We start from the raw sequence: 55,331 nt of genomic DNA on the forward strand, positions 1-55,331 counted from the left end.
GCTGTCGTCTAAGGACAGCGTGATCTACAACCCCGGCCTAATCCGTGACGACGTACCCGGCTGCGGCAACTCTTCGATCATGAGCACGACGACGGTGCCAGGCGACAAATCCAACATGATCGTCACCACCAGCCATCCCGGCACATGGACCCGCAATATCGATGTCTATGTGCCGGCGAATTATGTCCGGGGCACAGAAATCCCGTTCATCGTGCTCGGCGACGGCGGTTCCACCGCCTGGAAGGACATGAACACGACGCTGGATAATCTGATCGCGCAGCGTCGCGTGCCGCCGATGGTCTCGATCCAGGTCGGCAATGGCGGACAGGACGCACAAGGCGCGCAGCGTGGGCGCGAATACGACACTGTGTCGGGCACCTACGCGCAATTCATCGAGCGTGAGGTATTGCCGCTGGTCGAAGAGAAGGCCGGCGTGAAGCTGACGAAAAATCCCGATGGGCGCGCCACCATGGGGTTGAGCTCGAGCGGCACTGCGGCTTTCACCATGGCGTGGTTTCATCCCGAGCTATATCGCCGGGTGCTGGCCTATTCGCCAACCATGGTGAACCAGCAATGGCCGTGGAATCCGGCATTGCGCGGCGGTGCCTGGAAATATCACAGCGCGTGGGCGGGGCCGGCCGGTCCCAACCTGACCGTGAAGGCAGGCCAGCTCACGCCGTCCGATCAGCCGACCGGCGCGCCGCTGATCCCGGGTTCCCCGGCAAAACCGATCCGCTACTGGTTCGAAATGGGCGATCAGGACCTGTTCTATCCCAATCCGACAATCCCCGACGGCATGCACGACTGGACGCTGTCGGCCGCGCTGATGGCAAAAGTGCTGGCGGAGAAAGGCTATCACTACCAGTACCTGTTCGCGCGCAACGCCAAGCATGTCGACCGCCCGACAGTGGCGCAGACGCTGCCTTCGGCGCTGGAATGGCTGTGGAAGGGCTATCCGTTTCCGTGAGGTCTAGCCACGTAAGTAAGGGCGAGAAGCCCGGCGATCTTCCAACCGAGCAGGCAAGCAAATTCACTCTGGTGATCAATCAGAACCGCAAAGACGCTTGGCACCGCCGTGCCTCCGACCATATTGGCACTCGCTGACAAAGTGATCGAATAGCGCGCTCATGTCCGAGTTTGACCCTGAGCGGACAGCCGGAGGGTGATCATCTGCACTTTGCCCTTAACAGAGTTCCAGTTTGTCGCTATTTAAGCGTTGCCCCTCGACCTGCCGTAAGCAGAGTTGAGCAGAACACCGGCACGACGGCTGCGGGCATCCCCTCATTTCAGAGTCGTGCCATGCCCGAAATTTCGGCTTTGCTTCTTGCTGCCTGTATGTTTGCGGGCGCTGCCCTCTACACCTCGGTAGGCCACGCAGGCGCGTCCGCCTACATCGCCCTTATGGCGCTGTTCGGCATACAGGCCGCCGTAATGCGTCCGACCGCGCTTGCGCTTAACATCCTTGTATCCGCGTTCACGTCGTTCCGCTTCCTGCGAGCCGGTCTATTCCGGTGGCGCGTGTTCTGGCCTTTTGCTGTGGGTGCGATCCCATTTGCGTTCGTCGGTGGATCAATCCAACTGCCCGGCGCGTATTACCGACCGCTAGTTGGCGTTGTGCTTTTGATGAGCGGTGTGCGGCTGCTCTGGCCCCGCGAACTGAAATCCAACCTTCAACCGGAAGACCCGCCGATCTGGGTCGGCGTTCTATGCGGCATCGGAATCGGATTTCTATCTGGTCTCACCGGCACCGGGGGCGGCATCTTCCTCTCCCCGTTGTTGCTGTTCTTAGGCTGGTCCGACACGCGCTCCGCTTCAGGCGTGGCCGCTGTATTTATCCTGTGCAATTCCGTCGCCGGGCTGCTCGGCAATATCGCCATCGTGAAGGCATTGCCGCCAAATCTATGGGTCTATGCAATTGGAGTCGGCATGGGCGCGTTGTTAGGGACCGCGCTCGGCATACAGTGGCGCCCCCCGATGATCCTGGCACTTGGCTTCGTGCTGCTAATCGCAGGCTTAAAGCTGATTGGCGTGTACTGAGCGAGATCAGTTAGCGGCGCGGTCGTCCGCTTGTGGCCCGTGGCTGACCTTAGCCTGAAGGGCAAGGGTGTCCGCTTCCGACAGGTGACCCGACCAAGTTCATGCTGGCCAACGAGGGCTGCCTTTGATCCATAGCAGACAGCCGACCAAGCCGACAAAGGCCTACGTGGCTGCTTTCGCATCCGGGCGCCTCGCAACGAGAATGTTGCCGATCGCCTGCAATACGATTTCGCGTCTTTGATTACGCAAACGGACCTGGTTGCGCACGATGCCCCGATCTGGCTTCGACTTCGACTCCCGTTTCTCCAAAGCGGTCACTTCAAGATCGAGCTCGTCTCCTGGGCGTACCGGATTCGGCAGCCGCAGCTCGTCCCAGCCCATTCCGGCAAGGACACGGCGCGGAGGCTGCAACTTGTTGGTTAACGATATGAAAATCGCGAACGTGTGGGCAGCGGATGCCGACAGTCCCGCAAAAACTGAACGAGCCGCAGCTTCCTCATCGAGGTGGAACGGCCGTGGATCGAACTGCTTTGCGAACTGTATTATTTCGTCCTTGGAGACAAAATAGGGGCCAGCCTTGAAGCTGTCGCCAACTTCGATTTCTTCAAAATACCTGCTGGTCATTGGTCAATCCTCCTGCACCATGACCGCAATCCAACACCACGGTAGATTGTAAGACGGTTCAGACGGCGGCACCAAATGGACTTTGGCAAGGAGGCCCGGAATGTCGCTTATTGGCCCACTCGGACCTCCCGTTAGGTCCGGTATTCCGCTGCTATCAGGGGCACAGCGGACCTCACGCGCCCGATTCCCACGAGGGCTGATGAGCAAATCTGGTTCACTGCGATTTTTGCGCAAGCGGCCTCGGCCAAGTAGCGGCGGCCGAAAACCTCACCAGTGGCCGTTTACGGCCGAGGCCGTTGAAAGTCCGCCTCATCGAGCGACAGGTCGGAGAGCCTTGATACCCTCGCGCCATCGGCGCCGCGGGCATGCTGCCGCACCACAACCTCGCGTTCTCGGGCATAAGCGTCGCGGAAAGCTCACAGGCCCGAATTCTACCGATAGGCCAGAGGTATTTCTTAATGGATCATCGCCGCCGCATGGCGCGACACGCTGGCTGCGCCCCGCGCGCGTTTGCTAGGCGATCTTCGTGCCCCCGTAGTTGCCCAGGTAAACCGCGTCTCAAGCTGCGCTTCGGAGGACCCGCCAAAGCGCCGACACAAATTTCAAGAGTGGCCGGGATGACGCATCGTCCTGTCGATCCGGCGCGGCCGATGGTGCGGCGCTGTCCAATTCGGTCAGCCGCTCCACCATGCCTTCCAGTCGCAACGGTAGCGGGGCGAGATCGTCCGTGAGGGTGCCGCGAAGTCGCTCACCAATTTCGTTGCAGATCGCCCGGCGATGCTCCACGGGCGCGGTCGAAGGGGTATCTGCCATGGCTGCCACCGTTGGCCTTGACGTGCACCGCCTCCTTGCCGTGCACGGATATCCTGCCGCCACCGTAGTAACGAGCGACACGCCACCTTGATCCCGGCTTCGCACAAATACCGCTGCTCCGAACGTCCAAAGTTCTCAGGTCGCCAACCGCGTTCCCATGCTATCATGTTCGCCCGCGTGGGCTTAGGAGGCAAGAAATGTCTACCTACCTGCGATTACAAACCGTCGATTTAAAGCCGGAAATGGTCAGCCGCATCACCGCAGCTTACGAGCAGGCGCTCCATACGCTTTGTGTCCAGGATCGCGACGACCCACTCACGGAAATGGTCGCAAGCAAGATCATCAAGATCGCGCAAACGGAGGTCCTTGCCCCGGCACAAATTGCGGCTTTGGCGATCAAGGAACTCGAAATGCGTTAGGCATCTTTGCCTCACGCGCTTGGAACTGAAACATTCCCGACTTCGGCAGGTTGGCTATTGGGCTTCGGGGCTTCGCAATATGCGAGGCACGCTATGACGCCTCTACCACCGGGCGAAGCAATTCTCACTATCGGCATTATGAGCCTCACTGTCCTAATCGAGGTTGCGCTTTTCGCCTCGATCGGGATGTTCTGATGGACGCGCGCGGCGGTTTGGCCCGGGAACGCCTCAATCCCGGCCGAAATTTTTCCATCGTTCGCAACCACGGACCAGCCCGCAACGGAACCAATCTTCAGCGAACACAATTGTCTTGTGTCAGCGATGGGAGGATCATCGCCATGAGGATCAAATATCTCTCCGCGATTGTAATAGCTGTTCTTGCCGCTGGTACCGGGCTGGCCGTCAATTCTCTCGGCTCGCTGCCTACCGAAAAGCAGTCCACGCCGAACATGCAAGTGGCAGACCGACTAGCTGCCTCGGTTGATCCATTCTTGCTTCGGTACGGTGGCTAACAGGCGGCGTTGCAGCCATCGGTGCTTGCATCCAGTGGTAATTCATTTCGCGCTGTGTTGGATTTTTATTCGCGCAGCAGCGATCTTGAGTTGTTTGACGAAGTTTTGCTGAAACAGAAGGCTGCTATGCTAGATTTTAGGTAATTAGCCCTGTTCCGTTTTTGCACCGACAAGCAAGTTAGCTGATCATCCTTTGAAGTTTGACGCAGCTTGTGGATGGGCTCACATCGGGCAGCATCGCTGGGGCTTAGAAACTCGGAATATCTCTTAGCGATACTCAAACGATGGGGGGCCCATGCCCGCCATATTCAACCTGCTCTATCGCGAATACTGCCGCGCCCGCCTCGCTGAAATGCGGAAACAGCTTCTGATTGCCAGACAAAGTCCTGAAGGCCTGCAAGCCGATTATGTTCGTGCTGATCAGGGTAGCGTTGGCAGGACAGACACGCAGCATGAAATCAATTACGGCGCGCCGAATTGAAGCGGCCGCGAGACATGGACTCTCCTTGACGCCGTTGCGATCGTCCCTGACCATTTTCGTTTTGATGGCTCTCGGGGTTTGGTAGGCGGCGCACGGGTGCGGCGCTTGCGTCATGGCTACGCTGGCTGCGCTTGGGCACAGGCAAATGCGGCAGCCGTGAATTTCAAGTATGTCCTTAGTCCCGCAGAGGCGCGGAGACGATCCGCTGGCATGGAAATCACTTGTAGACCCGTACAGCCTGCCGATCCACGATTGCGCGCAACGCTCCTACCTGTACCATTTCACGGGTGCAATTCTCGCAGGCAGGAGGTGGCGGGGCGTTGCTGTCGGCTCGATTCAGCGGCTAAGCGCATACCCGAAGCCGGGACCGGCGAACACTTGGGAAAAATACGGGTGGCAGAAGCCGCGGTTGGCACTTCAGCTATTGAAGGGAAACCGGACGGCGCACGCCGCTTGCTTTTGCCGCCGCTTTTGACCCAAGCCGGACATCCGGGCGAACCGACCGGCACACTGCCACGGACCCAGGCCCTATGGTGGGCGTAGCACGTGAAGATGCACCTGCGTCATCTATAGGAAGCTTCGCCTCAGGAGCAGAACGCAGTTAAGCGCTATCGGCTCAGTGATGCGTAAGAGCGTCCGATTGCTGAACTCTGCCCCGCAGCCGACGATCTTGGCCTCACAGTCTGGCACTACGGCGCTTCCATGATTCGCATGTCATATCTTTCGATTGCTATCGAATGGCCAATATCGAACGACCGGCCTAATTCTATCCAAAGATGACTTGCTCGCGAAGCATATTCCCCCGAAGATCGAAGCGTGCAATCCAGCTCTCGCTTAAAGGAGCAATCCAATGGCACTGAGAAATCTGACGGTTGCAACAACCCTGACGGTGTTAACCGCTGTTTGCGGAGCCGGGTTCTCACCAGCCCATGCAGACAAGGTCAAGAACTGCGGGACCACGACCACCACGACTGACGTGACGAACCCGCCCAATGAGAATGCGGGTTTCACGCAGACGTCAACGACGACGACTACCCAGACCTCCGCCTGCAATAGTAGCAGCGACACGGGTCAGCAGACCCAGACCCACACTGGCCCAACCACGAACAAGGGCGGCGGGACTCCGGGTGGCCACTGAGGGTTTGAACCAGGCACCCAATACGATCACCGAATAGGAGCTCAACATGCGGAAAACGCTGCTGTTAGGAATCGCCTTGACCTTGACCGCTGTGGGCGGCGCCTGCTTATCGCCGGCCCATGCAGACAAGGTTAAGAACTGTGGGACCACGACCACGACGGTTACGAACCCGCCTAACGAAAGTGCGGGCTTCACGTCGTCGACGACGACCACCCAGACCTCCTCCTGCAACAGCAGTAGCGACACGGGTCAGGTGACCACGACCACTCCAACCACGAACAAGGGCGGTGGGACTCCGAAGGGTCATTAGGCAAGGCGCGGTATGGAAAACAACTGGGCAAGGGGGCGGCTCCTTGGAAGTCGCCCCTGTTCGAGCAAGACACGACTTTGATGAAGCTGCTGCTTGGATCTCTTGTCGCCGTCGGATTGGGGATGGCGACATACAACAGGGCGATTCTCCCTGAGAACGCCTGGGATTCCGCTTGGACTCGAGCGGCGCAGTACCTTCCCGTATCCTTGGTGAACCCCGCTCCTGAAGTTTCTAACTACCTCCTTGCGCCGATTCGCCGGGGGGATATCGCCACGACCGTGACAGCGAGTGGCGCGTTGTCGGCGATCACGACCGTCCTCGTCAGTTCGCAAGTCTCCGGACAGATGCTCCGCATAGTGGCGGATTACAACGCTGAGGTTCGTCGGGGCGAGGTCATCGCTCAAATCGATCCCCTCAGCTTCCAGATCGCTTTGGAGCAAGCGCAAAGCGAGTTGAGAGTCGCCGAAGCGGCTGTGGCGATTCAGGAACGTATTCAGGAAAAAGCGGCCGCCGATCTCGCCAGCGCGGCCGCCGCGACGGAGCGAGTTCGCTTCGCGACCGAACGCGAGCGCATCGTCGTCGCCGAGGCCCAGCGTGACCTCGAGCGAAAGCGTACTTTGGCCAGGGGGGACAACGTCTCTCAGGTTGAGGTTTCCAGGACGCACGCTGCCTTCGACATGGCAGTTCAAAATTACAAATCGGCCGAAGCGGACGAGCGCACCAAAATCGCACTTACTCAAGCCGCCGAGTCGTCGCGCCGCTCAGCGGAGGCGCAGGTGATTCATGCCAACGCTATCGTGCAGCAAAGGCGGGCAGCCTTAAAGGCTGCGCAGACCGAGCTGGAGCGCACCAAGATCCGCTCGCCAGTCGATGGAGTAGTGATCGGGCGTACCATCGAGGAAGGCCAGCAGGTCACTGTCACTCTGCAGACCCAGACGCTGTTCACGGTCGCTCAGGATCTCCGCGAAATGCAGATTAAGATCTCAGTCGATGAGGCCGACATCGGCAAAATTCGAGAGGGCCAGCCGGTTATCTACACGGTGGACAGTTTCCCCGGCCGCGAGTTCCGGGCCGAGGTGAAGCAGATCCGCAAGGACTCCCAGGAGAAGCAAAACGTGATCACCTACGTGGTGGTCGCCAACGCACCGAACCCGGACAGGATGTTGATGCCCGGAATGACGGCAAACGCTCGCATCATCATCGACGCCCGCACCAACGTGCACAAGGTGCCGGTCGCCGCATTGCGCTTTACCCCGGCGGGAGAGCGCGGACCGGAGGCCTCCCACCTCTGGACCTTGGGGGAGGACCAACGGCCAAGGCCGATACCCGTTCGCGTGGGGCTATCGGACGGCAGCATGGTCGAGATCGCCATCGCCGAGCCAGTTGAGCAGGTCATCGTCGGAGTCGACCAGCGAGAACCGTCGCCTACCATCGCGCGACGGATCATCGGGAGCATGTAGATGCTGCTGGTGGCCGTATCAGATCTGACAAAAACCTACGTGGTCGGACAGACGGGGGTGCCTGCACTCCGGGGCGTGTCGCTCGCCATCGACAGCGGTGAATTCGTCGCCGTCATGGGCTCGTCGGGCTCCGGCAAATCGACGTTGATGAACCTTCTCGGTTGTCTCGATACCCCCAGCAGCGGCACTTATCACCTCGCCGGACAGAACGTGCTGCGCCTGTCGACCAACAAGCTCGCGGCGGTCCGCAACACGAGCATCGGCTTCGTGTTCCAGCAGTTCAATCTTCTGACACGAGCGACGGCGCTCGAAAACGTCGAGCTTCCGATGGTTTATGCCGGCCTTGGGTGGCGTGAACGCAGGCGGCGGGCACGCAACGCGCTGGCGCAGGTGGGCCTCTCGGACCGCGAGCACCATCGCCCCTCGCAGTTATCCGGCGGACAGCAGCAACGGGTCGCGATAGCTCGCGCGCTGGTGAATCAGCCGCTTCTGCTGCTCGCTGACGAGCCCACGGGAGCGCTCGACTCATTGACGTCCCACGAGATCATGACTGCCCTGGTTCGCCTCAACGAGGACGGACTCACGGTGATGGTCGTGACTCACGACGCCGAGATTGCCCGCTATGCCCGCCGGATCATCCGCTTCAAGGACGGCAGAGTAGTGTCCGATGATCTGAACCAGCACATTCGGGCGGCCGCATGAAGTTAGTCAACAGCACCCTTGCTGCGTTGCGCGCCGTTCGCGTCAACAAGCTGCGCAGCGCGCTGACGATGCTCGGCATCGTTCTCGGAGTGTCATCGGTGACCGTCATGATGGGGGTCGGCGGCGGAGCGAGCCAGCGCATCCAGACCGAAATGCGCAATCTCGGGGCGAACACCATCGTTTTGAACTCGGGGGCGCTGAAGAGCCGCGGCGTATCCAAGGGACAGGGGTCACGACCGAGCGTCACGCCCGCCGACGCGCAGGCCATCGAGAACGAAGTCCCAACCGTGATCGCGACCTCGCCGCAGCACAACTTCGCGGGGATGCAACTGATCTACGGTAATGCGAACTGGTCCACCCTGGTCACCGGTACGACGCCCGAGTATCTTATTATCCGCAACTGGACCGTGAGCCGGGGCCGCGCCTTTGACCGTGAGGACGTGCTCCAGGGCAGCAAGGTGGTCATGCTCGGGCGCACCGTGGCCGAAAAACTGTTTGGCAATGAGAGCCCGGTGGGGCAGGAAATCCGCGTCAACCGCGTTCCGATGACCGTGATCGGCGAACTGGCCGCTAAGGGGCAAAGCCTGGCTGGGATCGACACGGATGACACCGCTGTGATTCCGATCTCGACTGCGCTCAACCGAGTCATCGGGCGCAATCCGGCCAATCCTCGGGCGATCTCGGGCGTGATCCTCAAGGTGCGCGACGGCGCCAACATGGCTTCGGCCTTCACCGAGATTCGTCAGGTCGTGCGCCAGCGCCACGGGCTCCTGCCTGCACAGGAGGACGATTTTCACCTGATCAATCTAACGGAAGTAATGCGGGCCAAGGAGGACTCGGCGCGGGCGCTCGGGATTCTGCTTGCTGCGATTGCGTCCGTATCGTTGCTGGTTGGCGGGATCGGCATCATGAACATTATGCTCGTCTCGGTCACCGAGCGGATCCGCGAAATCGGGCTGCGGCTCGCGGTTGGAGCTCGACGAAGCGACATCCTGGGCCAATTCCTGGTCGAGGCGACGATACTGTCCCTGATCGGTGGCATCGCTGGGGTCGCCCTGGGCTTGGGCGGCGCCGTGGCCGTCGAGCGCTACGCCAACCTGGGCGTTGTCCTCAACGGACAGCTCAGCCTTGTCGCAATGACGTTCGCGGCTGGAGTTGGCATTTTCTTCGGCTTCTATCCGGCCTGGAAGGCGTCATTGCTGCAACCCGTCGAAGCCCTGCGCTCGGACTGATCCCGATCAAATTGCAGACGCCGCAGAATCCGAAATGGCGGGCTCCCCGTCGCGGCGCGCTCCAGTGCCCGATCATGGCGCCGCGCGTGCTCCAGCAATGCACATCGCCAACTGCGTTCTGCCGCCGACGTGAAGTTTCCCGTAAATGTGATGCAGGTGCATCTTCACGGTGCCTTCTGACAAACCGAGCTTGCTGGCGATCTCCTTGTTGCGCAAGCCTCGCAATACGAGGTGCACGATATCGGTTTCGCGCGATGTCAGGCCAGTTGTCGTCGGTGAGGACCGTTCAGCTGTTGCTAGGTGGTGCAACAGGTTAGGGTCAACCCATTTCCGGCCGCGGGATACGCTCTGGACACAATCGATCAAACTGGTGGCGCGAGCGCCGCTCAGCAGAATCCCGTCCACATCAGGCTTCAGCAGGTCCGCGGCCATTATCGCGTCGCGCTCGTCAAGCAGAAGGATGATCGAAACGGAAGTGCTGTGGGCTCGGAGTTCCGCAACTGCTTTCGCGGCCTCGTGGAGGGCGATGTCTTCTGTGAGCAGAACAATATTCGGATGATAGGTGTTCAAGGAGCGCAGAAGTTCACCTTGGGACGGGCAGCGCGCCACGACCTTATGGCCGCTCGCTTGCAAAAGTGCCTCGATTCCAGCTCCTGCGATGTCATCATGCGTGGCAACAACCAGAGTGGCCAATTCGCCGGTCTGGAGCCCTTTGGAACCACAGGCGCCATCTTCTTCAAACGACACAACGGGTTCGATGAAATGAGATCGGTCGAATTTCATACGCATGATGCATCTCTACTCACGCTGAAATTAATTGTAGTTCGAACGACGGCCTGCCCGAGACATGTTGCATTTCCTGCGCGGACGAAAATCAAAGCGAGATACGAACACTACCGATATCGATCTCGTCCAGACACGCAGTACCGTGTCGTCGCGTCACAGTATGGCCCCGATGCTTTTATCGGTATCTCTGCTTAGCACTGACCGGATCGAAAATTTACATCGGCATTTTACGCGTCAGCACCTGTTTGCGCTTTCGACGACAGGCCATGCAAGATGGATCACCAACACACAGCAAGTAAGCAGCAAATTTTGTTTTTTTCAACTTGAAATCTTTCGAAGGTGAAAACGGCGCCGGCGCTGATGTGGTTCCATGATGGAACAGAGCTGCAGAGAGACGCTAATATCGGTCGAGGTGTTTCGAGACCATGCCATCAGCATTGCTCATCCTGGGGGCCTCCTTTCATTTCAGTGCCCACTGACGAAGCTTGCAAGCTTCCACATGCCTGATTGGACGGAGCCACTATCGGACGCGGTCTCAACGAGCGAAAGTACAAACTTAGTGAGCTTGGACCTGTTCACTCCTGCCCAGTAGGCGTCTGCTGGACAATGTCGCTAGTGGCCCGTTTGAGACGTTGCGGCTGACCTTGAAATCGTCCGCTCACCGGGGCTGACCGGAAATCATCGCGGAGGGGCTGAAGCAGCGCGTTTCACCCTTAGGCGACTATAAATTCGTTCTTCACACGTCTGCTTCAAGCTAGACGAGACATTCAGATTTGCTATTGCGTCTACGCGTAGTCCCGGCACTTGCCTAATGATCTCGCCACTCGGCGGGCCACATCTCGAATTCGCGCCTGAAGGCCCGCCGGAATCCCTCCTCGGATTCATATCCGACCGCTGCAGCGATTTGGGGGACGCTCATGCGTGACTCACGAAGGTGGCGCTTGGCAATCTCCAGGCGCCATACCGTGAGATAGCGGATGGGCGGCATTCCAATCAGCTGTGCGAAGCGATCCATGAATGCGCTGCGGGAGAGGGCAACCTCCTTGGCAAGGATATCGGCCGACCATGGAGCGGCGATGTCGCCATGAATGAGCGCGAGCGCACGCCCGATATTGGGATCGGTCAATCCCTTGAGCCAACCTTGCTCCCGGTCGCCAAGCGTTGAGGTGTACTCGCGAACGGCCTCCACCAACAGCACCTCCGAGAGCCTCGACATCACCTCCGACGATGCTAACCGTCCACGGACCAACTCGGCTGCAGCAAATCGCACCGATGTCTCGATCCAGTCGCGGGAAGCGGCCTTGCTGATGTCAAGCCTCAGCATACGCGGCAACGTGGCAAGCAACGGATTGAAAGCATCCTGAGTTCCGAGAAACCCGCATACGATGCCCGTCGGCTCGCGTCCTCCGCCGTACCGGATCTTCATAACGCCGCCCTCCGGCGACTGCTGGATGAGGTCGGCGGCGCTGACTGGAACGACGCCCGCGGCGCTCGCCATCGTGTGAATGTCGTTGCGAGGAAACAGGACAATCTCCCCGGCGTGAACCTCCGTCGCCGGGGCGCCGTCGAGGCCGACTAGCATGCGGCCTTCGAGAACTACGTGGTAGCCGATCACCTGCACGAGATTCGCTAGGAACGGCCGGACGTCCTCGAGACCAACCCGGGCGGCGACGCACCACGGTGCCGTGAAGGTCGCCTCGAAGAAGACGCCGCCCGTGAGCCGAACCGACCGAAGAACATCGGACAGGGGATCTGGCATCGTCTGGGTCTCTCAATGCTGGACGAATGGTCCTCTCATCTGGACGTCCGGTCCTCCACTTGCATCCAGCTTAAGTGAAATCGATCGATAACGACAAGCCACTGGATGCTCCCCGATGCGGAAGCCTCGACGCAGCCGTCGCGCGCACAAACGGCGTGCGCCAGAGGCGTTGCGACCGGCGGCACTATCGCATTGGCCACGAGGCGTCACCGTTTCAGAAAAAACTCTACCTCCTCGAAAAACCGCTCGGAGGCGGCCTCATGCTCAAGAAATAGATGATTTTGGCCCTGAAGTGGGATGAATCGGGCGCCGGGAATGCCAGCAGCCATTGAGCGTCCTAACTCAAAGGGCACTCTCGCATCTCCCCGAGCGTGCATGACAAGTGTTGGCATAGTCACCTTGCCAAGAACCTCCGTGACATCAATTTCGCCGGCGGCGGCAAGATAGCGCGCTGCGCACTCGGGTGAGGTCGTCCGGCGTTGCAGTTCATTGAAGAAGGCAGCTTGCTCTGGTGTGGCCCCAGGCATGAACTGCCCAGTGAACAACTGCCGAAAGGCCGGATTGTCTGATCCCCAGCCATGACGCATCAACGTAGCCATTGCAGCTCGAAGCTCCCTTTGCTCCGGCGATCTCTTTGCCGCGCCAAGTGCAAAACCCCCATAAAGAATGAGGTGAGAAACTCGTTCTGGATGTGTAACAGCATATGCAATCGACACCGCACATCCCTGGGACACTCCCAACAGCGGAAATCGATCTATACCAACCGCATTGACCACTGTTTCCAGGTCACTGACCCAGGCTTCGAGAGACAACGTCTCGACATCCCAGTCCGACATGCCAGTGCCCCGCGCGTCGTACCGGATAAGCGTATGCTTTCGCGCCAGCCCGTGAACGACGTGCTGCCACACAGGGGTCTGCCAGTCATATTCAAGGTGATTCAACCAATTTGCGGTTTTGACCAGCGGATGTCCGCTGCCGGCAATCGCATAGGCGAGACGAACACCTTCAGATGTGCGGCAATATTTGATCTCTTGGCTGATTTGCGAAGGATCGGCATCGAAACGCTTGGGTTCTCCCTCATTGCCGCCCGACATAGTCTGCAGACCAATCAGTCGATACCCGCGCCCCGGGACTGTAATGACAAAGCTCTGCTCCCGCGCTCCATCCTCAAGTGCTTTCCGCAGTGCTGAGATGTGGACATGAATATTGCTGTCTTCTACCGACAGGCCCGGCCATACCCGTTCCAGCAAGTGGTCCTTGGAGACGACATTGCCTTTTGCAGAAGCCAGTTCGCAAAGGATGTCCATCGCGCGGCTCCCCAGCTGAACCCGAACGCCCTCGCGCGAAAGCTCGCGCCGTTCGGTATCAAGAAGGAATCGACCGAAGCGAACCATTTTTGTCGCTCATCGGGTCCTGCGTCACGATCGCCGATTCAGAACAATTAAGGTTCTAAACCAAGGACCTTAAACGGCTCTCGCCTTACCATCCATAGAACGTACTGCGGCGGGCAGCAATCCAAAAGACACGCTGCAGAAATCAGGAGAAGGTCGTGAGCACCTCTCAGACGGACAACCAAAGTACGACGCCCTGGAACACCGCGAAATTTCGAGCAGCCGCTCGCGAGCCTGGCCGACCGAAGAACGTGTGACCGAAGAACTGTCATGACCTTTATCTCGCAATATTGGATGAATGGTCCTCCCATCCGGACGCGCAGTCCTCCACTGGCACTCAGATCGAGCGTATCTAATCCACAACGACAGGTCGCTCGGATTCAAAGTACAGCACGATAGCCATGTGGGAAGCCTCGGCCAGCAGATCACATCACGAATGAGTGAGATGATAATGAGCGCAGTATTGACTGAAAAGACACCAGCCGAGCCGCCGCGGGCCTGGTTTCTCAACAAGACGCAGGAAATCCTCTCTGTTCTCCTCACGCGGCGGCTTCGCAAAGCTGAGGCAGAGCTCGTCGCTCTCCACGACCGCGTGCTCGAAATTATTGGCCTCGATCGAAGCGAGATCGGATCCGCGGTGCTGGAGGACGCACAGGAGAGAACAATCGCGTGCGGCAGAAGCGTGGACACGACGTAAGCCGCGATTAGCCGATTCACGCCGAAACAACGGAATCCACGACCGGCCCGGCATTTCGCCGCGTCGGAGGGATCCGGCCTCGCCGAAGGAGGGGGCCGGTATGTCAGGTCCTCAATTTTGAGGTCACTCGCTACTCACAACACAGGAGAGAGACAATGACCACGACCACGAGCATCTCGCCTTTAGCGAAGGTCGACAACGGCGTTAATGTGACCGCGCTGCTCGGAGCACGCGAGTCCTTGGAGCAGGTGCCAGAGGCGGCGCAGTTCAAGTGGCGTGCAAGCTGCCAATGGCTGAACGGCACGCACAGCCGTTCCGCTATCGGCAATTTCTTCGGGCTCGGAGCCGAGCAGTCCCGCAACAAAACATTCACCGTCGAGGCAGACCACCCCCAAGTCTTTGCGGCGGAAGACAACGCTCCCACCCCAGTTGAACTCATCCTTTCCGGACTTGCGAGCTGCCTGACGGCGGGCGTTGCCGCGATCGCCCAGCGGCGCGGCATACAACTCCACTCCGTCAAGGCTTCGCTCGAGGCCGATATGGACATTCAAGGCATCCTCGGCATTGACGATGAGGTGCGCAACGGCTTCGGCGCCATCCGCGTTCATTTCGAGATTCGCGCCGATGCGAGCGAGGACGATATCAAGGCGCTGGTCGCTCAATCGCAGAAGCGGTCGGCCGTGTTCGACATCGTCACCAACCCGACGAACGTCTTCGTCACCGTCAACTGACGGCGGCGGCTGGACCCAAGGAGCGAGTGCCGTGAGGTTCGTGACTACCATCATCATCGGCGCCGGCCAATCCGGACTAGCCATGAGCAGGCATCTGACCGCCCGCTCGATCGACCACGTGGTCCTCGAGCGCGGCGAGGTGGCTAACTCATGGCGGACGGAGCGGTGGGACTCGCTTCGCCTCCTGACGCCCAACTGGCAAACCCGTCTGCCGGGATACGCCTACAGCGGTGATGATCCGGACGGCTTCATGACAATGCCGGAGGTCGTCCGTTTCCTACAGCGGTACGCCAGGGTTTCGTGCGCTCCAATCGCGACGGGAGCGCGCGTCACGCGGGTGAGGCAGCAGGAGGGAGGCTATGAGGTCGAAACCAACTTTGGTCCATGGCGCTGCCGCAAGCTCGCGATAGCAACCGGAGCCTGCAACCTCGCCTCGATCCCATCGCTCAGTGCCGGTCTACCTGGCAACGTAGACAGTCTCACGCCGCTGCAATACAGGAATCCCACTCTTCTGCCGGACGGGGGCGTGATGATCGTCGGTGCCTCGGCGAGCGGCATTCAGCTCGCCCGGGAGATCCGGGCAGCCGGCCGTCGCGTCGTGCTTTGCGTCGGAGAGCACGTACGGATGCCGCGGACCTACCGCGGACGGGACATCCAGTGGTGGATGGACGTCATCGGTGCGATGGATGTCCGATACGATACCATGATCGAGGACATCGAAAGGGCGCGGCGTCTGCCGTCGCTCCAGCTCATAGGAACGCCGGAGCGCGCGACCGTCGACCTCAACAGCCTGCGCAAGGCAGGCATCGAGCTGGCGGGTCGCCTCGTCGGCCTTGTTGATGGCAAGGCGCAGTTTTCCGGATCGCTCGCCAATCACTGCGCGCTGGCCGATCTGAAAATGAACCGGTTGCTCGCCAGCATCGATGATTGGGTGAACGCGAGCGGACTTGCGCGACAGTTTTCCGCGCCTCATCGCTTTGAGCCGACAGATGTCGGATCGGAAACCAGGCTCAGCCTGGACTTGATCGATGCTGGTATCGGTTCGGTAATTTGGGCGACCGGATATCGCCCCGACTACTCCTGGCTGGACGTCCCCGTGCTCGATGGGAAGGGACGCATCCGTCACGATGGCGGGATCGTTTCCGCACCGGGAATGTATGTCATGGGCCTGCCATTTATGCGCCGGCGCAAATCGTCCTTCATTGATGGAGCGGGCGACGATGCTGCGGATCTCGCCGCTCACCTGACCCAGAACCTCAATTGCGCTGCTGCCTGAGAGCAAAATGCCATGAACGACCTGCATAGTCTCGACTCTCATTATGACGCGGTAGTGGTCGGCGCACGGTGTGCGGGCGCTGCCACGGCCTTCCTGTTGGCGCGGTCGGGAGCAAAGGTCCTGGTGGTCGACCGTCAGCCCTATGGCTCCGATACCATGTCGACGCATGCCCTGATGCGGTCTGCGGTCATGCAGCTCACACGCTGGGGACTCGTTCCGAACATTGCGGCGGCGGGAACGCCCGTGATTCGATCGACCACGTTTCACTATGGCGACGAGGCCGTTCGGGTGGACATAAAGCCGGATCATGGCGTCGATTTTCTGTTGGCGCCACGACGCATTATACTCGACCCATTGCTAGTTGACGCGGCCCGCGACGCCGGCGCGGCGGTTCGCCACGGCATCGCACTTTCCGAGTTGCAATTTGCATCGAACGGCCGGGTTATTGGCGCCTCCTTGAGAGATGGCAGCGGTGCGTGCAGGATTATCCGTTCGGATATTGTCATCGGTGCGGACGGCCGCCAGTCGACCGTCGCGCAGTTCGTCAATTCAAGAGCCACCGTCGAAGGATTCAACGCCTCTGGCGTCGTATTTGGCTACTTTGCAGGACTGGATTGGGACGGCCTGCATTGGCATTTCGCACAAAACGCCGCGGCAGGCGTGATTCCAACGAACGCCGGTCACTGCGTCTTCGCGGCGGTTCCGGCTTCGCAATTCGTCGCGACATTTCGCGGCGATGTCATGCGCGGTTTCATCAAGGTGCTGGCATCGAGCTTTCCCGAGCTGCGCGCCGACATTGACAGGGCCACGCTGCTCGGCCGCTTGCGGATCTTTGGGGGAGCAAGGAGTTACCTCCGACAATGTCACGGAGCAGGCTGGGCCCTTGTCGGTGATGCCGGCTATTTCAAGGACCCCCTGACCGCACACGGGATCACGGACGCTCTTCGCGACGCGCAATTGCTGTCGCGAGGAATCGCCGATGGCAGCACCCGCGGGCTTGAGGCCTATCAGCGCCAGCGCGACGAACTGTCCTTGCCGCTTTTTCGCGCCACCGACGCAATCGCCTCGTTCCTGTGGGACATCGACGAGGTCAAGCAGCTTCATGCTGATCTGAGTGCAGCCATGAAAGCCGAGGCCAATTACGTCGCGAACTTGTCACAAGAGCCGTCCCTCGCAGCATAGGAGCACGAAAATGTCGACCGATTCACCCTGGACTCGAACGCTGGCCGGACGGCCCGTGCCAGGTCGCCGCGCGGAAAGGAGCCGGACGACCACAATGCGAGATGTCGAAATGTTCACCGAGATGACAGGTGACCAGAACCCCATCCATTACGACGTCGAGCTGGCGGCCAATTCGCCCTTCGGCGGGCTTATCGTCCAGGGCGGCGTCACGACCGGCCTTATGAACGCCGTCGTTGCTGAGGATCTCCCGGGGCCGGGCACGGTGTTTCTCGAAACCAACTGGCGTTTCGTCAAGGCCGTCCGCGTCGGAGAGACGATTACCGCAAGCGTCAAAGTCGAGCACGTCCGGGATGACAAGCCGATCTGCAAGCTGGAGACCGTCGTCCGCAACGCAAGCGGGGAAAGCTGCGTGGTTGGAACTGCGACGACTTACACGATGGCGCTGCCGCAGCGCGTGGCCGGCCAGGCGAAGCGTGCCGTAGTCAGCTGACGGGTCATCGTGCGGTTTTGATGCATCAGTTACAGTGACAACCGCGCGGCTCAGTCCTGTTCATTCTTCAAAATGCCGTTCTCGCGCAGCCGGAAAATCCAATGGCCGGGTGAAGATGAAGCAGCCTTGCATCAAGATTGGGACAATTGCCTTGACCGGTTTGGCGACGACTGCATTCGCAGCAAATTCGGTGCTTTGCAGGTTAGCCCTGTCCCATGCTGCGATCGATCCGGCCACTTTTACCCTTGTACGTCTTGCGTCAGGGACGGGCGTACTGTGCCTCATGTTGTCGCTGCGCCGGAAGCATGAACGGCCGGGGGGATCGTGGCCTGCATCTGTAGCGCTATTCGTTTATGCGGTCGCATTCTCCTTTGCATATGTCTCGCTTCCAGCCGGTACGGGATCGCTTCTCTTGTTTGGCGCGGTCCAGGCGACAATGGTCGGCTATGGGCTCGTCCGCGGCGAACGCTTATCCACCTTGCAGTGGTTCGGATTCACTATTGCCGTCGCGGGACTGGCGGCGATCGTTGCTCCCGGCGCATCGGCACCGTCTGTGACGGGCGCGTGTCTCATGCTGACTGCCGGCGCTGCATGGGGCGCTTACTCCCTGCTCGGCCGTGGCATTGCGGATCCCCTCGGGGCGACCGCCGGCAATTTCACGCGTTCCCTGCCAATCGCAATTTGCCTTTCCTTGGGCGCTCTGTCGTTCGGCACCGACCTCACCTCTGGGGGGATCGCCCTTGCGATCCTTTCTGGCGCAGTTGCCTCCGGAATTGGCTATACGATCTGGTACGCTGCGCTCCCGGGTCTGACGCCTGCGCAAGGCGCCTCGGTGCAACTGAGCGTTCCGGTCATTACGGCACTGGCAGGCGCCTTGGTGCTCGGAGAAGCACTCTCCCTTCGCCTTTCCATATCATCGCTTGCGATACTCGGCGGAATTGCGCTGGTCTTCAGCAGTCGAGAACGCGCGTTGTCCAGTAGCAGCTGAATGGCCATATCCTACGGCTTGCAGTTTGAGGCGCTCCGCGATCACCGAGATAAAATACGTCAGAAGTTCGAGTTATTGCTCAATCTCTGTAGGTGCTGGGAATTGATATCCCACGCACGCGGTTCGCCCTCGCTGATATCCGAGCTCGTCCAGGACGATGAAGTCCATCCGGGTCAGATGCTCGGCAAGCCGGCCCTGCCGTCCGTTGCGGGTCTCGGTCTCCAGACGGTTGACGAGGTCGACCACATTGTAGAAGCCGCCACGGGCACCTGATCTGGTGCAGCTTCTGGCAATGGCAATGGCCAGGTGGGTTTTGCCTGTGCCGGTGCCGCCGACCAGGACGACGTTGCGTTGTTGGGCGATGAAGCCGCCGCCAACGAGGCTACCACGCGCCGCTCCAAATCGATCTCAAACGGCCAGACGGAAATGCCACTTGACAACGACACAATCATCCGCGATTGTACCGATCGGTAAAGTTATTACCGATAGGTACAATCACCTCAACTGACAAGGAACTGAAGATGTCACGTCCCCCACTCCCTCCTTTCACCCGCGAAACCGCTATCGAGAAGGTTCGGCTGGCCGAAGACGGCTGGAACACCCGAGACGCGGCCAAAGTCGCTCAGGCCTATACGCTCGACACCCGCTGGCGGAACCGCGTCGAGTTCACGAGCAATCGCGACGAAGCTCAGGCACTTCTGACACGCAAGTGGAACAAGGAGCACGAATACCGCCTGATCAAGGAGCTTTGGGCTTTCACCGGTAACCGCATCGCGGTGCGCTACGCGTATGAATATCGCGACGATGGCGGCCGCTGGTACCGCGCTTATGGTAACGAGAACTGGGAATTTGCAGAGGACGGTCTGATGGCGCACAGGCACTCGAGCATCAATGAAATGCCCATTGCTGAAAGCGATCGTTTGTTCCACTGGCCTCTTGGTCGTCGGCCGGATGATCACCCCAGCCTCAGCGATTTGGGCCTCTAATCATGGCCCGCATGGTCGCTGAAAGAGCCGACGCCATAGCCCCGTTGGCCGAAGTTTTCCGCGAACATGGCTACGAAGGCGCAAGCCTTGCCTTGATTGGCAAGGCTACCGGTCTTGGCAAGGGCAGCCTCTACCACTTCTTCCCGAACGGAAAGGAAGAGATGGTGCAGGCTGTTCTCGGCGAAATCGGCCAATGGTTCGAGGATGCCGTATATTCCCCGCTGCGTAACCAGAGCGATGCTAATGGCGCCATCGGTGCAATGCTTGACTCGACGGACCAATATTTCAGGTCCGGCAGGCGCGTGTGCCTCGTCGGTGCTTTAGCAGTTGCTAATACGCGTGACCTCTTCGCGCAGGCCATCCGAGGTTATTTCGTAACTTGGGTGGACGCATTGCAGTCAGCGCTTATTCGGCAGGGCCGTGACGCCGATCAGTCGCGCATCCTCGCGGAGGAGGCCGTTCTTGCTATTCAAGGAGCCATTGTTCTTTCTCGGGCAATGGATGATCCGGCCGTTTTTCAGCGGGCTATCGACCAACTCCGGAAACGATTAGTGATCGAAAACGATACCTCTAACAACAAAGGCACAATCGACGATTCACCGCAAAATGAAGGTCGGCTTGTCTGAGATTAGCGGAGATATTCCTGAGTGACTGAGGGCCAGATCCGGGATGGGCGCGATCCGGCCCAAAATGCTGCGGACTTAGAAGCCGGACTTCGCCCCGTCTAACTGGACGCATTCGCCGCCTTCCATAATGTGTTTGATCGTCTCACGTAGCGGAGGCGAGACGAGCGCGGGTGATATGATCGTCGTCTCGGCTTTTGAATCGCCAGCTGTCGTTGCCGGTCTCGACGATGTCGCAGTGATGGGTCAGCCGATCGAGCAGCGCGGTGGTCATCTTGGCGTCCCCGAACACACTGGGCTACTCGCCGAAGGCAAGGTTGGTCGTGACGATTACGGATGCCCGCTCATAGAGCCGGCTGACGAGGTGGAACAGAAGCTGGCCACCGGACTGGGCGAAGGGCAGATATCCGAGCTCGTCCAGGACGATGAAGTCCATCCGGGTCAGATGCTCGGCAAGTCGGCCCTGCCGTCCGTTGCGGGTCTCGGTCTCCAGACGGTTGACGAGGTCGACCACATTGTAGAAGCGGCCACGGGCACCTGATCTGATGCAGCTTCTGGCGATGGCAATGGCCAGGTGGGTTTTGCCTGTGCCGGTGCCGCCGACCAGGACGACGTTGCGTTGTTGGGCGATGAAGCCGCCGCCGGCGAGATCATTGACGAGCGTCTGGTTGATCGGCGTACCGTCGAACTGGAAGTCGGCGATATCCTTGGCGAGCGGCAGCTTGGCAATGGTGAGCTGGTACTTGATCGACCGAGCCTGCTTCTCGTTGATCTCGGCGTTGAGCAGGTCGCCGACGATGCGCTGAGGTTCATGCTGTCGCTTGACGGCGGTCGCCATGATCTCGTCGAAGGCAGCCTTCATGCCGTAGAGCTTGAGTTCGCCCATGAGGTCGAAGATTTGGGTTCGTTCCATCAGATGGTCCTACGGAGGTTGTCGTAGCGGGCACAATCGGCGATCGGTGCATGACGGAGCGTCAGTGCGGCCGGCGTCATGATGTTGGCCGGTGGGGCGGGTTCGCGTTGACGGGCCAGGATATTGAGCACGACATCGGCGGAATGGACGCCATGACCGAGCGCTTCGGCACAGGCGACTTCCACCGCGGGCAGACCGTCAGTCAGCACCGCGTTGAGGATGTCGACCATCTGCCGATTGCCATCGCGGTGCTGGCAAGCCGGCGCCGGATCCGCTCGATCGCTGTTGGCAACACCCAATCCTTGAAGGGAGCACCATTGCGCAAGGCGCCAGGCTTGCGAGCCAGTACCGGTACATAGTGCCAGGGATCGACCGACGCCGTCACTGCATGGAAGCCGTCGAAGCGGCCGGCATAGGGAACGAGCTTGGGTCGCTCGACGAGGGGTGGAGAAGCGCTCCCTGACTAGCCCGACCTGGTTCTCGACCTGACCCTTCTCCCAGCCCGAGGCCGGCGTACAAGCCACCGGGTCGACTAGGTAGTGGCTGCACATCTGCAGGAAGCGGCGATTGTAGCGACGATCCTTGCCGACAAAGATGGTCTCGACCGCCGTCTTCATGTTGTCGTAGATGCCGCGGCTGCAGGTGCCCCTGAACAGTGCGAACGCCCGGTCGTAGGCGTCGAACACCATCTCCTGCGTCTCCCGCGGATAGGCCCGCACGAACAGCATGCGGCTGTGACAGAGCCGGACGTGGGCGACCTTCACCATCACCGTGGTGCCGCTCAACAGCACCACCTCGTGGCTCCAGTCGAACTGATAGGCTTCGCCTGGGGCAAAGCTCAGCGGGACATAAGCCGCCGCCGTCGATTGCCCGCGCTCCTTACCCCACTGCCGGGCGTAACGCCGCAAGGCGTCGTAACCGCCGTCATAGCCTCGACCGCGCAGCTCCTCGAAGATCCGGATCAACGTCAGCTGTTCTCGTGCCGGTTTGACCGCGTTCGCCGACAGCAACTCGTCGAGCTCCGATGCCCATCGCCCTAGCTTTGGCCGCGGCTGCACCGATCTCTCATACTCGAACGAAGTCTCGCCCGACCTCAGCACCTTCCGGACCGTGTTCCGAGACACCTTCAGGTCGCGGGCGATCTCCTTGAGACCGTTGCTGCGCCAGTGCCTGCCCTCCCGCAACCGGCGGATCGGGCAAAGCGGCGGCGCGAACGCCGCGAGCGTCGGCGGCAGGCGCGCGAACGAGCTCGGGCAAATGCTTCCTAACGTCACCTTGCTCCGTGTTGCGTAGCGCCTCGCCTACGATACGGCCGCCTTCGCGGATTCTACGGAGAACAGTTGCAGAAACCCGGGAAATTCCAGGCGCTCAAAGCACGAACGCGGCGATTGCGTGAGGCACGGAACTGGTGCGCAAGTCAAATGACGCCCGTGCCGATTTACGGATTGAGATCGTCGCTTTCGCCGGGGGCCCGAACCGGGCGGCCGCGCCGCTGAACATGCTGTCCTACGGGCGGCGGCACGGCGCGCTCGCGCAATGGGACCCGCTCCAAGAGGTTCCTGCCGACTTTGGATTGCAACTCCATCAGGTCGATGAAGACGTCGGCTTGTCGCCGAAGCTCATCGGCGATCATCGGCGGTTGGCTGGAAATGGTCGAGACGACAGTCACCCGGACGCCGCGGCGCTGCACCGCCTCGACCAGAGAGCGGAAGTCGCCGTCCCCGGAAAACAGCACCATTTCGTCGATTTGCTCGGCGAGGCTCATGGCATCGACCGCGAGCTCGATATCCATGTTGCGCTTCACCTTCCGGCGTCCGTAGGAGTCGACGAACTCCTTCGTGGCTTTGGTCACGACCGTGTATCCGTTGTAGTCCAGCCAGTCGACCAGAGGCCGGAGCGAGGAGAGCTCCTGATCCTCAATGATCGCGGTGTAGTAGAACGCCCGAACGAGCGGGCCGCGGCTCTGGAATTCGATCAGCAGCCGTTTGTAGTCGATGTCGAAGCCTAAGGCTTTCGAAGTGGCATGCAGGTTGGCGCCGTCGATGAAGAGAGCGAGCTTGCGAGGGACGGGCGACATGACAGATCTCGGGTTGCCCCAAGCGGAGCAACGCGCCCCCGCACGAGGTCTAGGTTATTGGTACTGAAGGCCGGGCTGGGGCGGCTTCGATGCTGCCGCTCAATCGCAGTGCCGTCGCGAGGCCTGCGGGCTCCGACGCGCGTGAAGGTACCTTTATTCGATTGGGCCTTCAATCTGTTTGATCCTTCCCGCGCTTGAACCTGCGACGCGAAGGGAAGACAGACCATAAAAGAGGAAGTCCCTGTGGCCAATCCTACGGTGGCAATGCCCGACCAGCTGCCCATTTTCGAGACCCACCTCAAGAAGCGTGGCCGCACCTGGAAATGGTACGTCTGTACGACTGACGGCGACGTGGTCATCCAGGGGTCGGAGAGCAGGAGGCGGGCCGCGAGGTACAATGCCAATCGCGCGCTTCTGCTGACGCTGCTGTCGGTCGCCCATCGGTCTGTGCGGCGCGGCGAGCCGGAGCCGGACCACCACATCTCGCGCCGGAGCCGCTCGGCCGGTCGAGCGCAGCGGGACCCGCTCACCGGCAAGATGCCCTAGGCTCGTTCAAACTCGCCCTGACGCTGCTGAGACTCGCAATCGGCGCCGACAGCGTCCTCGCCGCGCGCTCGCCCCGGGATTGGCCGGATGGCGCCTTCGACCGAGACCGCCGCCGCCCGGTGCGGGCGCTACGGCAGCCGGCCTAGCGGGCGAGAACGTCGGCGAACGCCGCGAGCGGCGTCGGGAGGCTCGCGAACAGGCACGACTAACGCATCTTGCGTTCGGACGACTTCGCGAGGTCAAGGCCGGTCGTCGTCATGACTTCCGCAGCTCTCGGCCGGGACAAGAGGAACGAAGCGCACCTCCTCTATCCTTTCCTCGACGAAACGACTGTCCGGGCCGCGTGTCAGCTTCGTCAGCCACTGCACACCGTTAGGATCGCCTAGCGGGATGAGAAGTCGTCCCGACGGAGCCAGTTGAGCCTTGAGAGCCGCGGGTATCTGCGCGCCGGCGGCCGACACCACGATCACGTCGAACTCGCCGCCATCCGGCCATCCTGCGGTCCCGTCGCCCTGACGCAGATCCACGTTGCGGCAGCCGAGATGCCGAAGGCGCGATCGGGCCTGTCGCACCAATGCCTCGTGGCGCTCGATCGCGCAAACCTCCCGCCCGAGCTTGGCGGCAAGCGCCGCCAGATAACCCGAACCCGCGCCGATCTCCAGAACCCGGTCCGACTTGGCGATCGCGGCGGCCTCGAGCATCCTGGCGACGATGTAGGGCTGAGAGATGGTCTGCCCTTTCGGGATCGGCACGGCGCAGTCGTCATACGCGGCTTCCGCGAACCGCCGATCGAGGAAAATCTCGCGGGGGACCTGCCGCATCGCCAGCAGGACCCGTCTGCTGCGGATGCCGCGGCTGGCAATCTGCACGTCGACCATCGCGTCGCGGAGGAAGCGGGACCTCCTGGACCGTTTGCTCTCCTTGACTGCGCGCGCGACCTCTCCATCATGAACAATTTCACTCCAGCAGATCGAAAACTCGGAGGCCGGCGACTTGCTCCTTGATGCGAGGGGTGGGAAGCGGTGGCCTCTCGCCGACGAGGCCGACTTCGCTGCCGATGAGTGAATTGCGGCCGTCAGGAACGTCCCGCAGCGGGAACGAGCGCCTCCGGACGGAATTGATCCCGCGGAAACCGAGCCGGGAGAAAGCTCATGAAATGGATCTGCGCGGCCGCATGCGTGGCCGCAATTGCGCTCGCGGCCTCTGGCGCGAACGCCAAAGGCTGCATCAAGGGCGCCATCGTCGGCGGCGTCGCCGGCCACATGGCAGGCCACGGCAAGCTTGGCGCGGCGGCCGGCTGCGCGATCGGCCATCATGAGGCGAACAAGAAGAACCCGAATGATTCGAATGCTCAGACGCCGTCGGGCCAGAAGTGATCTTCTGGATCGAGTCTCCCCAGTGTTGGAGGAGGCGCGATGAAATCGACGGTGTCGGCGCTCGTTCTTGGACTTGCCGTCTCGACTTCCACGGTCTCGGCTCAACCGGTGAGATGGACGACCTATTCCATCCCGCAGACGGGTACCTCGGTGGATTTCCCGGCCTCGATCTTTACCGAAGAAGCCGGCCGGCCGGACGGGTACGGACAGCGATTTCGGACGGCTGACGGCCGAGCCGACCTGACGATACAGGCCGCACCCAACGTCTCGAACGATTCACCAGCTGCATTTCTCGCAAAGAAGCATCCGCCCGCGCGCATTCAGTACAAGCGGATGACGCCTCGGTTCTTTGCGGTGTCCAGCTACAAGAGCGACAAGGTCTGGTACAACCGGTGCAACTTCTCGAGTGGGTTGATTCACTGCGTCCTGATCAACTACCCGGCGAGCGAAGAGCGCGAGTGGGACGACATCGTAACGCGCATCAGTCTCTCGCTGAGGGGCAGATAAGGCGGGTGTGGGGTGCCCCTCGCGCGGGCTGGCGCGCGCCTAGGCGCGTGGCTTCGAGAACACAGAAGTCCGGAGAGGCCGCCGCCTTTGGCTATCCTCGCGAGCGCTAGTTCTGAATAGCGGGTCGTGAGACCTTTGGCTATCCGCGACAGGCGCCGTAGTTCAACGGCGGGCGACGGTCCCTGCAGTTCAATGGGATGGCAAGGTTATCGTTCCTCCGATCTGCCCGCGGCTCGCCGATCTGTGGTTCACGCGGTGGCCGCCGCCCGCCCGGCGTCGGTGATGCGATACTCAATATCTCCGGATGGAAGCGGTTCGGTTTCCACGAGACCGAGCTCCACGAGCCGCGCCACGATTTCATGGTCGAACGTCGGCGGGCTGACCCAGGATTCGCCGAGGAGCTTCCTCAGAAAATCGCGCTCCAGATCGGTCAGCTCCATGCTCTAGCTCCGCTCGCCGCCTTCGTCCGGCACATTGCGGCGCGCCATCCGATCCGGCCGCTTCATCGCTGGGAAATCAACATTTCGCCGCGGATTGTGCCAGGAACGGAGGCATCGTCGCACTGTTAATTTCCGAAGACAACATCCAGGAGGTCACCCATGGCCATGGAAGATCGCGAGACGTTCAGTCTGATCGGCAGCGACAAGGTGGAGGGTACGAACGTGTACGGGGCCGACGGGGAAAAGGTCGGCTACATCGAGCGCGTCATGATCGACAAGGTCAGCGGCAAGGTGTCGTACGCGGTGCTCAGCTTCGGCGGCCTGCTCGGCATCGGCGACGATCACTATCCGCTGCCTTGGCAGGCGTTGAAATACGACACCAACCTCGGCGGCTACGTCACTGGCATCACCCAGGACCAGCTCCGCGGCGCCCCGAAATACGCCGACGAGAGCAGTTGGAATTGGAGCGACCCGGCGACCACGCGCTCCGTGAACGCCTACTATGGTGTGCCGGTGGCCTGAGGCGGGACGACACTCTGGCGTCTGGCTGCTCGACGCACCGCCGCCCGGTCGACGATCAGGCCTGATCGCCGAGGAGACTTGAAAGTGAGTGATGCCGTTCGTGTTCTGGTCGTGGAGGATGAGGCTCTCATCGCCAGCTTCGTCGAGGACGCCTTGTCCGACGGCGGCTTCGAGGCCTGCTCGGTCCATTCGGGGGAGGAGGCCATGTCCACGTTTCGCGACGGCCGCGAACGGTGTCGGGCGCTGCTGACGGACGTCAACCTCGGCGATGGCATCAGCGGATGGGAGTTGGCGCGACAGATCAGGGAAATCACGCCTGGGTTTCCCGTGGTCTACATGACGAGCGCCAGCGCACCGGACTGGAAATCGAAAGGCGTCGACGGCAGCGTCCTGATTCAGAAGCCCTTTGCGCCGGCACAATTGGCTGCCGCCGTCTCGCAGCTACTTGATACCGGAGCCTCGCCGGCTTGAACCGGAATCGTGGTGAGTTTCCGATGCTTCGATCCAGCCCACATCGGTTAGGCTGATCGTTAGCGTTCTTTGACTTGGTATGCGGCCGCGCGCGCCCCCGCGACCAGCATCCAGCAGGCCTCTGTCCTCTGGAAAACGACGCACGCCGCTTGAGATCCTCCAGCGTCACGCCGGGATGGCGCTCGAAATCCTCGCGGATTAGGTCCAGTCCCTCGGCTGAATCGAGATGCTGGTGCGAGTGGGTCTTCATGGTTGCCGTTTCGGTGCACGCGCAGTCGAGGACGTCCGGATGCGGCACTACGGTAAGAGCGATTGTTGGTTCACAAATGGGATCTGTCCGTCGCGGACGGTTTACAGGGCGTCGAGGCGGGAACCTGTGCAGGTCCCGGCCGTTCGCAACCACGGAGCTTCGCCTTGAAGGAACCGTCACGATGATCGAAACCGGGACCCTCGTGGAAGAATGCCCCCGCTGCGGCGCTTGGCCATGGCTGCGAACCTGCAGCGTACGTCATCCCCGCAGCCGGATATCCGGTTCAGGTGCCCAAGGTGCCACGGTGACGAAGCGGGCCGGCTGCGGCGCCCGTCCGTGCAGCGCGATTCGCCGCGAACTCTGGACGCGCCTGAGATGAAGATCCGCTCCCATTCCGAAAGCCACATCGTCGAACTCGAAGACGGCTCGCGCTGGCAGATCTTTCCGGGCGATCTCGACCTGACGCTCGACTGGAAGCCGGAAACCGAGCTGACGGTCCTCGAGGTCGAAGACGAGGTCGCCACCCACGAACTGCTGGGGGCTGGCGGGAAGGTGCGTGTCAGGCCCGTCGGCGACAGTTGGCCTGCGAAGGACACCAAGGATGCGCTGAAGGACGGATGACGCGCTTGCGGTAGCGGAGGACGCCGCGACCCGCCTGGAAGCGGGCTGGAATTGCCATGGAAGACGAGAAGACCCGATTGCTCGCCGAAGCCCAGAGGTGCAGGCGCCTTGCTGCTTCCATCACCGATCCCGAGGTGATCGAGCGGCTCGCCGCCCTGGCGGAAGAATACGAATGCCGGGCCAATGCTTCGCCGGACCCGAAGGACGGGTAGGGCTGAGTCAAATTTCGCCGGAACCGGAGAAAAGCACGGTGGGCGGCGTCGCGCGGGCCGGCGGAATGGACCTTCCGACGGGAGATCCGGGTCTGCTCTTGGCGTCGTACCTCTTGGCCAGATCGAGCAGTCTTCTGCGCGTAAACGGGTCTGCCTTCTCCGCCAGATCCCGCGCCCGCTGCGCGAACCCGCTGTAGAACTCTTCCATGACGCCACCCTGCAACAACACCACGGACACCGATCTTCGACGGACTTCGGCGTTCGCGTCAAGAGATCGCTTGTGCCCGCAAGGCTAAGGGCACTACGCTGATCGAGGCGGGGGAAGCCAAGTGTCGATGCTGCATCCTATCCGGAAGCCGTGCCCGCACTGCGGGCGGCCGATGAAGCTTGTTCGCGACGCGGCCGCCAGAGGCGGCGAGCGCTACGTCTGTCCCGAGTGCGACGACGACCCGCTGCACGATCCCGCCGCCCGGAAGTGGGTGGACGGCCCGCTGCGGCCGCCGGCGAAATAGGGGTCCGGAAGGACGGTCTGGTCTGACGGCCAGGAAAACGCTGGGACTGGCAAGTTCCTCATAGGCGCACCAACTCCATTATTGTTACCGAACATGGGAGGTGCGAGGTGTCGACTGTCGCAAACCTCCTTGATCCGCGAGACAATTCGCGAGATGGACAAGGTCGCCATCGGCCGCGTGGTGCTGACCAATCGCGAGCACATCGTCGCCCTCGAGGCAATGGACAAGGGGCTCGTCGGTACGCTGCTGCGCTACCCCTACGAAGTTCGTAGCGAGCAGGAGTATTTCGACGAGATTCAGGACGTGAAGGTCACGAAGGACATGCTGGATCTCGCCAAGCACATCGTGAATCAGAAGGCCGGGCGGTTCGAGCCGGAGAAGTTCGCGGACCACTGTGAGACCGCGCTGATCGACCTCATCAACAAGAAGCGCGCCGGCAAGCCGATCACGCCGAAGGAGCGTCCAGCATCGACCAACGTCGTCGATCTAATGGAGGCGCTGCGGCGGTCCGTCGGCAACGAGGCCGCGCCGGCGAAGGCCGCAAAGCCCGCCAAGAAGCCGCGCAAGGCGGCCGCCGGCCAGAAGGAAATGCTGATGCCGATCGAGGGCAAGAAGACGGCGAAGGAAGCTACGGCGAAAAGGCCGGCCAAACCGCAGCGGAAGTCTGCGTGATTTTCTACAGCAGGAGGATTGGAACGAACGGGTTCGCGAAACGTCGAATCCAAGCCCCCGGCCCCCAAAAGCCCCATCCGGGGGAAAACCTACCCCAAGGTTGGCGGTCCGAATGCGCAACATAGCGCAAGGACCGTTTGCGCCCGAAGGAGGGAGCAATGAACAATCGCATATCGGACCGACGGATGCCGACCGTTGCCCAACGGGAAGCCCGCAAGGTGTTTCGCGACACGCGCGCGGAGGCGCCGGTCTCAGAGCATGAGCGCGACCAACAGGCATTCCATGCAAACCGGGAGCGCCTGAAGGCGGAGCGGATCGCTCGAGAGGCTGCAGGTCGAGTACGATCCCGAGCGCGAGGCGTTTGCGGCCATGAAGCTCGCCGCCGAAGCCGATGGAGCTGAACGGCAGAGATGGATCAACGCCGCGCTGGCGTGGATCGAACTCATTCGCCCTCGTGCCTCGGCTTCCTGCGAGCGCGGCATGACGGACGAGGCGGCTTAGTCGGCCTCGGGCGGGCACTCCGGGCAGGTATCGGCGACCGAATCCAGAACATCGCGGATCTCGGCGACGGCCTCGTCCGGAGCGACACCGGCCGGCGAATCCCGACGTGCGATGTCGAAGGCCCGCTCGCGAGCGTGCGGGTTGGCGCGGTCCTGCATCCACCCGTGCTCTTCGCACTCGCGGATGGCCCCGGCTTCCTGCAGCACCGAGATCGCCCAGCCGCGCAACGTCCGGAGCGCCGGCCGTCTTTCCTCCGTCATCAGCATCGAGATCGCTCCTGCCGGGACGAATCCTTCGGCCCTTCTGCTCGTTCCGGGCGGTTAGCACGGGGCAGGGATTCCCAAACGGCAGGGCTTGAGCTTGTCCACGTGTTCCGTAGCGCGCCTGTGGGAATCCTACGTCGCCAGCGCAGGATCTTCCTTCACGCCCCGAGCGACGATGCGCAACGTCCCGTCGGGAAGCGGCCGCTGAAACTTCAGGGCTTCCTCGGCCGGCGCGGTCATCCAGGTCTCGACCTCGGCGAGCGTCGTCAGGATCACCGGCATCGCCTTCGGGTGGATGGCGCCGACCTCGGCGTTGGCGTCCGTCGTCAGCGAGCCCCTTGGTCGCCACAAGTCGCTCGAACGTTCGGTCCATGGCTGCGGTTTTGCAGAGCCAAGGAAAATGGCCATAGCGTAACGACAGTTGTGCCGCGGCCTCGTCGACCGGTCGCCTCGCGACCTCAAACTGATCAAGCGCGGAAGCGATGCCGCTGCGATTGGCGCCTCCTTCCCAATGGACGAGGATCGGACGCGACGCATGGCGCAAGAGGGCGGTCAACCTTTTAAGCTGGTTATCGGTCAATTCTCGGATGGCAGACAACGGAAAATCGACGTGGTACACGCCGGCAGCTTGGCTCGCCTGCATCTCCGCGTCGTACCAAGGCTGGCCTGTATTGTCGCCACGAAGATTGATGACAGTTCGGATTCCTTTGGCCTTGATACGCTCCTCAAACTGAGAACCGCTGAGCTGGGCTGACCGGTAAAGCGCCCCTTCCTCCACTGCATGGAAATTGCCGGTCAGTCGAAAAAGCCTGCCCAGCCGCCTGCCAGTGCCGCGATAATACCGACTGTAGTCCCGGCCCGCTTCAACCAGGAAGATCCGGCGCTTCACTTTCTGCCCCCCTTCTTGCGGTTGCGTACATGCCGCGCCTCGAAAAAAGCAGTAAGGCCCCCTAGACCGAGAAGAATGATGACCAACTCTCCGCTTGCCTCCAAGACAAACGCGAAGAAAGCGGCCGTTGTGACGGCCACTAGCAAGCAGATCGCGAAGGTGTCACTTGCCAGCGTGGTGAATAGGCCGAACAATTTGGTGGGATGCGGGCTCATGCTCATCATCCCCGATGTGCGACCAAGACGGCACCACAGGCGATCAGGATTACACCGAGCCAGTTGGTTGGTGCGAGCTTCTCCTCAACTGCGCACATCGCGCGAGCGGCTTCACACATCGCCGCATCAGCTTCCATGCGAGGGTCAACATCTCGACACATGGCATATCGTATTAGCGCCACCGCTTAACAACTGAATAATCTGCAAGCCCCGGAAAAATACGGTCGCTAGCTCTACATCGCGGCGAGAAAGGCGCGAATGCCGCGTGGGGCATGTTGCTCATCAGATCGGTATCGCGCTCCGCTGTTAGCAGCATCAGGAGGCGCATAACGCAACAGGCTCTTCCGCTTGTGCGCAGCGGACCATCCAAATCCTGATCCGCGACTTCCGCTAGTGGCCCGAAATCCCGGAGCCCCAGATTGTCGGCTCATTGGGGGATAGATGGGAGCAGGCGGTGATCGTCCGAACTCGCGCTCATGACCCAACCCGTCGCCAACCAAAGCTGCAGCCATTGTGACGTTGGTTGGTGAAATCTCTGTACTGCCCGCTTGGCGCGGCATCTAGCCCGCGGTTTAAGGTCCCAGCTGAAGACCGAAAGCCCGAACCACATCGTTCCGAGCCGTGGAACCAATTCCACGCCCCACAGTAACCTACCAGGGACGCACAGGTAAGCGGAGACGCACCGGCCAAGTTTGGCCAACCAAAGGGTGGGAGCCGGGATGCGATAACGCTGACTGCCGTCAAAAATCCATCGACACACACCAACCGGAGGGTCAGGAATGTTGCAAGGAATCCGTAAATATGCATTTGGCGCCGCAGTGGCAGCTGCTCTTTTTCCAGTCTCGGCCTTTTCTCAATCCATTGAGATTGGACCGGGAGGGGTCCGGATGCGAGGAGGGGAATGCGAGCAATTGCGGCGAGCCTGCGAAAACAAGGACGTGCTAGGTGAGCGGGGTGAAGGAAATTGCCGGAGATACCGGGAGGCCTGCCAACGGCCGGTTCGGAGGGATGCGTGCGCCGAATTGCGACAAGCCTGCCTTAACAAGGACGAATTGGGCGAACGGGGCGAAGGAAATTGCCGCAGGTATCGCCAGACATGCAGAGGGCGCTTGTAAAGGGGCGCTGATTGTCGGTGTTGCAGAGTGATCTGCATCGCTCGGCACCGCTCCTGTGCACAGCTCACCCGAAGGCCGCCGATTGAGGCGGCCTTCGTTCATACCGGGCCTAGTCTGCGACGTTGCCTATTGGCCCAATTGCGAACTTCGGTAGACCTCTAAGAAGGTCCGCTGGTCAGGCTTAAGCGTCGTCCCGTGCGGTAATCTTCTGCGCCCTGCACTTTTGCATTTTTGGCGCCATAGACCAAGCGATCCCGCGTCGACGCAACCTTGAGATCCGGGATCGGCGCGAAGCGCCTATGCTGCTCAATATTCCCAGGACGTGAGCGTGGCGACGGACACCGCGGCAGTGGACAGCCCTCCTAACAGACTTGCACCGCCCCATCTCACGGCAAGGGTTTCAGCACGCCAAGTACGGACTCCCGACCGGGCCAAGACCGCTGCAACGCCTATCAATGTCAGCAATTCAACAATGTTCTGCATGACGCTCCCGGAACTGTCGCGTGGGATAGATCGAGCAGGATTACGTTTGCTGCTTGGTTTATGCTGTTGACGCGCCGCTGCGTGTGGCCGCTGATGGCGAAGATGACAAAGTTAGTTCTCTTGAACCCAATGCTGGATAGTTCTGAGCCAGGATCGCTACGGAGCAATTGCAATCTGCGGAATCGAGCTACAACCGTAATGTGGGAGCGCATCCCCTCGATGAGAGCGAGCTGACGCGTGTCACGGCTTCCTCGTATGCGAGGTAACTTGCATTGTGCGGAGTGGGAAGTCGCTTATGAGCCATTGGTTCGCGAGGACTTGCGCACGAGGCACTCGCGCAGAGTCTTGCCGCGAACGACTATCGAAGAAACTGGTCTTTTCCTCTACTTCCCCCGTGGCTGGAGGCTGCTAACGCGCCTTCATCGATATGGCACGTAAGGTCCTGCGCACGGGCAGACCGACGGACCCAGCGGTAGCACTCGCCTCCCAGCTCCGAGCCGAATTCACAGATCATGTTTGCGTATTCCGACCGGCGAGTCTCGCAATCTTCTGAGTCTCAAACGCTACACCCCTTGGCCATCTGTTGAAACTGCGCAATGGTCTGCGCGCCATATCAGTATGGGAGGAGACTACTTCCAACCCGACCAACAACGCATCGTGCGCTCACCCTCAGCGCCCTTCCCACCGCTCATGCGCTCCCGAACTGAGACAGGCCGAGGCCCTGGGGCGCTGGCAGCAATCTCTTCGATCAGGGCGTCGCCAAGGAGGCAGACGACCCAGACGTGGTCGCCGCAACGATGTCGAAGCCAGGCGTGGTGCTCAAGCGCCAGGCAGGATCGAACGGCCGCTTCGCCGAGCAGCCCAATCTCACGTCCGACCTGAAATCCGGCGAGAGCCGGACTCTGCGCGGAAGACATCGTCAGAAGCCGGCGAAGCAGTCCGCTCCCAAGATCGGCGAATGAGAAGCTGAAAAGCCGCAGCCGACTTCGAGAAGGCGAGCAAACGCCGCGAAGGTGACCTCCCAAGGGATTTCATCCAGCTCGGCGAGCATCTCCTCGCGCAAGCTGAATTGCTGACTGATGCCGGCCGGCTGGCAAAGAGACCGGCGTCCCAGCAAGCTCTAGGTAAGGGGATCGGTCCGGATCCTCGGAACTCCAAGTTGAATGATTCGATCTCTGACTGTCGAGCCCGTTTGATGAATGAGCTGATGAACATCTTCGCCCCAATGCGGCGCATAAACTAGCACCATTTCGTACAGTCCGGCTGCGACCAGAATATTGCGCATGAATTCTTTACGCTGTCTCATGAAAGAGGCGGACGTTCCTCCTGTTTGGCTGCCATCCATCACCAAGATGTCCGGCTCGTTTCGAATTTGAATGACGAGGACTGGTCTGGTCTGCGAATCGAAATACCGGAGATCGCCGACATCGTCGAAGCGACTAACCTTCATCACTTCTGAGTCGAACTTTCTCGCTTTGAGTTCCTTTTCAGCCAGAGACCTCAAATCAGAGTCCCGGGACTCCTGATCATTTGCGCGCCGTCTTGCGGCTCTCCTCGTCTTATCCAGCTCTCTCTGGAGCTCAACGACGGTCATCTCGCCGCCCCGCACCCAATCCAGCAAATCTCTCCGGCGTGATGGTTCGTGGGCCGCGATACGCGCGATGTTTTCAACAGCCCCCAGGGGTAGCCGGCCCCCCGGGGGAAGATCCGTAATGCCTTCGGCTTCCAAAAACTGCGCAGCTGCGATCATCCGCCGCAAACTGTTGTCGGACAGGTCGGTTTGCTTCGACAACTTCGCGATATATTTTTGGCGCTCCCCCCTCCCCAAGGCCAAGTAGGGTGCCACATGAGGACGGATATGGGCGAGCCAGTTTTGAAGCTTGGGTTTACCGACCATGATCGTTTCATGAAGGAGGGCAATTCGGATGAGGCACAATGTCTAACATCTGTTAGACTTGCAATGGGCTTGAGGACGCATATAGTCGTAGCGGGGATGCGCAGTGCCACGCGCGCGTGGGTTAAGATCGCAGGGCCGCGAGAGAACGAAGCTGACGGGTTACGGTATGAATCGCGGGGACTTCAAAAAGGCTGGCGTTACCAGCGTTACCATCGGAGTAACGAGGGGCTTGATGGGCTTTGCTTCGGAGTCCTATTTAATTTGCTCGACTTCTAACGTGCAGGCGAAGGCCGCCAAGGCGAAGCGCATTGATAGCGAATGCGTCCACGACGGGTCTCGTGGAAAGTTCGTGGAAACCATCTTTTCGAGGGGCAGCCAGAAGATGGCTAAACCCTTGAAGAAGATGGTGGGCACGACAGGGATCGAACCTGTGACCCCTACCATGTCAAGGTAGTGCTCTCCCGCTGAGCTACGTGCCCTAATAGTCCACTTACGTCGGGTGGGGTCCCTATAACGGACGAGGGGACCCTGCGCAAGGACGGAACGGGGCCGATTTAAGCCGCCAGCATCTTGTTCACTTCGCTGACCAATTCGCGCAGATGCACGGGCTTGGACAGCACCTTGGCGTTCTTGGGGGCGTCCGAATCCGAGTTCAGGGCGACCGCGGCGAAGCCGGTGATGAACATGATCTTGATGTCGGGGTCGAGTTCCGAGGCCCGGCGGGCGAGCTCGATGCCGTCCATCTCCGGCATCACGATGTCGGTGAGCAGCATCTCGAACGGCTCTTCCCGCAACCGCTGATAGGCGGCCATGCCGTTGTCGTGGGACGAGACCTGAAAACCGGCGTTTTCCAGCGCCTTGACCAGGAAACGGCGCATGTCGTTGTCGTCTTCGGCGAGCAGGATTTTTGGCATGGCAGGAAACGTCGAATCCCCAGAGGATATCAGCAGAGCTTACTAAGCCGGACAGAGGGTAAATTTGGGGTGAAAATCTTAACCCCAAGCCGGCTGCGCTGCCGGCTCCTTGTGAACCGGAATGCTGCTCGAATCAATCGAGCCCCCGGCGCATCCCCGCTTCCCTGCCCACACGGTTAAGACATGTTCCAGCGCCAATCACATCTTTTCGCTTGGCAGAATGGTTGCGATTCCGGACAATGACGACACATAAGAGCCGCATCGATCGGCCGAATCAATTCGATCCGGGGCCCGGATCCTGCCGCTAAGGGACGAAGCCTGAGAAGATGACCCGGTTTGACGGCGAGGTGTCGCCAGCCTTCGAGATCGTTGAGCCCGCGCAATGGCGCGCGCCTGTCATCTTCAACTCGCCCCATTCCGGCTCGACCTATCCGGACGAATTCCTCGCGGCGTCCAGGATCGACCTGCCGACGCTACGGCGGTCCGAAGATTCCTTCATGGACGAGCTGATCGGCCATTTGAGCGAGCGCGGCTTTCCGACCGTGCGGGTCAACTTTCCCCGCTCCTATGTCGACGTCAATCGCGAGCCCTATGAGCTCGATCCCCGCATGTTCAGCGGACGGCTGCCGAGCTTTGCCAATACCCGCTCGATGCGGGTCGCCGGTGGCCTCGGCACCATTCCGCGCGTGGTCGGCGACGGCCAGGAGATCTACCGCGACCGCATCCTGGTCGACGATGCGCTGGGGCGGATCGAGACGCTGTACAAGCCCTACCACCGCGCGCTGCGCCGGCTGATCAACAAGGTGCACCAGATGTTCGGCACCGTGGTGCTGGTCGACTGCCATTCGATGCCGTCGGTCGGCGTGTCCCGCGACGAGCCGCGCCGGCCCGACGTCGTGATCGGCGACCGCTACGGCACGAGCTGCACCCCACTTCTGCCCGACCGGGTCGAGGAGACCATGACCGGCCTCGGCTATTCGATCGGCCGCAACAAGCCCTATGCCGGCGGCTTCATCACCGAGCATTACGGCAATCCCGCGAGTGGCCTGCACGCAGTGCAGCTCGAACTCAACCGCGCGATCTACATGGACGAGCGGCGGCGCGAGCGGAGTGCGCGCTTTGCGCAAGTGGCATCCGACTTCGGCGTTCTCGCCGACGTGCTCGCGACCACGATTCCGTTCGGCGATCTCGGCCCGTTCCAGGCCGCGGCGGAATAGGCGCCGGCTTTCCTTCGTCAGATCGTATTGCCTGTGATTGGCGCGAGCGCGCCTTCGCTTCGCTTTCGCTGCGCACGTTGAAACGAAAAGAGAGGCACAAAGAAAAAAGGGCCGCTCGCGAATGACGCAAGCGGCCCAAGTCTAGGGAGGAAACGCCCAAGGAGGGCAGCGGTAACGCCAAGCGCTACCGCACCGCAACAATATGCGACCGCGACGCACAAAGTGCAAGGGCTTTCGAGCCGTTTCCCATGCAGTACGCACATGGCTCAATTGCTTCTATGGAAACCCAGATTCAGTTCCTTTGATAAGGAAATTCAATGGGTTGATAGTCATTTGCATACGAACAAGGCATATTCGGAACTAAGTTTTCAACTCTGTGATCGATATTTGGCCAGCAGATGACTTGAATGAGGCAGCCGCCTTCGGCATCCAAAATACCAGGGTGCAAGATCAAGACAGCGCTGCACGCGGGAGGCGAATTGAGCTAGGCAGGAGGGAGCTCCATCCAACTTTCGCTTTGAGGATTTGGCCTGTGACGGTGATCGACTTCTCCGCCTTCATCGGACGGCTCGCCACCGCCTCCGGCGAAACTATCCTGCCGTTCTTCCGCACCTCGCTGTCGATCGACGACAAGAGCAAGACCAAGGATTTCGACCCCGTCACGGAGGCCGATCGCGCCGCTGAGGCGGTGATGCGCCGGCTGATCAAGGCCAACTTCCCCCAGCACGGTATCGTCGGCGAGGAATTCGGCAACGAGCGCGAGGACGCCGACTATGTCTGGGTGCTCGACCCCATCGACGGCACCAAATCCTTCATCGGCGGCTTTCCGATCTGGGGAACGCTGATCGCGCTGCTGCACAAGGGCGCGCCGGTCTACGGCATGATGCACCAGCCCTTCATCGGCGAGCGCTTCTCCGGCGACAACGGTTCGGCCAACTACAAGGGCCCGTCCGGCGAGCGCCGGCTCCAGGTCCGCCGCTGCGCCTCACTTTCGGAAGCCACGACCTACACCACCAGCCCGCTTCTGATGAACGACCGCGACCGCGCCATTTTCAGCCGTATCGAGCAGGGCGCGCGTCTGTCGCGCTATGGCGGCGACTGCTACTCCTATTGCATGCTGGCGGCCGGCCACGTCGATCTCGTGGTCGAGACCGAGCTGAAGCCTTACGACATCGCAGCGCTGATCCCGATCGTGACCGGCGCCGGCGGCGTCGTCACCACCTGGGAAGGCAAACCGGCCCAGGGCGGCGGCCGCATCGTCGCGGCCGGGGATGCCCGGGTTCACGAAGAAGCACTGAAGCTGCTCAACCAATAACAAACGCGGGCGGAGGCTTGCATGACCATCTCACGCAGGCTTCTTCTTGGATTATGGCTGCTGCTGCCGACGCTGGCGTCCGCGCAGAACTTTCCGACGAAGCCGATCAAGCTGATCGTGCCGTTCCCGGCCGGCGGGCCCAACGACATCATCGCGCGGGTGATCGGCCAGCGCATGTCGGAGCTGTCAGGGCAGCCGGTGCTGATCGACAATCGCGGCGGCCAGGGCGGCGTGCTCGGCACCGATGCGGTCTCCAAGGCCGCCCCCGACGGCTACACCATCGCGATCTCCTCAGCCGGCGCGCTCGCGATCAGCCCGAGCATGGAAAAGGTCGCCTACGACACCTTGAGCGACCTCACCCCGGTGACGCTGGTTGCGACCGTGCCGGAAATGCTCGTGATCGCCACCAACGTGCCCGCCAGGGACATCGGCGAATTGATCGCGCTCGCCAAGGCGCAGCCGGGAAAGCTCAACTTCGCCTCCTCCGGCGCTGGCAGCCTGCCACACCTCGCTGGCGAGCTGTTCAAGCTGACGGCGAAGATCGACATCGTCCACGTGCCCTATCGCGGCGCAGCTCCGGCGGTGAACGATCTCTTGGGCCAGCAGGTGCAGATGACGTTTCTCGATCTCCCCGTGCTGCTGCCGCAGGTCAAGGCCGGCGCGCTGCGTCCCATTGCGGTCGGCTCGGTCGCGCGGGCGCCGACCGCGCCCGATGTGCCGACCACCGCGGAAGCGGGTTTTGCCGGCCTCCACATCGAGAACTGGTACGGCATGGTCGCACCGAAGGGCACGCCGAAGGAGATCGTCACGGCGCTGCATGGCCTCGCCACCAAGGCGATGGCGGATCCGGCGGTGAAGGGAAAGCTCGCCGCCCAGGGCGCGACGCTGGTCGGCGACGAGCCGGAGCACTTCCGGCAGTTCATCGCGGACGAGACCGCGAAATGGGCCAAGGTGATCAAGGACGCCGGCGTGGAGACAGCGAAGTAGGGCCGGCTGACGGGCCGCTGGCGGCCGACCTCGCCGAACACGATGTGCCGCGACCCCAGGCGTGCCGAGCCCATTTGGAACGCCGCCTCACTGGCCGCGTTTCAATGTCGAAATTGGAGATTTCCATGAAGCGTCGTTTGCTGATAGCTGCCGCCACTCTGTCGTTCATGGCGTGCCTTGGCTGTTCGACCTCGGCAGTTGCGCAGGATCGCTACTGCCTCCAGGGCCGGACCTGGGGCTATCCGGGCAATTGCCAGTTTGCCAGTTACGCTCAATGCATGGCGACCGCCTCGGGCACGCACGCCTATTGCGGCATCAACCCGCGCTATGCCCAGGCACGCCGTTACAGGGAATACCGGTAAGTAACCTCCGCTAAGGCGAGCCGTGCCATGGACCCGGAGCGATCCCTGACGGCCGTGGTCTTCTCGGCGGCCTGGGCCTAGGTGCCTATCATGGCGGGGCATTCGAAGCCCTGACTGATCTGGCACCGCGGATCGATTGGGTGGCCGGTTCATCGGCGGGCGCGATCACGGCAGCCTTGATCGCGGGAAGCGGTCACGCCATCCATCGGCGCAATGGTGGTGATGTCCCAGTTCGCCAAGACGGCTTCCTGCACAGGATTGCGCTGCGCGACAAATACAAGGGATTTCGGCCGGTCCTGGCGGTGGCCGGAATCGTCCCAAATATGCCGATGCAGGAGCAGACGTATGTTGGGGTCGGACATGCTGTAGCCGACCAACAACAGCATGCTTCCCAAGGCGTCGGCGCGGAAACGGATATCTAGCGGGGAATTGAGCAATCCGGAGAAAGACCCGATCGATCCGAAGCGGCCACCGGTCGACCTGGAGAAATGGCAGAAATCGAACACGCACTAGGCGCGGTCTGTCAGGACGTCGCTCCTCGATCGCGACGGCACTGCTCACACCGTCTCTGCCCTTAAATGCTCCACCAGCATCTTGGCCGGCCGTGGCAGCGCCTTGAAGCTGCGCGCGCAAATCACGAGGCGGCGGTTGGCGAAGGCATCGCGCAGGCGGACGATGGCGAGCGGCATCAGCTTGGCGCAGCGGCGGGCGGCGGATTCGGGCACGAGGGCCACGCCGACATCGGCGGCGACCATCTGGCAGATCGCGTCGAAATCGCGCAGGCGTGCGCGGAAATGCGGGCGCATGCCGAGCCGCGCCGCGTGCTTCGAAATATGCATCTGAAGCGCAGTGGCGCTGGTCAGCCCGACGAACTCGCACGCCCCCGCCTCCTGGAAATCGATCTGGCGGCGGCCGGCGAACGGGCCGCGGCGCGAGGTCACCAGCGCCAGGCGGTCCTCGCTGAACACGAAGCGCTCGATATGATCGGGCAGCGCGTGCTCGGCGGCGAAGCCGAGATCGGCCGCGCCTGCGGTGATCGCGGCCGCGATGTCGGTGCTCTCGCGCTCCTCGATGTCGACGGCGATGTCGCGATGCTCGCGCAGAAAGCCGGCCAGCGCCTTCGGCAGGTGCTCGGACAGGCCGGAGGTGTTGGCGAGGAAATGCACACTGGCGCGCACGCCAGAGGCAAAGCCGGCGAGATCGCCGCGCATGGCGTCGATCTGGTGGATGACCAGCCGCGCATGGTCGAGCAGGCTTTCGCCCGCCGCGGTCAGCTCGACGCCGCGCCGTCCGCGCTTGAGCAGCGCGACCCCGAGCGCGTCCTCGAGCCCCTTGATGCGCGCGCTGGCCGAGGCCAGGGCCAGATGCGACCGCTCTGCGCCGCGGGTGATGCTGCGCTGGTCGGCGACCGCGATGAACAGCTGGAGGTCGACGAGGTCGAAACGCATGGCAGGTCTCTTCTTGTTGTTGGAGCACGATCTTGACGGAAAACCGCTGCGCACTTTGCGCTGACGCGGCCCTGCGGGTCCGGATCATGCGCCAGCCTTCGCCTTCAACGAAGGCTTACTCCGTAACCTCCAGATTGTGCCCGCGCGCGGCTTCGGTCAATGTGCCGACATGATCGACCCGCTTCTCATTGTCATCGCCGCCGTCTTCCTGATCGCCGGATTCGTCAAGGGCGTGGTCGGGCTCGGCCTGCCGACCGTGTCCATGGGCCTGCTCGCGGTGAGCATGACGCCCAGCCGCGCGATCGCCATCGTCATCGTGCCCGCCATCGTCACCAACATCTGGCAGACCTTCGTCGGCCCTTATCTGCGCGACATCCTGAAGCGGCTGTGGCCGCTGATGATCGGCACCGTGATCGGATGCTGGCTCAATGCCGGCGCGCTGACCGGGCCGCATGCGCGCTACGGCACGATCGTGCTCGGCGTCCTGCTCGTCATCTATGCCGTGATCGGTCTGAACAAGCTCCAATTCCGCGTCGCGCAGCAAAACGAGAAATGGGTGGGCGGCGTGGTCGGTGTCGTCACCGGCGTGATCTCGGCCTCGACCGGCGTGCAGGTGATCCCCTCGATGCCGTTCATGCAGGCGATCGGCATGGAGAAGGACGAGCTGGTTCAGGCGCTCGGCGTGTTCTTCACGACAGCGACGCTGGCGCTCGCGTTCAACCTCACCGCCGTTGGCCTGTTGACGCCAGCCAATGTCGTGCCGGGCGCGGTGGGCATGGCCATGGCTTTTGCCGGCATGTTCGTGGGACAGTCGGTGCGGGCGCGAATGCCGGCGGAAGCGTTCCGCCGCTGGTTCCTGATCGCGATGATCCTGCTCGGCCTTTATCTCGCCGGCAGCGCGCTGGCGAAGGAATTCGTTTGAGGCAGATCGTAGGGTGGGCAAAGCGAAGCGTGCCCACGCATTTTTTGTGACCGAGAGAGGTGGTGGGCACGGCGCAAGTGCGCCTTTGCCCACCCTACGCGGCTTCCCTCATCCGTTCGAACGAGCTACCGCGTCTCCAGCATGGCGACGCGGATGCCGAGATAGATGAAGAGGCCGCCGAGCGCGCGGTTGACCCAGGCGATCGCGCCCTCGGACTCGCGGAGCCGGTGGGCGGCTTTGGCCGCGAAGGCGGCCAGCACCAGGCACCACAGCGTCCCCGTAGAGATGAAGATCAGGCCGAGCGTCAGGAAGGCGAGCGGCTTGTGCGGTGAATCGGCCGCAACGAATTGCGGCAGGAAGGCCAGGAAGAACAGCGCGACCTTGGGATTGAGCGCGTTGGTGAAGACCCCTTGTACGAACACCCGCCGCAGCGAGCTTCGCACCGGCTCGTCGATCGACACCGCCAGCACCGGGCGCGACCACAGCACCTGAATCCCGGTGAACACGAGATAGGCCGCGCCGACCAGCTTCAGGATCGAAAAGGCGGTCGACGAGGCCATCAGCAGGGCCGAAAGGCCGATCGCGGCGGCCGCGACATGGACAAAACAGCCGCAACTGATGCCGAATGCGGCCGCGGCGCCGCCCCGCCAGCCCATCTGCATGCTGCGACCGATGACGTAGACGGAATCAGGCCCCGGCGTGATGTTGAGCAGCACGCCCGAGAGGATGAAGAGCCCGATTTCGTGAATGCCCAGCATGCAAAGGTGCCCCTGCCCGTTCGTGCGGTCGCAATTCCGCTTAGTCGGTTCGGCCGCCGCCGTCCACCGCCGGGATTGCGTGGGATTTACCTCGAATTTGCAATGCGGATCATGCTTCCGCTCGGCCACATCTGCTTTATAAAGGCGAGGTTCTTGAAATGCGGGATTCGAGCCGACTTGCCACGCTGTGGCCAGTCCCAGGTCCCTTCACGATCACTTATCGATCCCTTGGAGCTTCCGGGATATGGAAAGACGTCTGGCCGCCATCGTCTGCGCCGATGTCGCCGGCTATTCGCGCATGATGGGCAGCGACGAGGCCGGCACCCATGCCGCCTTCAAGGCCCATCGCAGCGCGATCCACCCGATCATCCTCAATCACGGCGGCCGTGTCGTGAAGAACACCGGCGACGGCTTCCTGCTGGAGTTCCCCTCGATCGTCGGCGCCACCGAGGCCGCGATCGCGATGCAGACGCTGATGGCGGAGCGCAACCACCATCTGCCGGCTGACCGCGCCATGCAGTTCCGCCTCGGTATCCATATGGGCGACGTCATCGCCGATGAGGACGAGGTATTCGGTGACGATGTCAACATTGCCGTCCGTCTGGAATCGGTCGCGAGTCCGGGCGGCTTTGCGATCTCGGCCAAGGCCTACAAGGAGGCGAGCAAGCATCTCAGCGTGCCGCTGGTCGATGCCGGCAATCATCGCTTCAAGAACATCAAGGATGCGGTCGGGGTCTGGACCTGGACACCCGAGGGTGCGCCGGCGCTCGCGCCCGAGCTCCGGGAGGCGTCCGCCCTCTCGCAACAATACCGCACCGCGATCGTCGGCGTGCTGCCCTTCGCCAATCTCAGCGATGCCCAGGACGAATATTTCTCCGACGGCCTCACCGAGGATCTGATCCACGCGCTGTCGCTGCAATCCTTCTATCGCGTGCTGAGCCGCAACTCGACTTTCGCCTTCAAGGGCAGGAACACCAGCACCCGCCTGATCGCGCGCGAGATCGACGCCACCTATTTGATCCAGGGTTCGGTGCGGCGCGCCGGAGCCAAGATCCGCGTCACCGCCGAGCTGATCGCGCCGGAGACCGGCGAGCAGCTCTGGACCGGCCGTTACGACCGCGACATCGGCGACTTCTTCGCGATGCAGGACGAGATCACGACCAATCTGTCCGCCGCCATCGCCACCGAGATCGTCCGTGCCGAAGCCTCGGCGCCCGCGCGGCTCTCGACCGACGTCACCGCCTGGGATCGCTTCCTCAAGGGGCTGTCGCATTACTACCGGCAGACCAAGGAGGACCTGGCCACCGCCGTCGATCTGTTCCGGGAAGCCATCAGGGTCGATCCCAAACTGTCGATCGCGCACGCCTATCTCGCCACGATCCAGATCCAGAGCATCCAGTTCGGCTGGGTCAAGGGCACGCGCGAGATGTGGGCCGAGGCGATGAACCTCGCCGAAACCAGCGTCCGGCTCGACCCGCGCTCGTCCTTTGCGTTCTCGATCCTGTCCTGGGCGCACGCCATGGAAGGGCATTATGAGGCGGCGATGGACGCGGCCAAGCGCGCGGTCGCGCTCAATCCCTACGACATGGGCGCGCGGGGCGTCCTCGGCATCTGCCATTTCGTTATCGGCGAGCACCGGGAGGCGATCGAGCTGTTCTCGATGGCCGCGCAACGCGACAACAGCGACCCGCGCTACCAATGGGCGGCACTGAACGCCTTCAGCCATTATCTGTTGCGCCAATATGACGCGACCCTGTCATGGGCGCGCGAGCAGCTCTACATCAACCCCAACCACATGCAGGCGCTGGCGATCCGCGCCGCGGCCCTGGCACAATTGGGCCGGAGCGCCGAGGCGAGCGAGGCGACGGGCGTGCTGATGGGCAACTACCCGACCCTCAATGTCGATCGTCATTTGCGCAACTTCCACTGGAAGCGGCCCGAGGATCTCGCCCATTATCGCGAGGGGCTGCTGAAGGCCGGCGTGCCGCTCGGCAAGCTGACCCTGGTTCAGAGCGACGTCAAACGCGTCGCCGAGTCCTGACCGGCAGACCGCGGTCTCCCGCAGCCGTTCCCTTTGGTCTTTGGCCAGAACCGCCTGCTTGTTGACAGGACAGTGAATTCGGCCACACTTCGCCACACGCTGAAGTAGTATAATCTGATGTCGGTTTGTTAGGACTTTCCGCGCTTGATCGGCGCCTCATTTCACGATTCGCTGTTTTCAGGATTTTGGGCCATGCATGACCCCGCTTCGAAACCGCCGTTCGATCCCTCGATCCAGGTCTCGCCGAACAATCCCTGCCCATTCCTGCGCGGCCTCGTCGGCGAGGGCTTCGTCGAGGGCGGCACCGTCCCGCTCGGCAAGCTGTCGGAGACGATCGCGAACGCGACCGGCGAGACCGGGCTGAAGAAGGCGTCTGCCCGGCTCCAGGTCCGCGGCGTGGCGCTCATCGCCAACGGTCTCGGTCACATCCTCAAGAGCATCTTTTCGGGCGCGCAGCTCGATGCGCTGCGCGGCGGCCCGCTGGACAAACGCGGTGCCGGCTCGCGCATCCTCGGCGTCGACGGCAAGGTCAACGAGGACGAGATCGCTCGGTTCGCGAGTTTCGGCCGGACTTACACCGATCCGAATGGCGGCTCCGAGCTGGGCCTCAACGCCTCGGAAATCGAAATCTTCATGCGCGACAACCTCAAGCGCGCCGGCAGCGCCGCGCGCTGGTACTACCCGCTGCTGATGAAGTTCGAATGGCCGATCCTCCTGAAGATCATCGGCAAGGGCACGGGCGAGGATCGCTATCTCAGCGTTGCCGACGTGCGCACGCTGTTAAACGAGCGCCAATTCCCCGCGCGCATCAACCAGCGACTGGTCCCGCCGGTGCTATCGACCTGCCAGCGCGTGGTGCGGGGCGCCCTCAAGCTTGCGGCCTTGCTGGTCGCCGTCGGCCTCGTTGCTCTTGTCGCGGTGGCCGAATTCCCCAATCAGGTTCGCGCCATGCTGCCGCAGAAGGGAATTCTCGTAAATCTCCTGCCGCCGCCCTTGCCTGCGGTCCCGGAGACGAAGGCCGCTTTCTGGCTCGAGCAAAACTGGTCGCTGAAGGACCGGCACTGGTTCCACCATGCCAGCCAGGGCACCGCGACCTTCCCCGTGCCCTATGAATGGTTCATGGCGCTGGAGCAGCCACGCCTTCATCTGTTCTCGAAGCCCGGCATGATGAAGGACAGCGCCTACCTCGAAGGCTTCGGCTTCATCCCGAGCCCGCAATCGATCCAGACCGACACGACGACGTTGCGCCGCTTCGGTTACGCCAATGTCTACGAGACGACGCAGGTGCCGGACTGGTCGACCAGATGGACGCCGGTGGAGAACGTCGACGGCCTGCCGGTCGGTTTCGCGCGGATGACCGGCGTCGTCGATCCCGCGACCGGCCGTCGCGAGGAAGACAAGATCGGGCTGACCTGCGCGGCCTGCCACACCGGCCAGATCCATTACCAGGGCGTGGACGTGCGCTTCGACGGCGGCCCGGCCATGACCGACCTGAAAAAGCTGGAGCTCTCGACCGGCCTGTCGATCGCCTACACCCTGTATGTCCCGTTCCGCTTCCAGCGCTTTGCCGATCGCGTGCTCGGCACCGATGCCAGCAAGACTGACCGCGCCGCACTCAAGCAGAAGCTCAGCGCGATCGGCACGTTCCTGATCGACTGGGCGAAAACCCAGCAAAAGACGGTTGAAAGCAAGAAGACCTGGAACGGCAGGCAGCAGCAGGACACGGAGGAAGGGTTCGGCCGCCTCGACGCTCTCAATCGCATCGGCAACCAGGTCTTCTCGCAGGATCTCGCGCTGAGCGGGATCAAGGGCTTCGAGAAGAACCTGCATGCCCAGGATGCTCCGGTTAGCTACCCCGCGATCTGGACCGTGCCCTGGTTCAAATTCGCCCAGTACGACGCGTCGATCGAGCAGCCGTTGATCCGCAACGCCGGCGAAGCGCTCGGCGTGACGGCGCTGCTCAACCTGTCCGACGCCTATCCGGAGGACCGGCTGTGGCGGTCCTCAGTGAACATCAGGACACTCGGCTGGATCGAGGACATGTTGAGAGGCCCCGATCCATTCAAGCCGGCCGATCCCTCTGCCGATCCGAAATTCGGCGGCCTGCTGGCGCCGCAATGGCCCTCGCAGATCCTCGGCCATGCATGGAGGATCGATCAGGCCAAGGTCGAGAACGGCCGCAAGATCTACGCCGAGATGTGTTCCGGATGTCACCTGCCGGCCGTCAACACCAAGGCTTTCTGGTCCTCGGCTCATTGGGAGGCGAGCGGCGACAGCAAGGTCCTGAACGCGGTCACGATTCCCCTCAAGGAGATCAAGACTGATCCCGAACAATCCCTTGTTCTCAGCAACAGGATCGTCGATGTGCCCGGCTTCCTGAAGGTGAATACGGCCGACCTCCAGAAATGGTGGCAATGCGACATCCCGACCGCGAGCAAATCGCCCAATGAGATGGTCTATGCGCTCGGGCTCATGACGGTGGTCGATCTCGTCGCCCGCAAATGGATGGACGACGAGAAGGTCCCGGAGGCCGAACGGGCGAAATTGTGGAATCTCGCGCGCAAGAATTGTCTCAATCCGGCGCCCGACCCGCGCTATCGCGCGCGGCCATTGAACGGCATCTGGGCAACGGCGCCTTACCTGCACAACGGTTCGGTGCCTTCGCTGTATTGGTTGCTGAAGCCGGCGAACGAGCGCCCAACCAAATTCTGCATGGGCCGCCGCGACTATGATCCCGTCACCGTCGGCTTTGCGGTGACCGCGGATGAGACGTGCAAGACGGGCGAAACGCAGTTCTCGGCGGGATCGGAGAAGGACCCGGTCCAGGGCAACAGCGTGCTCGGCCATTCCTTCGAGCGCAAGGAAGGCGAACCGAAACGCGACGGCGTCATCGGCCGCATGTTCAAGGACGATAACGAGCGCTACGACCTGATCGAGTATCTGAAGACGCTGTAGATGATCTTCACCTCTCCCCGCTTGCGGGGAGAGGTCGAATTCGATCGCAGATCGAATTCGGGTGAGGGGGACTCTCCGTGAATCCAACTCTCACCACCCCCGCGGAGACTCCCCCTCACCCCGACCCTCTCAGCGCGAGCGAAGCTCGTCGCGTCCCCGCATCCGCCTTCGCCAAGGCTTCGGCGGACATGAGCGGGGCGAGGGAGAAGGTCTCCTCACTTAAACAACGGCGTGCCCGGCACGAAGGCGTCGAAGGCGGCCCAGAACTGGGAGCGGTAGCGGTCCTGCTCCTGGAGGATCTCGTGCTTGGCGCCGGCGATCACGAGATGGGAGCCGGCGCGCAGATGATAGGCGAACTCCTCGATCGCCGCGGTCGAGACCACGGCGTCGTTGGAGGCCGCCAGCATCAGGATCGGCTGGCGGATCTGCGAGGGGTAGTTCTTGCCCTTGAAGGTGTTCATGGCGCGGAAGGCGGTGTCGGCCCACGCCACGGTCGGTGATGCCAGCCCGAGCGTCGGGTCCTCCTCCAGGATCGCGGCATTGCGCGCATAGCGCACCGGATCGCTGGTCACGGGATTGTTGATGAAGGGATCGAGCCCGGTGAGACGGTCACTGCCGCCGGGGACATAACGGCCGCCCTGCCCGAGCAGGCGCATGGTCTTGAGCAGCGCACGCACCGGAAGCGAGGTGGTGCGGCCGGGCAGGTCGATCATCGGTGCCGACAGCACCATGCGATCGAACCAGCGCTTGCCCGCATGCGCCACCCGCAGCATCACCGTGCCGCCCATGGAGTGGGCCAGCGCGAAGAAGGGCGGCGGGCAGTCCGGCAGCACGACCTGCTGCACGAAGGCCTCCACATCGACCTCGAAATCGGCGAAGTCGCGCACATAGCCCTTGCGCGGGTCGCGCAGGCGGCGCGAGGAATGGCCCTGCCCGCGCCAATCGATCATCGCCACGGCAAAGCCGCGGTCGCGCAAATCGCGCACGGTCTCGAAATATTTCTCGATCTGCTCGCTGCGTCCGGTGAAGACGCAGACGGTGCCCTTGCGGTTCGCCGGCGGCGCCCAGCGCGCAAAGCGCAGCTCGGCACCATCGGGCGTCTTGATGGTACCGCTGACGACGTCTTCGGGGACGGGATTGGACGGGATCGAGACCAGCGTCATGATTGGAAGTGCTTGGGCGCGAAGTGCTGCAAATCAAGGGGCGGGAGCGCCGAAAAGGCGCTGATTGCCGCCCTCTTGAACGCCGTCTCGTTCCACCCATATCATCTTCGTGCAGGCCGCTACCAGTGTTTCGGAACCGGAACATCAGGCTGCACACAGACTAAAGCCCGGCCCGATTGGCGGGCGGGTTACCCAACAGTCGCTCAATGGAGGACTTGACCATGCGTAGCTATGATCTCACCCCCTTCTATCGTTCCACCGTCGGCTTCGACCGCCTCTTCAGCCTGCTCGACCAGGCCAGCTCGGACGGCAGCCCCGGTTATCCCCCCTACAACATCGAGCGTACCGGCGAGAACGCCTACCGCATCACCGTTGCGGTCTCGGGCTTCGCCAGGGATGAGCTCTCCATCGTCGCGAAGGAAAACACGCTGACGATCAAGGGCGAGAAAGTCGCCAACGAGAACAGCAAGTCCGAAGTGCTCTACCGCGGCATCGCCGCGCGTGCCTTCGAGCGCGCCTTCCAGCTCGCCGACTTCGTACAGGTGAAGGACGCCTCGCTCGAGAACGGGCTGCTTCACGTCGACCTCGTCCGTGAGATTCCCGAGGCGAAGAAGCCGCGCCAGATCGCGATCAACACCAGCGCACCCAAGGCGCAGGTGATCGAGAACTCGGTCGCCGCCTAAGCAATAGGCCACTTCCAGGTTGCGAAAACGCCCCGGTGCCCCGGGGCGTTTTTTGCGTGCTCAGTCCGCGGCTTTTGTTTTCGGTCGAAATGGAAATACAGGTTCGGGTCGTCATTCTAAGTCTGGTCCGGTTCAGGCGCGGGAAACCAGAGATAGCTGCATCGATTGCGCAATCGCGATGCTCCCCGACCAGACGCTTGTCACAGCTTGGTGACCGCGCGTAACGCCGACGCTCCACGTGCCGTCCTTTCGAGATCGAACCCAAAACAAGACGGAGAAAGATCATGTCACTCTGGCGCAGCCTTTTTGTCGCCGCGAGCCTGCTGGCGGCTCCCCTCAGCCTTGCTCATGCGCAGACGCCGCAAACGGTGAAGGCGAAAAACGTCGTGCTGGTGCACGGTGCCTGGGCCGACGGCTCGAGCTGGTCGGAGGTGATCCCGATCCTCCAGGCCGCAGGCCTGCACGTGACCGCGGTGCAGAATCCGCTGTCGTCGCTTGCGGACTCGGTCGAGGCGACCAAGCGCGCGCTGGCCGAGCAGGATGGTCCGACGGTGCTGATCGCGCATTCCTGGGGCGGCACCGTGATCAGCCAGGTCGGCACCGATCCGAAAGTGACCGGGCTCGTCTATGTCGCCGCCCGTGCGCCGGATGCGAACGAGGATTTCGTCGCACTGTCGAAACAGTTTCCAACCGGCCCCGTCCGCGCCGGCATCGTCGAGCGCGACGGCTACACCAAGCTTTCGGAAGAGGCCTTCCTGAAGTACTTCGCCAACGGCGTGAAGCCCGAACAGGCCAAAGAGCTCTACGCCGTGCAATGGCCGACCGCGGCGTCGATCTTCGCCGGCCGCACCACGGAAGCGGCGTGGCATTCGAAGCCGAGCTGGTACGCGGTGTCGAAGAACGACTACACCATCAATCCCGATCTCGAGCGCTTCCTCGCCAAGCGCATGAACGCCACCACGATCGAACTCGACGCAGGCCACCTCTCGCTGGTGTCGCATCCGAAGGAGGTCGCGAATTTGATCCTGGAAGCGGCCGGGTATCCGCGGAGCTGAGGCTTCGCCGCGACATCGCAAAAGCGCCCGAGATCCTCGGGCGCTTTTTGTTTTGCTCAGTCTCCCGGATGTCGTCCCCGCGAACGAAGGCCAGTGGTCCGGTACTCGCACCTCTTCCGCACCGATAGATCACGCGGTATGGGTCCCTGCGTTCGCAGGGACGACGGCGTGGGTGTGGCCGGCGCGATCGCGTCAAACTCGCAGTGCTAATCCAGCCCCTGCGCGGCAGGCATCTCCTGCGTCGGCAGAATCGTCGGTGCCGGCTTGGCCTGGCCCACGGTTGGCGCGATGGCTTGTGGCGCGGCCTCGGCAGGCTTGGCCTGCGCGGCAGCGGTCTGCTGCGGGGCTTGGGCCTGCGGCGCCTGAGCCTGCTGCGTCACAGGTTCGGCCGGCTTGGCGACGGCGACCGGCGTCTCGCCGCGTCGCGGGGCGGCCCTCGGCAGCGGCACGGCGCGGCTCGCCACGTGCGGGATCAAGGCCGGCGGCCGCGGCGGGCCGCCGCGGATCACGGTCGGCGGCGGCAGCGCGCTTTGCGGACCGTAAGGCGAGGCCGCGCGCTCGTCATAGGCGGGCGCCATGCCGTAGGCGTCGGCGGCTGGCATGAAACGGATGATCCGCCCGTCGCGGGCGTTGATCACGAGCCGGCCGTCGTCACCGCGACGGTCGATCACCGCGATGGTGTAGACGCTGCCGCGCAGGCGCGGGATGCCGAGCGGCGAGAAGCCGTTTTCACGCAAGACCGCGTAGACCTCGGTCGACGGCAGCAACGCCGGACCGCGCTCTTCGTAACCATAGCCGTAACCGTAGCCTTGGCCGTAACGCGGCGGCGGTGGCGGGGCGGCTTCGGGGGGCGCATAGGGTCCGTCGAAATCCGACGCCGGGATGATCGCCCCTCTCGCAATACCGTTCGCGGGAACTTGCGCCAAAACCTGCCCATGCCCGGCGCTCATGGCGAGCGCCAGCGTGGCGGCAGCCACACATCCTGTGAAAAACTTCATCGTCGACACGCTCCTGTCAGGCCCCCGAATGCCTCGCGCTCTTTCGCTTCTTGCGGCGTGGCGCGCCTTTCGAAGGGTTGATCCGAAGCTTCATTTGGGATTTCGGCGCCCACAGGGCCGAATCGGGGCGCGTTGCTTCAAAACCGGGGCCGCGCAACTTTCGGAAAGCGATTGATTGACATATCGGGAATCGGGACTTCCGCACGCTTGTGTGCTAGACAAAAATTTGGCAAGGTGATGGTTAGGACAGGAAGACTGTCTCAATTTTGCTTGCGGTTCCGGCATTGGAATTGCAACGAAAGCGGGTGCTTTCGAGCACCATAAGGCAACGGGCAAAGCCGTTCTCGGGGACGAAGAACGCCTTGGCCTGAATTTAAGAAAATGCGGCTCGCTAGCGGACGAGCGGTGACCCAGAGGCGGGTGCCGCGGAACGCCCAAGGTGCGCCGATGATGGCGGTGAGGCAGCTTGCCGCATGGAGAGGATTGGAACAATGAACGGGTCGCAATTCGAGCGCGCAAACATCGTGGCAGAAGAGCTGTCGGCGACGGTCGCCTCGAAAACGACCGATCCGATTCAGGAACACAATTCGCGCCCGCCAGCCGTTGGCCTCTACGATCCGAGCCTGGAAAAGGATTCCTGCGGCGTCGGCTTCATCGCCAATATCAAGGGCAAGAAGTCGCACGAGATCGTCGCGGACGCGCTGAGCATCCTGTGTAATCTCGAGCATCGTGGCGCCGTCGGCGCCGACCCGCGCGCCGGTGACGGCGCCGGCATCCTGGTGCAGATCCCGCACGCCTTCTTCAGCCGCAAGGCGAAGGAGCTCGGCTTCGCATTGCCCGCACCCGGCGAATACGCCATCGGCGCGCTGTTCATGCCGCGCGACACCGCCTGGCGCAACGTCATCAAGAGCATCATCGCCGACCAGATCAAGGAGGAGGGCCTGACCCTGCTCGGCTGGCGCGACGTGCCGACCGACAATTCCTCGCTCGGCGTCACCGTGAAGCCGACCGAGCCCGCCTGCATGCAGGTGTTCATCGGCCGCAACGGCACCGCCAAGACCGAGGACGAGTTCGAGCGTCGGCTCTACATCCTGCGCAAGTCGATCTCGCAGGCGATCTACCAGCGCCGCGACCGCGGCCTTGCAGGCTATTACCCCTGCTCGATGTCCTGCCGCACCGTGATCTACAAGGGCATGTTCCTCGCCGACCAGCTCGGCAAGTACTATCCCGACCTGCACGAGACAGATTTCGAGAGCGCGCTCGCGCTGGTGCATCAGCGCTTCTCGACCAACACCTTCCCGGCCTGGTCGCTGGCGCATCCCTATCGCATGATCGCGCATAACGGCGAGATCAACACGCTGCGCGGCAACACCAACTGGATGGCGGCGCGGCAGGCCTCGGTGAGCTCCGAGCTCTACGGCAAGGATATCAACCGGCTCTGGCCGATCTCCTACGAGGGACAGTCGGACACCGCCTGCTTCGACAACGCGCTCGAATTCCTGGTGCAGGGCGGCTACTCGCTGCCGCACGCCGTCATGATGATGATTCCGGAGGCGTGGGCCGGCAATCCGCTGATGGATGAGAAGCGCCGCGCCTTCTACGAATATCATGCCGCGCTGATGGAGCCGTGGGACGGCCCCGCCGCGATCGCCTTCACCGACGGTCGCCAGATCGGCGCCACGCTCGACCGCAACGGCCTGCGGCCCGCACGCTATCTCGTCACCAAGGACGACCGCATCGTGATGGCGTCCGAAATGGGCGTGCTGACGATCCCCGAGGACCAGATCATCACCAAGTGGCGCTTGCAGCCCGGCAAGATGCTGCTGGTCGACCTCGAACAGGGCCGCCTGATCCCGGACGACGAGATCAAGGCCGAGCTCGCCAAGAGCCATCCCTACAAGGAGTGGCTGGAGCGGACCCAGATCGTGCTGGAAGAGCTGCCGAAGGTGCCGACGACAGGCGTGCGCTCCAATTTGTCGCTGCTCGATCGCCAGCAGGCGTTCGGCTACAGCCAGGAAGACATCGCGATCCTGATGACGCCGATGGCGGCCACGGGTGAGGAAGCCGCGGGCTCGATGGGCAACGACACGCCGATCTCGGCGCTGTCGGACAAGGCCAAGCCGCTGTTCACCTACTTCAAGCAGAACTTCGCACAGGTCACCAACCCGCCGATCGACCCGATCCGCGAGGAGCTGGTGATGAGCCTCGTCTCCATCATTGGACCGCGGCCGAACCTGTTCGATCTGCAGGGCCTTGCCACCACCAAGCGCCTCGAAGCGCGCCAGCCGATCCTGACCGACGCGGATCTCGAAAAGATCCGCTCGATCTCGGACGTCGCCGAGTCGCACTTCAAGTCGCGCACGCTGGACACCACCTTCCACGCCGGTCTCGGCGCGGCCGGCATGGACCAGGTGCTCGACGAGCTCTGCGCGCGCGCCGAAAGCGCGGTGCGCGAGGGCGTCAACATCATCATCCTGTCCGACCGCATGGTCGGCACCGACCGGGTGCCGATCCCGGCACTGCTGGCCTGCGCCGCCGTGCATCATCATCTGATCCGCGTCGGACTGCGCACCTCGGTCGGTCTCGTCGTCGAATCCGGCGAGCCGCGCGAAGTGCATCACTTTGCCTGCCTGGCCGGCTACGGCGCCGAGGCGATCAATCCCTATCTCGCGTTCGAGACCATCGTCGCGATGAAGGACCGCCTGCCCGGCTCGCTCGACGATTACGAGATCGTCAAGCGCTACATCAAGTCGATCGGCAAGGGCCTTTTGAAGGTGATGTCCAAGATGGGCATCTCGACCTACCAGTCCTATTGCGGCGCGCAGATTTTTGACGCGGTCGGCCTCAAGGCGGACTTCGTCGCAAAGTTCTTCGCGGGCACGCATACCCGCGTCGAGGGCGTCGGCCTTGGCGAGATCGCCGAGGAGGCGGTGCGCCGTCATGCCGACGCGTTCGGCGAGGCGCAGGTCTACAAGACCGCGCTCGACGTCGGCGGCGAATACGCCTATCGCAGCCGCGGCGAGGACCATGCATGGACCGCCGAATCGGTGTCGCTGCTGCAGCACGCCGCGCGCGGCAATTCGCAGGAGCGCTATCGCGCCTTCGCAAAGATCCTCAACGAGCAGTCGGAGCGGCTTCTGACGCTGCGCGGCCTGTTCCGGATCAAGAACGCCGACGAAGAGAAGCGCAAGCCGATCCCGGTCGACCAGGTCGAGCCCGCCAAGGACATCGTCAGGCGCTTCGCCACGGGCGCGATGAGCTTCGGCTCGATCTCGCGCGAGGCCCACACCACGCTCGCCATCGCCATGAACCGGATCGGCGGCAAGTCGAACACCGGCGAAGGCGGCGAGGAAGCCGACCGCTTCAAGCCGATGCCGAACGGCGATTCCATGCG

55 protein-coding genes, 1 tRNA gene and 7 pseudogenes (1 of these 63 running past the window's edge) are annotated in these 55,331 nt (G+C 62.0%); 37 read left to right on the plus strand and 26 right to left on the minus strand.

Annotated features, from left to right (window positions below; all coding sequences use genetic code 11):
- Together GGD65_RS21985 and GGD65_RS21990 are read left to right on the plus strand one after the other, a co-directional pair.
- The coding region (locus GGD65_RS21985) for an esterase family protein (protein ID WP_183236590.1) at positions 1-967 on the plus strand (967 nt) is incomplete at its 5' end.
- A gap of 332 nt (positions 968-1,299) precedes the next feature.
- Positions 1,300-2,037, plus strand: coding sequence for a sulfite exporter TauE/SafE family protein (locus GGD65_RS21990; RefSeq protein ID WP_183236591.1), 738 nt, complete (start codon positions 1,300-1,302; stop codon positions 2,035-2,037).
- A 162-nt stretch (positions 2,038-2,199) separates the two neighbouring features.
- Here the strand turns inward: GGD65_RS21990 and GGD65_RS21995 are convergent, their stop codons facing one another.
- Positions 2,200-2,661, minus strand: a complete 462-nt coding sequence (locus tag GGD65_RS21995) for a MaoC/PaaZ C-terminal domain-containing protein (protein ID WP_179740333.1) — start codon at positions 2,659-2,661, stop codon at positions 2,200-2,202.
- A gap of 558 nt (positions 2,662-3,219) precedes the next feature.
- The gene (locus tag GGD65_RS22000; protein WP_183236592.1) at positions 3,220-3,474 is read right to left on the minus strand and encodes a hypothetical protein; all 255 of its coding nucleotides are present in this window, start codon (positions 3,472-3,474) and stop codon (positions 3,220-3,222) included.
- A gap of 197 nt (positions 3,475-3,671) precedes the next feature.
- Between GGD65_RS22000 and GGD65_RS22005 the strand changes: the two genes are divergently transcribed.
- The 3 genes from GGD65_RS22005 (at position 3,672) to GGD65_RS22015 (ending at position 4,886) form a co-directional block, all read left to right on the plus strand.
- Entirely contained in the window at positions 3,672-3,893 is a 222-nt protein-coding gene (locus GGD65_RS22005; RefSeq protein ID WP_026201980.1) for a hypothetical protein, read from the plus strand.
- Between the two features lie 194 nt (positions 3,894-4,087).
- Positions 4,088-4,405: a hypothetical protein gene (locus GGD65_RS22010; RefSeq protein ID WP_183236593.1), complete on the plus strand. Its 318-nt coding sequence runs from the start codon at positions 4,088-4,090 to the stop codon at positions 4,403-4,405.
- Positions 4,406-4,700: 295 nt separating this feature from the next.
- Positions 4,701-4,886 (plus strand): hypothetical protein, encoded by a 186-nt coding sequence (locus GGD65_RS22015; protein WP_183236594.1) that lies wholly within the window; start codon positions 4,701-4,703, stop codon positions 4,884-4,886.
- A 1,018-nt stretch (positions 4,887-5,904) separates the two neighbouring features.
- Here the strand turns inward: GGD65_RS22015 and GGD65_RS22020 are convergent.
- Positions 5,905-6,237: a hypothetical protein gene (locus GGD65_RS22020; RefSeq protein WP_183236595.1), complete on the minus strand. Its 333-nt coding sequence runs from the start codon at positions 6,235-6,237 to the stop codon at positions 5,905-5,907.
- A 177-nt stretch (positions 6,238-6,414) separates the two neighbouring features.
- Here GGD65_RS22020 and GGD65_RS22025 point away from each other — a divergent pair, with 177 nt between their 5' ends.
- Genes GGD65_RS22025 through GGD65_RS22035 form a run of 3 tightly spaced genes read left to right on the plus strand, consistent with a single transcriptional unit; the run spans position 6,415 to position 9,728 of the window.
- A complete protein-coding gene (locus GGD65_RS22025) occupies positions 6,415-7,794 on the plus strand; it encodes an efflux RND transporter periplasmic adaptor subunit (protein ID WP_183236596.1) in 1,380 nt (459 codons plus the stop codon).
- Positions 7,795-8,496 (plus strand): ABC transporter ATP-binding protein, encoded by a 702-nt coding sequence (locus tag GGD65_RS22030; RefSeq protein WP_283813692.1) that lies wholly within the window; start codon positions 7,795-7,797, stop codon positions 8,494-8,496. It begins immediately after the preceding gene.
- Positions 8,493-9,728, plus strand: coding sequence for an ABC transporter permease (locus tag GGD65_RS22035; protein ID WP_183236597.1), 1,236 nt, complete (start codon positions 8,493-8,495; stop codon positions 9,726-9,728). Before GGD65_RS22030 ends, GGD65_RS22035 begins: the two co-directional genes overlap by 4 nt.
- Positions 9,729-9,800: 72 nt before the next feature.
- Here GGD65_RS22035 and GGD65_RS22040 read toward each other — a convergent pair whose 3' ends face one another.
- From GGD65_RS22040 to GGD65_RS22050, 3 genes are all read right to left on the minus strand, one after another.
- A complete protein-coding gene (locus tag GGD65_RS22040) occupies positions 9,801-10,517 on the minus strand; it encodes a response regulator transcription factor (RefSeq protein WP_018321700.1) in 717 nt (238 codons plus the stop codon).
- An 805-nt stretch (positions 10,518-11,322) separates the two neighbouring features.
- Positions 11,323-12,273 (minus strand): AraC family transcriptional regulator, encoded by a 951-nt coding sequence (locus GGD65_RS22045; protein WP_183236598.1) that lies wholly within the window; start codon positions 12,271-12,273, stop codon positions 11,323-11,325.
- Positions 12,274-12,479: 206 nt separating this feature from the next.
- A complete protein-coding gene (locus GGD65_RS22050) occupies positions 12,480-13,667 on the minus strand; it encodes an alpha/beta fold hydrolase (RefSeq protein WP_283813693.1) in 1,188 nt (395 codons plus the stop codon).
- A 448-nt stretch (positions 13,668-14,115) separates the two neighbouring features.
- On the opposite strand from GGD65_RS22050, the gene GGD65_RS22055 reads away from it, so the two are divergent.
- From GGD65_RS22055 to GGD65_RS22075, 5 genes are all read left to right on the plus strand, one after another.
- Positions 14,116-14,361: a hypothetical protein gene (locus tag GGD65_RS22055; protein WP_183236600.1), complete on the plus strand. Its 246-nt coding sequence runs from the start codon at positions 14,116-14,118 to the stop codon at positions 14,359-14,361.
- Positions 14,362-14,516: 155 nt separating this feature from the next.
- Positions 14,517-15,092: an OsmC family protein gene (locus GGD65_RS22060; RefSeq protein ID WP_183236601.1), complete on the plus strand. Its 576-nt coding sequence runs from the start codon at positions 14,517-14,519 to the stop codon at positions 15,090-15,092.
- 40 nt (positions 15,093-15,132) lie between these two features.
- A complete protein-coding gene (locus GGD65_RS22065) occupies positions 15,133-16,368 on the plus strand; it encodes an NAD(P)-binding domain-containing protein (protein ID WP_312017729.1) in 1,236 nt (411 codons plus the stop codon).
- Between the two features lie 12 nt (positions 16,369-16,380).
- Positions 16,381-17,550, plus strand: a complete 1,170-nt coding sequence (locus GGD65_RS22070) for an NAD(P)/FAD-dependent oxidoreductase (protein WP_183236603.1) — start codon at positions 16,381-16,383, stop codon at positions 17,548-17,550.
- A 10-nt stretch (positions 17,551-17,560) separates the two neighbouring features.
- Positions 17,561-18,040 (plus strand): MaoC family dehydratase, encoded by a 480-nt coding sequence (locus tag GGD65_RS22075; RefSeq protein WP_183236604.1) that lies wholly within the window; start codon positions 17,561-17,563, stop codon positions 18,038-18,040.
- A gap of 60 nt (positions 18,041-18,100) precedes the next feature.
- Here the strand turns inward: GGD65_RS22075 and GGD65_RS40270 are convergent, their stop codons facing one another.
- Positions 18,101-18,277, minus strand: coding sequence for a hypothetical protein (locus GGD65_RS40270; protein ID WP_246783382.1), 177 nt, complete (start codon positions 18,275-18,277; stop codon positions 18,101-18,103).
- Positions 18,278-18,452: 175 nt separating this feature from the next.
- Between GGD65_RS40270 and GGD65_RS22080 the strand changes: the two genes are divergently transcribed.
- Entirely contained in the window at positions 18,453-19,028 is a 576-nt protein-coding gene (locus tag GGD65_RS22080) for a DMT family transporter (RefSeq protein WP_246783383.1), read from the plus strand.
- A 135-nt stretch (positions 19,029-19,163) separates the two neighbouring features.
- On the opposite strand, the pseudogene GGD65_RS22085 reads toward GGD65_RS22080, so the two are convergent.
- Positions 19,164-19,409: pseudogene (locus tag GGD65_RS22085) on the minus strand (ATP-binding protein); the annotation flags it as partial.
- Positions 19,410-19,549: 140 nt separating this feature from the next.
- On the opposite strand from GGD65_RS22085, the gene GGD65_RS22090 reads away from it, so the two are divergent.
- Together GGD65_RS22090 and GGD65_RS22095 are read left to right on the plus strand one after the other, a co-directional pair.
- A complete protein-coding gene (locus GGD65_RS22090; RefSeq protein ID WP_018323176.1) occupies positions 19,550-20,014 on the plus strand; it encodes a DUF1348 family protein in 465 nt (154 codons plus the stop codon).
- Positions 20,015-20,016: 2 nt separating this feature from the next.
- Complete coding sequence (locus GGD65_RS22095) at positions 20,017-20,640, plus strand: TetR/AcrR family transcriptional regulator (RefSeq protein ID WP_183236605.1); 624 nt, start codon at positions 20,017-20,019, stop codon at positions 20,638-20,640.
- Positions 20,641-20,782: 142 nt separating this feature from the next.
- Here the strand turns inward: GGD65_RS22095 and istB are convergent.
- The 3 genes and pseudogenes from istB to GGD65_RS22110 form a co-directional block, all read right to left on the minus strand.
- Positions 20,783-21,550 (minus strand): annotated as a pseudogene (istB, locus tag GGD65_RS22100) (IS21-like element helper ATPase IstB).
- Positions 21,550-22,743: pseudogene (gene istA / locus GGD65_RS22105) on the minus strand (IS21 family transposase). Before istA ends, istB begins: the two co-directional pseudogenes overlap by 1 nt.
- Positions 22,744-22,988: 245 nt before the next feature.
- Positions 22,989-23,627 (minus strand): NYN domain-containing protein, encoded by a 639-nt coding sequence (locus GGD65_RS22110; protein WP_183236606.1) that lies wholly within the window; start codon positions 23,625-23,627, stop codon positions 22,989-22,991.
- A gap of 243 nt (positions 23,628-23,870) precedes the next feature.
- Here GGD65_RS22110 and GGD65_RS22115 point away from each other — a divergent pair, with 243 nt between their 5' ends.
- Complete coding sequence (locus GGD65_RS22115; RefSeq protein WP_183236607.1) at positions 23,871-24,173, plus strand: hypothetical protein; 303 nt, start codon at positions 23,871-23,873, stop codon at positions 24,171-24,173.
- Between the two features lie 239 nt (positions 24,174-24,412).
- Here the strand turns inward: GGD65_RS22115 and GGD65_RS22120 are convergent, their stop codons facing one another.
- Positions 24,413-25,051, minus strand: coding sequence for a protein-L-isoaspartate(D-aspartate) O-methyltransferase (locus tag GGD65_RS22120; RefSeq protein ID WP_183236608.1), 639 nt, complete (start codon positions 25,049-25,051; stop codon positions 24,413-24,415).
- A 273-nt stretch (positions 25,052-25,324) separates the two neighbouring features.
- Between GGD65_RS22120 and GGD65_RS22125 the strand changes: the two genes are divergently transcribed.
- Both GGD65_RS22125 and GGD65_RS22130 read left to right on the plus strand, forming a co-directional pair.
- Positions 25,325-25,549 carry a hypothetical protein gene (locus GGD65_RS22125; RefSeq protein ID WP_183236609.1) on the plus strand — a complete coding sequence of 75 codons (225 nt, stop codon included), beginning with the start codon at positions 25,325-25,327 and terminating at the stop codon, positions 25,547-25,549.
- Positions 25,550-25,588: 39 nt separating this feature from the next.
- Positions 25,589-26,056: a hypothetical protein gene (locus GGD65_RS22130; RefSeq protein ID WP_183236610.1), complete on the plus strand. Its 468-nt coding sequence runs from the start codon at positions 25,589-25,591 to the stop codon at positions 26,054-26,056.
- Between the two features lie 248 nt (positions 26,057-26,304).
- On the opposite strand, the gene GGD65_RS22135 is transcribed toward GGD65_RS22130, so the two are convergent.
- A complete protein-coding gene (locus tag GGD65_RS22135; RefSeq protein ID WP_028150789.1) occupies positions 26,305-26,496 on the minus strand; it encodes a hypothetical protein in 192 nt (63 codons plus the stop codon).
- Positions 26,497-26,655: 159 nt separating this feature from the next.
- On the opposite strand from GGD65_RS22135, the gene GGD65_RS22140 reads away from it, so the two are divergent.
- The 4 genes from GGD65_RS22140 to GGD65_RS22155 all read left to right on the plus strand — a co-directional run bounded on the left by GGD65_RS22140 (position 26,656) and on the right by GGD65_RS22155 (position 28,572).
- On the plus strand, positions 26,656-27,018 hold the full coding sequence (locus GGD65_RS22140; RefSeq protein ID WP_027574697.1) for a PRC-barrel domain-containing protein: 363 nt from the start codon (positions 26,656-26,658) through the stop codon (positions 27,016-27,018).
- A gap of 84 nt (positions 27,019-27,102) precedes the next feature.
- Entirely contained in the window at positions 27,103-27,489 is a 387-nt protein-coding gene (locus GGD65_RS22145; RefSeq protein ID WP_183236611.1) for a response regulator, read from the plus strand.
- A 625-nt stretch (positions 27,490-28,114) separates the two neighbouring features.
- Complete coding sequence (locus GGD65_RS22150) at positions 28,115-28,360, plus strand: hypothetical protein (RefSeq protein WP_183236612.1); 246 nt, start codon at positions 28,115-28,117, stop codon at positions 28,358-28,360.
- A gap of 56 nt (positions 28,361-28,416) precedes the next feature.
- Positions 28,417-28,572 carry a hypothetical protein gene (locus tag GGD65_RS22155; protein WP_183236613.1) on the plus strand — a complete coding sequence of 52 codons (156 nt, stop codon included), beginning with the start codon at positions 28,417-28,419 and terminating at the stop codon, positions 28,570-28,572.
- A 7-nt stretch (positions 28,573-28,579) separates the two neighbouring features.
- Here GGD65_RS22155 and GGD65_RS22160 read toward each other — a convergent pair whose 3' ends face one another.
- Positions 28,580-28,780 (minus strand): hypothetical protein, encoded by a 201-nt coding sequence (locus GGD65_RS22160; RefSeq protein WP_183236614.1) that lies wholly within the window; start codon positions 28,778-28,780, stop codon positions 28,580-28,582.
- A gap of 430 nt (positions 28,781-29,210) precedes the next feature.
- Here GGD65_RS22160 and GGD65_RS22165 point away from each other — a divergent pair.
- The 3 genes and pseudogenes from GGD65_RS22165 to GGD65_RS40790 form a co-directional block, all read left to right on the plus strand.
- Positions 29,211-29,756 (plus strand): annotated as a pseudogene (locus GGD65_RS22165) (Ku protein); the annotation flags it as partial.
- A gap of 158 nt (positions 29,757-29,914) precedes the next feature.
- Entirely contained in the window at positions 29,915-30,157 is a 243-nt protein-coding gene (locus tag GGD65_RS40275) for a hypothetical protein (protein WP_246783384.1), read from the plus strand.
- Positions 30,126-30,257, plus strand: a complete 132-nt coding sequence (locus GGD65_RS40790) for a hypothetical protein (protein WP_283813698.1) — start codon at positions 30,126-30,128, stop codon at positions 30,255-30,257. The genes GGD65_RS40275 and GGD65_RS40790 overlap by 32 nt, the downstream gene beginning before the upstream one ends.
- Here the strand turns inward: GGD65_RS40790 and GGD65_RS22170 are convergent.
- From GGD65_RS22170 to GGD65_RS22185, 4 genes and pseudogenes are all read right to left on the minus strand, one after another.
- Entirely contained in the window at positions 30,254-30,523 is a 270-nt protein-coding gene (locus GGD65_RS22170) for a hypothetical protein (RefSeq protein WP_183236615.1), read from the minus strand. The two genes, GGD65_RS40790 and GGD65_RS22170, sit on opposite strands and share 4 nt — an antisense overlap.
- Positions 30,524-30,652: 129 nt before the next feature.
- Positions 30,653-30,853, minus strand: a pseudogene (locus GGD65_RS22175) (SOS response-associated peptidase); the annotation flags it as partial.
- A 208-nt stretch (positions 30,854-31,061) separates the two neighbouring features.
- Positions 31,062-31,409: pseudogene (locus tag GGD65_RS40280) on the minus strand (hypothetical protein); the annotation flags it as partial.
- On the minus strand, positions 31,406-31,624 hold the full coding sequence (locus GGD65_RS22185; protein ID WP_183236617.1) for a hypothetical protein: 219 nt from the start codon (positions 31,622-31,624) through the stop codon (positions 31,406-31,408). The pseudogene GGD65_RS40280 and the gene GGD65_RS22185, both read right to left, overlap by 4 nt.
- Before the next feature lie 2,380 nt (positions 31,625-34,004).
- Here GGD65_RS22185 and GGD65_RS22190 point away from each other — a divergent pair.
- Complete coding sequence (locus tag GGD65_RS22190) at positions 34,005-34,184, plus strand: hypothetical protein (protein ID WP_183236618.1); 180 nt, start codon at positions 34,005-34,007, stop codon at positions 34,182-34,184.
- Between the two features lie 158 nt (positions 34,185-34,342).
- Here GGD65_RS22190 and GGD65_RS22195 read toward each other — a convergent pair whose 3' ends face one another.
- From GGD65_RS22195 to cpdR, 3 genes are all read right to left on the minus strand, one after another.
- Positions 34,343-35,119 (minus strand): hypothetical protein, encoded by a 777-nt coding sequence (locus tag GGD65_RS22195; protein WP_183236619.1) that lies wholly within the window; start codon positions 35,117-35,119, stop codon positions 34,343-34,345.
- Between the two features lie 404 nt (positions 35,120-35,523).
- Positions 35,524-35,598: transfer RNA gene (locus GGD65_RS22200), tRNA-Val, on the minus strand.
- Positions 35,599-35,673: 75 nt separating this feature from the next.
- Positions 35,674-36,033, minus strand: a complete 360-nt coding sequence (cpdR, locus tag GGD65_RS22205; RefSeq protein WP_007597092.1) for a cell cycle two-component system response regulator CpdR — start codon at positions 36,031-36,033, stop codon at positions 35,674-35,676.
- A gap of 326 nt (positions 36,034-36,359) precedes the next feature.
- Between cpdR and GGD65_RS22210 the strand changes: the two genes are divergently transcribed.
- The 4 genes from GGD65_RS22210 (at position 36,360) to GGD65_RS22225 (ending at position 39,914) form a co-directional block, all read left to right on the plus strand.
- Positions 36,360-37,250 (plus strand): N-formylglutamate amidohydrolase, encoded by an 891-nt coding sequence (locus GGD65_RS22210; protein ID WP_018316156.1) that lies wholly within the window; start codon positions 36,360-36,362, stop codon positions 37,248-37,250.
- A 532-nt stretch (positions 37,251-37,782) separates the two neighbouring features.
- A complete protein-coding gene (hisN, locus tag GGD65_RS22215) occupies positions 37,783-38,565 on the plus strand; it encodes a histidinol-phosphatase (protein ID WP_018316157.1) in 783 nt (260 codons plus the stop codon).
- 21 nt (positions 38,566-38,586) lie between these two features.
- Positions 38,587-39,552 (plus strand): tripartite tricarboxylate transporter substrate binding protein, encoded by a 966-nt coding sequence (locus GGD65_RS22220; protein WP_183236620.1) that lies wholly within the window; start codon positions 38,587-38,589, stop codon positions 39,550-39,552.
- 125 nt (positions 39,553-39,677) lie between these two features.
- A complete protein-coding gene (locus tag GGD65_RS22225; protein WP_092255938.1) occupies positions 39,678-39,914 on the plus strand; it encodes a DUF3551 domain-containing protein in 237 nt (78 codons plus the stop codon).
- Positions 39,915-40,063: 149 nt separating this feature from the next.
- Here GGD65_RS22225 and GGD65_RS22230 read toward each other — a convergent pair.
- Both GGD65_RS22230 and GGD65_RS22235 read right to left on the minus strand, forming a co-directional pair.
- Positions 40,064-40,345: pseudogene (locus GGD65_RS22230) on the minus strand (SIR2 family protein); the annotation flags it as partial.
- A 126-nt stretch (positions 40,346-40,471) separates the two neighbouring features.
- Complete coding sequence (locus tag GGD65_RS22235; RefSeq protein ID WP_092255480.1) at positions 40,472-41,362, minus strand: LysR substrate-binding domain-containing protein; 891 nt, start codon at positions 41,360-41,362, stop codon at positions 40,472-40,474.
- 169 nt (positions 41,363-41,531) lie between these two features.
- On the opposite strand from GGD65_RS22235, the gene GGD65_RS22240 reads away from it, so the two are divergent.
- The gene (locus GGD65_RS22240; RefSeq protein WP_183236621.1) at positions 41,532-42,284 is read left to right on the plus strand and encodes a sulfite exporter TauE/SafE family protein; all 753 of its coding nucleotides are present in this window, start codon (positions 41,532-41,534) and stop codon (positions 42,282-42,284) included.
- Positions 42,285-42,409: 125 nt separating this feature from the next.
- On the opposite strand, the gene GGD65_RS22245 is transcribed toward GGD65_RS22240, so the two are convergent.
- Positions 42,410-43,042, minus strand: coding sequence for a LysE family translocator (locus tag GGD65_RS22245; RefSeq protein ID WP_183236622.1), 633 nt, complete (start codon positions 43,040-43,042; stop codon positions 42,410-42,412).
- Between the two features lie 244 nt (positions 43,043-43,286).
- Between GGD65_RS22245 and GGD65_RS22250 the strand changes: the two genes are divergently transcribed.
- Complete coding sequence (locus GGD65_RS22250) at positions 43,287-45,083, plus strand: adenylate/guanylate cyclase domain-containing protein (RefSeq protein ID WP_177237068.1); 1,797 nt, start codon at positions 43,287-43,289, stop codon at positions 45,081-45,083.
- Between the two features lie 192 nt (positions 45,084-45,275).
- On the plus strand, positions 45,276-48,038 hold the full coding sequence (locus GGD65_RS22255) for a di-heme-cytochrome C peroxidase (protein ID WP_183236623.1): 2,763 nt from the start codon (positions 45,276-45,278) through the stop codon (positions 48,036-48,038).
- 215 nt (positions 48,039-48,253) lie between these two features.
- Here GGD65_RS22255 and GGD65_RS22260 read toward each other — a convergent pair whose 3' ends face one another.
- A complete protein-coding gene (locus tag GGD65_RS22260) occupies positions 48,254-49,201 on the minus strand; it encodes an alpha/beta fold hydrolase (RefSeq protein WP_018316166.1) in 948 nt (315 codons plus the stop codon).
- A 221-nt stretch (positions 49,202-49,422) separates the two neighbouring features.
- Here GGD65_RS22260 and GGD65_RS22265 point away from each other — a divergent pair, with 221 nt between their 5' ends.
- Entirely contained in the window at positions 49,423-49,884 is a 462-nt protein-coding gene (locus tag GGD65_RS22265) for an Hsp20 family protein (RefSeq protein ID WP_026201620.1), read from the plus strand.
- A 284-nt stretch (positions 49,885-50,168) separates the two neighbouring features.
- Positions 50,169-50,939 carry an alpha/beta fold hydrolase gene (locus tag GGD65_RS22270; RefSeq protein WP_183236624.1) on the plus strand — a complete coding sequence of 257 codons (771 nt, stop codon included), beginning with the start codon at positions 50,169-50,171 and terminating at the stop codon, positions 50,937-50,939.
- Positions 50,940-51,145: 206 nt separating this feature from the next.
- Here the strand turns inward: GGD65_RS22270 and GGD65_RS22275 are convergent, their stop codons facing one another.
- A complete protein-coding gene (locus GGD65_RS22275) occupies positions 51,146-51,937 on the minus strand; it encodes a hypothetical protein (protein ID WP_183236625.1) in 792 nt (263 codons plus the stop codon).
- Between the two features lie 491 nt (positions 51,938-52,428).
- Here GGD65_RS22275 and gltB point away from each other — a divergent pair, with 491 nt between their 5' ends.
- Positions 52,429-55,331: the 5' portion of a glutamate synthase large subunit gene (gltB, locus tag GGD65_RS22280; RefSeq protein WP_018316170.1), read on the plus strand. It continues 1,831 nt past the right edge of the window; the window shows 2,903 of its 4,734 coding nt (coding positions 1-2,903); its start codon is at positions 52,429-52,431; the stop codon falls past the right edge of the window.

The sequence above is a fragment of the Bradyrhizobium sp. CIR18 genome, from assembly GCF_014198295.1.
Lineage (GTDB): Bacteria > Pseudomonadota > Alphaproteobacteria > Rhizobiales > Xanthobacteraceae > Bradyrhizobium.

What these genes read in the sequence shown, in the direction of transcription:
- GGD65_RS21990 (WP_183236591.1), top strand. Translation starts at nt 1,300, where the DNA reads ATGCCCGAAATTTCGGCTTTGCTTCTTGCTGCCTGTATGTTTGCGGGC.
- GGD65_RS21995 (WP_179740333.1), bottom strand. Translation starts at nt 2,661, where the DNA reads ATGACCAGCAGGTATTTTGAAGAAATCGAAGTTGGCGACAGCTTCAAG.
- GGD65_RS22000 (WP_183236592.1), bottom strand. Translation starts at nt 3,474, where the DNA reads ATGGCAGATACCCCTTCGACCGCGCCCGTGGAGCATCGCCGGGCGATC.
- GGD65_RS22005 (WP_026201980.1), top strand. Translation starts at nt 3,672, where the DNA reads ATGTCTACCTACCTGCGATTACAAACCGTCGATTTAAAGCCGGAAATG.
- GGD65_RS22010 (WP_183236593.1), top strand. Translation starts at nt 4,088, where the DNA reads ATGGACGCGCGCGGCGGTTTGGCCCGGGAACGCCTCAATCCCGGCCGA.
- GGD65_RS22015 (WP_183236594.1), top strand. Translation starts at nt 4,701, where the DNA reads ATGCCCGCCATATTCAACCTGCTCTATCGCGAATACTGCCGCGCCCGC.
- GGD65_RS22025 (WP_183236596.1), top strand. Translation starts at nt 6,415, where the DNA reads ATGAAGCTGCTGCTTGGATCTCTTGTCGCCGTCGGATTGGGGATGGCG.
- GGD65_RS22030 (WP_283813692.1), top strand. Translation starts at nt 7,795, where the DNA reads ATGCTGCTGGTGGCCGTATCAGATCTGACAAAAACCTACGTGGTCGGA.
- GGD65_RS22035 (WP_183236597.1), top strand. Translation starts at nt 8,493, where the DNA reads ATGAAGTTAGTCAACAGCACCCTTGCTGCGTTGCGCGCCGTTCGCGTC.
- GGD65_RS22040 (WP_018321700.1), bottom strand. Translation starts at nt 10,517, where the DNA reads ATGCGTATGAAATTCGACCGATCTCATTTCATCGAACCCGTTGTGTCG.
- GGD65_RS22045 (WP_183236598.1), bottom strand. Translation starts at nt 12,273, where the DNA reads ATGCCAGATCCCCTGTCCGATGTTCTTCGGTCGGTTCGGCTCACGGGC.
- GGD65_RS22050 (WP_283813693.1), bottom strand. Translation starts at nt 13,667, where the DNA reads ATGGTTCGCTTCGGTCGATTCCTTCTTGATACCGAACGGCGCGAGCTT.
- GGD65_RS22055 (WP_183236600.1), top strand. Translation starts at nt 14,116, where the DNA reads ATGAGCGCAGTATTGACTGAAAAGACACCAGCCGAGCCGCCGCGGGCC.
- GGD65_RS22060 (WP_183236601.1), top strand. Translation starts at nt 14,517, where the DNA reads ATGACCACGACCACGAGCATCTCGCCTTTAGCGAAGGTCGACAACGGC.
- GGD65_RS22070 (WP_183236603.1), top strand. Translation starts at nt 16,381, where the DNA reads ATGAACGACCTGCATAGTCTCGACTCTCATTATGACGCGGTAGTGGTC.
- GGD65_RS22075 (WP_183236604.1), top strand. Translation starts at nt 17,561, where the DNA reads ATGTCGACCGATTCACCCTGGACTCGAACGCTGGCCGGACGGCCCGTG.
- GGD65_RS22090 (WP_018323176.1), top strand. Translation starts at nt 19,550, where the DNA reads ATGTCACGTCCCCCACTCCCTCCTTTCACCCGCGAAACCGCTATCGAG.
- GGD65_RS22095 (WP_183236605.1), top strand. Translation starts at nt 20,017, where the DNA reads ATGGCCCGCATGGTCGCTGAAAGAGCCGACGCCATAGCCCCGTTGGCC.
- GGD65_RS22110 (WP_183236606.1), bottom strand. Translation starts at nt 23,627, where the DNA reads ATGTCGCCCGTCCCTCGCAAGCTCGCTCTCTTCATCGACGGCGCCAAC.
- GGD65_RS22120 (WP_183236608.1), bottom strand. Translation starts at nt 25,051, where the DNA reads ATGGTCGACGTGCAGATTGCCAGCCGCGGCATCCGCAGCAGACGGGTC.
- GGD65_RS22125 (WP_183236609.1), top strand. Translation starts at nt 25,325, where the DNA reads ATGAAATGGATCTGCGCGGCCGCATGCGTGGCCGCAATTGCGCTCGCG.
- GGD65_RS22130 (WP_183236610.1), top strand. Translation starts at nt 25,589, where the DNA reads ATGAAATCGACGGTGTCGGCGCTCGTTCTTGGACTTGCCGTCTCGACT.
- GGD65_RS22135 (WP_028150789.1), bottom strand. Translation starts at nt 26,496, where the DNA reads ATGGAGCTGACCGATCTGGAGCGCGATTTTCTGAGGAAGCTCCTCGGC.
- GGD65_RS22140 (WP_027574697.1), top strand. Translation starts at nt 26,656, where the DNA reads ATGGCCATGGAAGATCGCGAGACGTTCAGTCTGATCGGCAGCGACAAG.
- GGD65_RS22150 (WP_183236612.1), top strand. Translation starts at nt 28,115, where the DNA reads ATGAAGATCCGCTCCCATTCCGAAAGCCACATCGTCGAACTCGAAGAC.
- GGD65_RS22155 (WP_183236613.1), top strand. Translation starts at nt 28,417, where the DNA reads ATGGAAGACGAGAAGACCCGATTGCTCGCCGAAGCCCAGAGGTGCAGG.
- GGD65_RS22160 (WP_183236614.1), bottom strand. Translation starts at nt 28,780, where the DNA reads ATGGAAGAGTTCTACAGCGGGTTCGCGCAGCGGGCGCGGGATCTGGCG.
- GGD65_RS40275 (WP_246783384.1), top strand. Translation starts at nt 29,915, where the DNA reads ATGAACAATCGCATATCGGACCGACGGATGCCGACCGTTGCCCAACGG.
- GGD65_RS40790 (WP_283813698.1), top strand. Translation starts at nt 30,126, where the DNA reads ATGAAGCTCGCCGCCGAAGCCGATGGAGCTGAACGGCAGAGATGGATC.
- GGD65_RS22170 (WP_183236615.1), bottom strand. Translation starts at nt 30,523, where the DNA reads ATGCTGATGACGGAGGAAAGACGGCCGGCGCTCCGGACGTTGCGCGGC.
- GGD65_RS22185 (WP_183236617.1), bottom strand. Translation starts at nt 31,624, where the DNA reads ATGAGCCCGCATCCCACCAAATTGTTCGGCCTATTCACCACGCTGGCA.
- GGD65_RS22195 (WP_183236619.1), bottom strand. Translation starts at nt 35,119, where the DNA reads ATGGTCGGTAAACCCAAGCTTCAAAACTGGCTCGCCCATATCCGTCCT.
- cpdR (WP_007597092.1), bottom strand. Translation starts at nt 36,033, where the DNA reads ATGCCAAAAATCCTGCTCGCCGAAGACGACAACGACATGCGCCGTTTC.
- GGD65_RS22210 (WP_018316156.1), top strand. Translation starts at nt 36,360, where the DNA reads ATGACCCGGTTTGACGGCGAGGTGTCGCCAGCCTTCGAGATCGTTGAG.
- GGD65_RS22220 (WP_183236620.1), top strand. Translation starts at nt 38,587, where the DNA reads ATGACCATCTCACGCAGGCTTCTTCTTGGATTATGGCTGCTGCTGCCG.
- GGD65_RS22225 (WP_092255938.1), top strand. Translation starts at nt 39,678, where the DNA reads ATGAAGCGTCGTTTGCTGATAGCTGCCGCCACTCTGTCGTTCATGGCG.
- GGD65_RS22235 (WP_092255480.1), bottom strand. Translation starts at nt 41,362, where the DNA reads ATGCGTTTCGACCTCGTCGACCTCCAGCTGTTCATCGCGGTCGCCGAC.
- GGD65_RS22240 (WP_183236621.1), top strand. Translation starts at nt 41,532, where the DNA reads ATGATCGACCCGCTTCTCATTGTCATCGCCGCCGTCTTCCTGATCGCC.
- GGD65_RS22245 (WP_183236622.1), bottom strand. Translation starts at nt 43,042, where the DNA reads ATGCTGGGCATTCACGAAATCGGGCTCTTCATCCTCTCGGGCGTGCTG.
- GGD65_RS22250 (WP_177237068.1), top strand. Translation starts at nt 43,287, where the DNA reads ATGGAAAGACGTCTGGCCGCCATCGTCTGCGCCGATGTCGCCGGCTAT.
- GGD65_RS22255 (WP_183236623.1), top strand. Translation starts at nt 45,276, where the DNA reads ATGCATGACCCCGCTTCGAAACCGCCGTTCGATCCCTCGATCCAGGTC.
- GGD65_RS22260 (WP_018316166.1), bottom strand. Translation starts at nt 49,201, where the DNA reads ATGACGCTGGTCTCGATCCCGTCCAATCCCGTCCCCGAAGACGTCGTC.
- GGD65_RS22265 (WP_026201620.1), top strand. Translation starts at nt 49,423, where the DNA reads ATGCGTAGCTATGATCTCACCCCCTTCTATCGTTCCACCGTCGGCTTC.
- GGD65_RS22270 (WP_183236624.1), top strand. Translation starts at nt 50,169, where the DNA reads ATGTCACTCTGGCGCAGCCTTTTTGTCGCCGCGAGCCTGCTGGCGGCT.
- GGD65_RS22275 (WP_183236625.1), bottom strand. Translation starts at nt 51,937, where the DNA reads ATGAAGTTTTTCACAGGATGTGTGGCTGCCGCCACGCTGGCGCTCGCC.